Consider the following 57,671-nt stretch of genomic DNA (forward strand, 5'->3'; position numbering starts at 1 on the left):
TGTACCTGACTACATGGAAGCTAAAAGCCAATTAGAGCAAAAAGCTCAAAAATGGAAACAAGAAATAGAAGCCAAAAAAAATGAAGTTACAAAACTTAAAGAGTCTTTAAAAACTGAAAAAGTTTTATTAACTAAAGAATTAATCGAAGAAAGAGAAGAAGAAATTGTATTTCAAGAAACAGAATTATTTGATTATCAGCAAAAACGATTTGGGCCTAATGGTGATTTAATATTACAAAAAGCAGTGCTTTCTCAACCAATACAAGATCAAGTTTTTACTGCTGCGCAAGACATTGCCGAAGCAAAAAAATATGATTTTATTTTTGATAAATCGTCTGATTTGACCATGTTGTTTGCTGCCAAACGTTTTGACATAAGCGATCAAGTTGTTCGAGTAATTACAAGAGCAACGAAAAGGAATCAATTGAGTAAGAAACAACTTAAGTTAGAGGAAGAGAAAGAAGCTAAAGAGAATTTAGAAGACGAAAATCCAGCTGTAGCTGATAGAAAGAAAATACTTGATGATAAGAAAGCGGCAAGAGAACAATTAATTGCAGAAAAAAGAGCAGCTGCCGAAGAAAATAAAAAAGCAGTTGAAGAAAACAGAAAACAACTTTTAGCAGAAAAAGAAGCAAAAAAGAAAGGCACAGTTGTTCCAGAAAAAAATGAAATTGACAGTACTGCAAACGAAGTTCCTGGTACTAATAATTCAGCTTTAAAAGCTACAGCACCCGCAGATAATTCATCAGCTATTACTGCTAAACAAAAATTAGCTGAAATAAAAGCAAGAGATCTTGAAGAAAGAAAAAAAGCATTAGAAGAAAAAAAGAAAAAAATATTAGCAGACAGAGAAGCAGCAAAAAAAGAAAAAGAAGCAAATAAACAACCTGAAAACATTAAAAACTAAAAAACAATTAATTAATATTTAAAAATGATGAAACAAATAAAAACTTTATTAATAGCTACAGCCCTTTTCATTACTGGTAATCAAGCAATAAATGCTCAAGCAAAAACAGCTCACGTTGAGGTAAGTGAAATAATGGCAAAAATGCCTGCAATGCTTGAGGCTCAAAAACAATTGGAAAAATTAAGTGGTACCTATGATGTAGAGTACAAAGGAATGGTTGAAGAATACCAAAACAAATTAAAAAAATACGAACAAGAAGCTACAACAGTTGCTGAGGCTGTAAACGAAACTAGATCAAAAGAGGTTCAAGACATGCAAAAAAGAATCGTTGATTATAGAGACAATGCTCAAAAAGAATTACAACAAAAAGAAGCTGATATCGTTAAACCAATTATGGAAAAAGTAAAAGCATCTATTCAAAAAGTTGGAAAAGCTAAAGGATTTCAATATATTTTAAATTCTGAAGGTTTACTTTTAGCAGATGGTCCGAACTTGACTGCTGATGTAAAAAAAGATTTAGGTTTTTAATTTAAAAATCTTTTTAAATAAAATATAAAAACTGCTCCATCGAAATTTCGAGATGGAGCAGTTTTTTTTTACATTTGATTTATGATAAACAATCAACCTATTGGTCTTTTTGATTCAGGAATTGGTGGAACTTCTATATGGTCTGCCATTCATGAACTATTACCTAATGAAGACACGATTTATCTAGCTGATAGCAAAAATGCTCCCTACGGAAAAAAAACTAAAGAAGAAATTATTGCATTAAGCATTAAAAACACTGAATTTCTTCTCGAAAAAAACGTTAAACTTATAGTAGTTGCATGCAATACCGCTACTACCAATGCAATAAAAGAATTAAGAGATTTATATAAAGTGCCGTTTATTGGTATCGAACCCGCAATAAAACCAGCAGCAATACATTCTAAAACACAAACTATTGGGATATTAGCAACTAAAGGCACTTTGAGTAGTGAGCTTTTTAATAAAACTGTCGAAAAGTATCAAGATACCCATATCATAGAACAAATTGGTTACGGACTAGTAGAATTAATAGAAAATGGAGAACTCAATTCTCCTGAAATGGAAAAGCTTCTTCATTCTTACTTACAACCAATGATTGAAGCAAATATTGATTATTTAGTTCTAGGATGCAGTCATTATCCGTATTTAATTCCTTTAATAAAAAAGATAATTCCCAATCACATACAAATAATCGATTCGGGTGAAGCAGTGGCGAGACAAACTCAAAAAATAATTGAAGAAAAAGTTGGAAAACATGATGTCGGAAAAAGCAATGCTATTTTTTACACCAATACAAATCCCAAAGTACTAACTGAAATATTAAAAAATAAATTTAAAGTTATAAAACAAGATTTTTAATGTTTTTGATTACTCTTTAAACCAACTTGAATACATTACATAATTATTGGAAATTCTTTCTATTTCACCTGCAAAATCAGACTGGTCAATATCTTTAACCTTTTTTGCAGGAATACCCGCCCAAATAGTTCCAGATTCAACAATAGTATTCTGAGTAACAACAGCTCCTGCGCCAATTATTGAATTGCTTTCTACCACACAATTATCCATAACAATGACCCTCATTCCTATTAAAACATTGTCTTTTATAGTACAACCATGAACTATTGCATTATGTCCTATAGAAACGTTGTTTCCTATTACGGTTGGATGTTTTTGATAAGTACAATGAATAATAGCACCATCTTGAATATTTACTTTATTGCCAATAGTTATACTATTTACATCTCCTCTTACAACTGCATTAAACCAAACACTACAAGAATGACCAAAACAAACCTCGCCAACAATAGTGGCGTTTTCTGCAACATAACAATCATCAGGAATTATTGGAGATTTGCCGTTTACTGATTTTATCAACATAATGGTAAAAAAATAGTCCCGAATAAATCGGGACATTTTATAAAATATTTAATTAATTGCCGGACAATTACAGTGGTATTTCTCAGGACTACAAAATAAATCTATTCCTAAAGTAATTTGATGAAAACCGGGATTATCAAATTTTACTTCTCCAGCTAAATAAGAATAAGTATATGAAAACATAAAATTATTATAATTTACACCGATTATGGGAGTAATATACTGCAATTTTTGCGTTCTAACCCCACCACCGGCATTATATTGAGCACCGTCTAAGCTTCTTCTATACGATAAAGCACCCCAAAGTCTTCCTATTTCTAGTTGTTTGTACACTTTCATGTTTAAGTCAAAAGAACTTTCTTTGGTTTGGCTGATGCTTTGAAACATCATCGATGGCTCCCATAACAAGCCGTCCTCTTCTCCAAAAGTATAACCCAAATTCAAAATTATTTTTCTAAGATTATCACTTTCAAAATCACTATAAAGCTCTCTTCTAGTTTCAATAGCGTTTTTAACCGTTGCATGAGCATAGAAATCTAAAAAATTATAAGAAGCACCTATATCAACGTTAAAATAAGAGTCTTTCTGAATCATACCATTACCTACAATAGGATCAAATTCTCTAAATTCACCTTCATCTAATCTACTTTGGGTTAAACCCACATTAACTCCAAACGAAAGTTGGTTCAAATCGACATAATCTCTAGAAAACATGATATGATGCGCATAGGTCAATTTTATTCCAGTTTGTGAGTGGTATCCATTTTTATCATTATAAAAAATAGCTCCAGCTCCAGATTGTTCTCCAATTCTTCCATTAAAACTTAACGTTTGAAGTGACGGTGCATCTTCTTGACCAAACCACTGTTGTCTTCCGGTTGCTCTTAATTTAGCGCAACTTGCAGCACCAGCCATTGACGGATGCAGTAAATAATAATTGTCTGATAAATAATCAGAATAAACCGCTATACCTTCTTGAGAAAATGAAAATTGTGATGCTAAAAACACAACTAATAATCCTAATTTCTTAAAACTCATTTTTTAAATTTTTAATTATATACAATTCCTTGTAATTTACTAATTATAAGACAAAACGAAAATCACCTTTATTAGTTGCGCCCAAATATATAAATTTTTGATGATTTATAAATCAATAATTAAAATTTATTCACTAAACTTCCTGTTTTTTGATAATAAATTAAATTCAGAAAAAATTAAAACAAAAAACAGTAAAAACAAACGTTAATTTATTGTTTAATTGTTCAAATATAATTAATCACTCATTATAACTTTGTTAAATTTGTAAAAAATATAAAATATGATACAATTAGCTATTAAAGAAACCCAAAATCCAGCTATACTAAAATTTGAATTCCCCGATTTCATAACTCAAAATGACCTGAGCCTTGGCGAACTGGCGAAGCAAAGTTTTGAATTTAAAAACATCGATGAAGCGAAAAATTCCCCATTGGCTCAAAAGTTATTTTATCTGCCATTTGTAAAAACAGTTTACATTTCAGGAAACTTTATTGCTATTGAAAAGTTTAGTATTGTAGAATGGGAAGATGTACAAGATGCTGTCGCTGAGCAAATCGCCAGTTTTGTAAATGATGGTGGAATTATTATTACCGTTGATGAAAACAAACCTAAGAAACAGCCCGCAACCGTTTATGGCGAATCGACTCCTAACCCTTCAGTTTTAAAATTTGTTGTGAGTAGAATGCTAACAAAAACAGCTGTCGAGTTTAAAAACATTGATGAAACTTCTGCATCGCCTTTAGCTAAAGAATTATTTAAATTTCCTTACGTCAAAGAAGTTTTTATAGACGAAAATTATGTTTCGGTAACCAAATATGCAGTAAACGAATGGCAAGAAATTACTTTAGAGCTGCGATCATTTATAAAGGAATTTATTGAAAACGGAGGGACGGTTCTTGATGAAAGCCTTGTTGACTTAAGTCCAAAAATAGAGAAACAAAAGATAGAAAATTTTGATACCCTCGATACTACATCACAACAAATCATAAATATTTTAGAAGAATATGTTAAACCAGCTGTAGCTGCCGATGGCGGAAATATTCTTTTTGATTCGTACGACGAAAAAGAAAAAAGAGTAAAAGTAGTTCTTCAAGGTGCCTGTAACGGATGCCCATCTTCTACATTTACCTTAAAAAGTGGTATCGAAAATATGCTGAAAGACATGCTTAATGATAAAGACATTATTGTCGAAGCATTGAACGGATAATATTCTTCTAAAACTATCCTCAAAATTTAAAAACTGAATGTTTTATGAATGAATTGGCGCAAGAAACAAGCCCTTATTTATTACAACATGCTGATAATCCTGTAAACTGGAAAGCATGGAACACTAATTCGTTATCTGAAGCCAAAGAAAAAAACCAACTAATCATTATTAGTATTGGATATTCTGCTTGTCATTGGTGTCATGTCATGGAACACGAAAGCTTTGAAGATGATTTAGTTGCCAAAACTATGAATGCTCATTTCATAAATATAAAAGTAGATCGCGAAGAACATCAAAATGTAGATGCGGTTTATATGAAAGCCGTTCAAATTATGACAGGTCATGGCGGTTGGCCATTAAACATTATTGCTTTACCTGATGGGAGACCAGTTTATGGAGGCACTTATTTTAGAAAAGAAGAATGGATAAATGTTTTGGAACAACTACAAGAATTGTACAAAACCAATCCTGAAAAAATGATAGAATATGCCGAAAAATTACATAAAGGCATTGAAGCTATTAGCATCATTAAAAAGCCTACAACAAATACAATTTTAGCGCAAAATGTAATTGTTCCTTTAGTAGAAAAATGGAAAAAGAGCTTCGATTTAGAATTTGGAGGTATGGCACGAGCTCCAAAATTCATGATGCCTAACAATTACAATTTTCTGTTGCGATATGGTTTTCAAACCAATGATACTGAATTGTTAGATTTTGTAAATCTTACCTTAACCAAAATGGCTTACGGAGGACTTTTTGACACCATTGATGGAGGTTTTTCACGCTACTCAGTTGACATGAAATGGCATGTCCCGCACTTTGAAAAAATGTTGTATGACAATGGCCAGCTGGTTTCTCTTTATTCCAATGGGTATAAACTAACTAAAAATCCTTTGTTTAAAGAAGTTGTAGAAAAAACACTTCAATTTATCTCTAGAGAATTAACCAATAAAGAGGGTGGTTTTTATTGTGCACTTGATGCCGATAGTCTCAATGAAAAGCAACATTTAGAAGAAGGCGCTTTTTATGTTTGGCAAAAAGTTACATTGCAAGAACTACTTAAAGAGGATTTCGAATTATTTTCAGAAGTTTTTAATATTAATGATTTCGGATTTTGGGAACATGAAAACTATGTACTCATTCAAAATAAATCCTTAGAAGAAATTGCAGCTATACACCAAATAAAAGAATCAGAATTAGCATCTAAAAAGAAATCTTGGGAAACTATTTTATTCTTAGAAAGAGAAAAAAGAAGTAAACCTCGATTAGACGACAAATGTCTTACTTCTTGGAATGGCATTATGCTAAAAGGATTTGTCGATGCCTTTAAAGCTTTTAAAGATGAAAATAATTTAACAACCGCACTAAATAATGCCAATTTCATTATTAAAAATCTTTGGTCATCTGATGGGAATTTATTTCACAATTACAAAAATGGCATAAGTACCATAAATGGATATTTAGAAGATTATTGCTTTGTTATAGATGCTTTTATAGGTTTATATGAAGTTACTTTTGACGAAAAATGGTTGCGCCATTCCAAACAATTAACGGATTATTGTTTAGAACACTTTTTTGATGAAAATAGTGGTTTCTTTACCTTTAGTTCTAATTTAGATGAAGCCCTAATTGCCAAACATTATGAAACTGAAGACAATGTTATTCCAGCATCAAACTCGGTAATGGCAAATAATTTATTGTATTTGAGTATCTATTTTCACAATGCCTACTATGAAAAAATAGCACGTTTAATGTTACAAAATAGTATTGCGAATATAGACTATCCTTCGGCTTATTCGAATTGGCTTTTAACATTTTTAAATTTCGGAGAGCAAAACAAAGAACTAGCAATTTGTGGACAAGACGCATTAAAATACAATTCAATATTGAACGAAATGTACTTGCCTAATATCATTTTAGCTGGTTCTGAAACAGAGTCCAATCTTCCGTTTTTAAAAGACCGATTTAAAAAAGACGAAACCCTTTTTTATGTTTGTCAGAATAAAACGTGTATTGTGCCAAAAAATAATTTTGAAGAAGTTAGTAAAGAATTGAAATTCAATAATTAAACAATCGCTTTTTATTGTAAATTTGACAATTAATCAATTCATTTAACGGTTATGGGAATAGGAACTTTTATTAAAAATTTATTTGGTTCAGCTAAAGAAAGTGCCGAAAGTTTAGCAGAAACCGCAAAAGAAAATGCATCACCTTTATTAGAAAAAGCGGAAGCACTTGCTGAAGAAGCGATAGAGAAATTTAGCGAATTTTCAGAGAAAGCGAGTGTCGTTTTAGAAGATGTTGTGAGTTCTGTAAAAGAAAATACTGCTCCGATGATTGAAAAAGCGGAATCCTATACAGAAGAAGCTAAAGTTAAAGCGACTGAATATTCTGAAAAAGCTGGAGTTGTAATAGGGGATATTGTAACTTCTATAAAAGAAAATACTGCTCCAATAATTGAAAAAGCAGAAGTCTTCGCTAACGAAGCAAAAGTAAAGGCAGAGGAAGGCATTGCTGTAGCTAAAGAGAAAATAGATGAGTTAGTAAATAACTCAACTCAGGAATCAAAAAAAGACGCTGAATAAATAGAAAAAATACTATTTTTGTAGCTCAAAATAACGAACCTTCTCCTATTAGAGAAGGTTTTTTTTAAATTTTAAAATGAAATTACTAGTAGACATTAATTTTATCGATCAATATACAAGTTCGTTTGTAAAAGTTTTAATCGATTACTCACCAAAACTAATTGCAGCCATCTTACTATTAGTTATTGGAATTTGGGTAATAAAAATCATCAATACTGTTTCTAGAAAAATAATGGTAAAAAGAGAAATAGAGCCAACACTCATTGAGTTCTTATCTGATATTATATTTTGGGGATTGCGAATCGTTCTTTTTATTGCTGTTATTTCGAAATTAGGTATAGAATCGTCTTCTTTTGTCGCTATTCTTGGAGCTGCAGGATTAGCTGTTGGTTTGTCGCTGCAAGGTTCGCTCTCCAATTTTGCGGGAGGTATGCTTATTATATTGTTTAAACCATTTAAACTAGGTGATTTTATTGAAGCACAGGGCACTTCGGGGACTGTTATTGATATTCAAATTTTTGTAACTCAATTATTAACAGTAAACAACCAAGTGGTTTTTGTTCCAAACGGTACATTATCTAACGGAAATATAATCAACTATTCTAAAAAAGAAAACCGACGAACTGATTTAACAATTGGAGTTTCTTATGATACTGATATAAAAAAAGCGAAAGACATTATTTATAATACATTAAATAAAAATTCAAAAATTTTAAAAACCCCCAAACCTTCGGTTTCAGTAAAAGAAATAACAGATACTGGAATTAAAATCGCAATTCGGGTTTGGACTAAGAATCAAGATTTTTTAGAAGTTAGCTCAGAAATATTAGAAGATTCAAAGGCAGCTTTAGATTTAGAGAATATTAATTTTTAGCCTTTTTAAAGTTACATTTAAAAAATAAAATGTTTCTCTAATTAACATACTACACATTTACGTTGAATTTTTAATCTATTTTCTATTTAGATTAAAATAAACTTATTAATTCCTTAACGGATGCTATCATTAGTTTTATTTCTAAATTATCACTATTTTTAAATAAGTTTATCAGTTAATACAACAAAGAATAACTGTTCTTTTCAAAAAACACAATAAAAAACTTTTCAACACGATAACGTTATAGTTGTGTAATATTTAAAAAATGTGTTTTTTTTATCATAATTATATATATTTTTATCAAACAATTAACCAAAATATTTATAAATTATGAAAAAACAAATTTTATTGTTGATTGCTTTTTTTGCATTTGCATTCAACAGCAACGCGCAAACCATCTCTATAATTGGAGATGCTACACCTGGTGACTGGGCTGCTGACACCAACATGACCACCTCTGATAATGTAACGTATACCTTATCAAATGTTACCTTAATTAATGGAGGACTCAAATTTCGTCAAGATGGCGCTTGGACTAACAATTGGGGAGGTAATACTTTTTTATCAGGAACTGGTGTTCCTGGTGGTAGCAATATAATTGTTACTGCAGGTGTTTATGATGTTACGTTTAACTTGACTACAAAAGCTTATTCTTTTACAGCTGTAGCACAAGGTTTTTCCGACATTTATGTTAAAGGTACTGCAAACGGAAATGCAGCTGCCGTTATGTCGACAACTGATGGAATTAACTACATTTTTTTAGACGCCGATCTTAGTTTGGGAGGCATACAATTTCAAGAGGACTTAGTTGCTACTAACACTTGGGGTGATTCAGCTTTTCCATCAGGAACTGCAACATTAGATGGAAATGCAATTAGTGTTATTCCTGGAACTTACGACATCAGATTTAACAAAAATACTGGTGTTTATTCTTTTACTTTTCCACAAATCAGTATTGTTGGACCTGCTAAATTGGGTTGGCCTGCCAACGGTAGTGATACAAGTAAAGATTTTTATTTAACCACTACAGATGGTGAAAATTACAGCACAAGCTTGACAGCTTTCACTACTGGTGCTTTGAAATTTAGAAAAAATGCTAATTGGGCAGTAAGTTATGGAGGCACCGGTTTTCCTAACGGAACTTCTTCTGGTAATGATATCAATGTGCAAGCTGGAAGTTATGTACTTGCTTTTAACAGAATTACAGGAGTTTATTCTTTTAACTCAGGTTATCCTACCATCAGTTTGACTTCTAACGGTGTCGATACAGATTTGTTTACTGGTGATGGAGTAACCTACTCTAAAAGCAATGTAAATATTCTTCCTGGGATGTATAAATTCCGTCAAGCAAATGCCAATGATTTTGTTTGGGGTGGTTCTGCTTTTCCTTCTGGAACTTCAGCAACTTATATCACGACTTCTATTCCTGTTCCAGGAAAGGCTTTCAATGTAACTTTCAACAAAAATACAGGTGCTTACGCTTTTACTTATGTAACAATTAGTATCATCGGAGATGCAACTCCGGGAGGATGGGGAGCAGACACAAATATGTCAACAACAGATGGGGTAAACTATACTTTAAATGGAGTATCATTATCTCGAGCTGAATTAAAATTCCGTCAAGGTAATGATTGGGGGGTAAAAAACTGGGGAGGAAATGCTTTCCCAACTGCCACAGGCGTTTCAAATGGTGATAATATTAAAGTTTATAAAGCTTCTGTATATAACATTACTTTTAATCGTGTAACAGGTAAATATACTTTTGTAGATACAAATCTAGTAGGTTATCATACTATAAGCATAATTGGAAACTCTACTCCGGGTGGATGGGATACAGACACACCTATGACAACTACTAATGGGGTTAACTATAATATTAATGGTGTTTCTTTAGTATCTGGTGCTCTGAAATTCAGAATGGGTAATGACTGGGCTACTAGTTGGGGAGGTAATTATCCTTCAGGTAATAATAGTATTGGAGGAAATGATATTCCAATTCCAAATAGTTCTGTTTACAATATTACACTTAATATTTCTACTGGTGCATATACTATAAGAGATATTAGAGAAACACAAATTAGACAATGTGGAAGAACACTTCGTTTCCTTAATGAAATTATTCAATGTCAACCAATTGCAGGAGCTACACAATATCGCTTCCAAGTAACTGATGAAGCTAATGTTGTTACTGTTGTTACAAGCGGTAATTTTACTTTTAACCCAGCAGCATTTACTTTTGATCATCCTACCAACCGCGGATTCAATTGGGCTAAAAATTATATTATTCGTGCTGCAATTTATATAAACGGTGATTGGGGTGCTTATGGCCCTAGCTGTACAGCACGTACACCAAACGAGCCAGCAGCATTGCCTACTAAGTTAAGATCACCTTGGTTTTGTAACCAAACAGTAGCAAGCATGAACACTAACATTCAGTGCGACCCTGTTCATTTGGCTACAAATTATGAGTTTAGACTTACAGGTCCAGGAGGGTATAATCAAGCAAGGACTTCTACATCTATCGCTATTAATCTTACTACTTTTCCTAATTTAAGATACAATACACAGTATACTGTTAGTGTAAGAGCGTTTAGTGGAGGTATTTGGATTGAACCAACAGAAACCTGTACCATAACCACACCAAGTGTGCCACAAACCTCTTTAGTATTCCAACATTGTAATATAAACACAACTACAAAATTTGTAGTTATGGCTCGAACTGTGTTTTATGCAGAAGCGTATAAATTTAGAATTTCTGATGGAACAACAATAGCAGAAATAGAATCGCCAAATATTTATTTTGCTGCATCAACTGTAACTGGTGGCATGATAGGAACAGGTAAAGTATATACTGTTCAAGTAGATGTTAAGTACAATGGTGTATTCTTAAATAATTGGGGACCAACATGTCAATTAACTATTCCAAGTTTTAGAATGTCAGACACAAATACTTCTAGTATCTTTAACGTTAAAGCATTTCCTAATCCTTTTGCAACGCACTTTAGTTTAGACATCGAGAGTTCAAGCGACGCTCAAGTAGAGATGAAAGTATACGATATGATAGGTCGTCAACTAGATGTTCGTAAGGCTTCAGTATCAGAACTAAGTGGTCTAGAAGTAGGTCGCAATTACCCAGCTGGAGTATACAATGTAGTTGTATCTCAAGGCAATAAAGTAAAATCGGTTCGAATGATTAAACGATAAGATTAAAAAATTTTAATAATAGAAGCCGTCCCAATAACTGGGACGGCTTTTTTCTTTTACAATAACCAAAATGCAATTCAAAAGAATCAAACAGCCTTTTGGAACAGTTATTTCTTAGAAAAAGTCCCTACAAAATCCTTCAAATAATACGGTTCAAAATAAGCAACATCTACTGTGTCGTTATTTCTAAACTTTTCATAACTCAAAGCACACATCTCTTTAGCAGATGGATAAATTTTATCTTCTAAAAAAATAAAATTTTCTTTAGTTAAAACGGTTTTGCATTTTGAAGCACAATCACCAACAAAATAAATTGGCAAATCGAATGTTGAAAATGAGTCCTCTTCAATTATTTCTGCTCTAACTTCTCTTATTTTATTTAACTTAGAATCAAAAATGGCACTGTACACTTCCATTCTTCGTGCATCTATCATAGGAATTATAATTCCATTAGTAACTTTTATTTGCGAAGCTAAAACTTCAAGCGTATCAATTGCAATTAACGGAATATCGAGAGCGAAACAAAGTCCTTTAGCCGCAGAAACTCCTATTCGTAATCCTGTATAAGATCCAGGGCCTTGACTCACTGCGACTGCTGACAAATCTTTACAAGAAATTTCTATTTCACTTAGTATTTCATTTATAAAAACATGCAATTTTTCAGCGTGAGAATACCCCTCCTCAGCCATTTCTTTACAGAGAATTGTTTTTCCGTCTTTTGAAATGGCTACCGAACAATTTTTGGTAGCGGTTTCTATATTAAGAATATAAGTCATTATTCTTTATCTACTTTTTTATCATTAGCCGCCGCTATTTTTACTTTATCACCAGAATTCAACTCTTTCGATACGGTATTGTATGGTCCAACTATTACGACATCACCAGGTTTTAAACCATCTGTTACTTCAATATTAGTATCGTCTTGAATTCCTGTTTTAATTATTCTAATTTTAGCTTTTTCACCAACTTTAAGAAAAACACATTCTAATTTTTTGATATTTTTTTGTTTCACTTCGCTTTCCTGAGCAGCTGGGTCGTCAACAGAAAATGTCTTAACAGCAGCTGTATCTGTCTTTACAACAATTGAACTTATAGGTATACCTACCACTTTTTCTTTTCTTTCTGTAATAATATCAACAGTAGCGGTCATACCCGGTCTAAATGGAGAATACGATGTAGGTTTTCCTGCTAATAAGTCTTGATAGGATTCTTTTACAATTCGCACTTTAACTTTAAAATTGGTGACTTGATTGGCTGTAAGAGCTGAACTTGCCGAGTTAGAAATACTTGTAACAATTCCTTTAAAATTTTTCTTTAAATAGGCGTCTACTTGCACACGAGCAGAATCGCCCACATTTATTTTTACAATATCATTTTCGTTTACATCAACTTCAACTTCCATATTATTAAGGTTGGCCACTCTTAAAATTTCAGTTCCTGTCATTTGCTGTGTGCCTAAAACTCGTTCTCCTAATTCTACATTTAGCATCGAAATAGTTCCGTCTGCTGGAGCATAAATAGTGGTTCGTCCTAGATTATCCTTGGCTTCGTTTACCGTAGCCGAAGCACTTTTTACATTAAAATAAGCCGATTCTTTAGCCGCTTTAGCGCCTTCAAAAGTGGCAATAGCTCTGTCCCAATCTGATTTAGAAATAATGCCTTTATCAAATAAAATTTTATTTCTATCATAATTTGCTTTAGCTTCTTTAAAAGTAGCATCGGCTTGGCTTAATCCCGCTTTAGTTTGTGACAAACCCGCAACAGTTCTGTTGTAACCTGAAGTGTATAAATCAGGATTGATTTTAACCAATAAATCTCCTTTTTTTACAACTTGCCCCTCTTTTACTGGTAAAGCAATGATTTCACCAGATACTTCAGATGAAATCTTTACCTCAATTTCAGGTTGAATTTTACCCGTAGCCGAAACAGTTTCAACTATTGTAATTTCATTTACTTTAGCGACTTCAACATCAAGCGATTTGTCTTTATTGCCAATAATTCCTTTTTTAGAAAGCACCAATAAAACAGCGACTACAACAACCGCTATACCTATTATGACATAAATTGATTTTTTTGACATGATTATTGTTTTTGAATGATTGGAATACCAAAGTAAAACTCTAACACTTTTACTTTAAAAATATAATCGTATTTGGTTCTTATTACTTCAGATTGTGCGTTGGAAAATAAGGTCTGAGCTTGATCTAAATCGAATACGTTCATCAACCCAACTGCATAGCGCTCTTTGGCATAATTAAATGATTCTTGTCTTGCCTCTAGTGCTGAAACAGCCGATTCATAGGAATTTAAAGCTCCTTTAGCATCTGTAAAAGCGGTATAAACATTTCTCTCTAAATCCAATTCTGATTGACTCAGTGCTAGCTTACTTCTTTCTAAACTAACTTTTGAACGTGCTACACTGTTTTTTACCGAAAAACCATTTAGTATAGGAACGTTCAATTGAAAACCAAAATTATGCCCTTTGTTTTCTGAAAATTGATCGAAAAAAGGCAATGGTTTTCCTAAAACTAAAGAGCGATTTGGTTGTAATACATTTACATTTGAACCTTCTACGAAACCAATTACTGAAGTAGGATTAGCAATATCGGGTTCAAATCCTGTAATTCTATCTGCATACCCTATCCTAGTGTTAAATCTATAAAAACCTTGAAGACTAGGCTGAAAAGCTCCTTTGGCAATTTTTAAATCTCTTTCAGCTAACTCTAAATTTGTTCGTGCAATTTTAACTTCAACTCTACTTTCTTTCGCTTTTTGAAAAATAGTCTCTGGAGAAAGTATCATTGTTGGGCTTTCTGAAACAGGATAATCGGAATCGGCAATTTCAAAATTTTTAAAATCATCCAATTGCAAAAGTTGGGCTAAGCTTAATTTTGAAATTAAAAACGTATTTTCGGCCGCAATAACTCTTTGTTTATTTGAAGCCACTGTTGCTTTTATGTCTAATAAATCGCCTCTTGGCACAGACCCTGCATTTACTAACTCTTCAGTTCGTCTCAATTGTCCTTCGCTGTTCTCGAGCTGTTGGTTTTGTACTTTAATGTTTTCTTTAGCAAAAAGAATTTGCAAAAAAGCGTTAGCTACATTTAATGAAACATCATCTTTCATTTTACTCAAATTATACTGAGCAGCAAGCATTCCTAAATTTGATCTTCTAAGTCGATTTTGGTTTTGCAATCCTTTGTAGATATCAACACCTGCAGTAAGTCCTAAAGATGTAAACTGAGTGGTTTGATTTTCTAAAAGACCAGTAGTTATATTTTGGTTCAAACCAATATTCCAAGAATGAGATCCATCGGCATTAATAGTTGGTAAAAAATTCCCAATAGCTTCATTCTTATCTATTGTTGCTAGTTGACTATCTAATTGGGATTGTTTTATGGATATGTTTTTTTCTAAAGCATAATTTACACATTCTTCAATAGTCCATTTTTTAGTCTGCGACTGCACTTCCTGACTAAATACAGCTATAAAAACGAGAGCAAAAAAAATAATCTTCTTCATATTTTAGAAATGAATGCTTAGCAAAGGTACTACAGATATTTAATATTTACTGAAAACAGAACAAATTTTTAGAATCAATAACATTACAGAGGTAAGTCTCAATTCCATTTAAAAAGTTACACTATTTTACAAATAAATCTAAAGCGATTAACTAATTTTACAGCACTAAATTTAAAAAAATGATAAAAAATATTTCTTGTTTCATTTTGCTATTCCTGCTGTTTTTTTTAGCAAGCTGCTCCTCAACTCAAAAAATTGCTGCTTTAAAGCCAGAACCTGATGATGCTTCGCCATTACTTTACGACAATGTTAACTCCTTTCTTAATTTGCCTATAAAGCTTAAACTTCAAGATGTGGCCAATCAAACCAATAAAATCCTTACTGGTTTAATTTATGAAGACAATACCATTGAAGACGACGATTATGAAGTAAAGATTTGGAAATTAGCTCCTATTACTCTTGAGAATGAAAACGGAAAAATTAAGACCGTCTTACCTTTAAAAGCTTTTGTAAAATATAGAATTGGGACCAATACATTAGGAATTGCATTATACAACACTAAGGAATTTAACTTTAACGGTAATGTAACTTTATTAAGCGATGTGGGCTTAACGAATTGGAAGTTAAAAACTAATACCGAACTAAAATCTTTAGATTGGAAGGAGAGCCCTACTGTTACCGTTTTAGGAAAAGCAATTCCAATTACCTATTTAATAAATCCAGCTGTTCGGCTTTTTAAATCTAAAATTGAAAAAAGTATTGATGAAGCCATCGAAAAATCGGTTGATTTTAAACCCAATGTTTTGGATGCTTTAGAAAAAGTTTGTAGCCCTTTCGAAATGAGTGAAGCCTATCAAAGTTGGCTTCGAGTAGTTCCTTTAGAATTGTATACCACAGAAGCTAAACTGCAAAGAGAAGTGATTTCGTTTGAAATGGGCTTGAAGTGCAATATGGAAACTTTAATTGGACAAAAACCTATATCAAAATTTGATCGCGACAAAATTGTTTTAAAACCCGTTCTAAAAATGCCTCAGCGTGTTTCTGCAAATATTGTTGCTGTTTCTGGCTATGAAGAAGCTTCGAAAATAATGACTAAAAATTTTTCGGGACAAACATTTGGAACTGGGAACAAAAAAATAACGGTTCAAAATGTGGCTATTTGGCATAAATCAGGTAAAATGATTATTGCATTAGATGTGATTGGGAGTTTAAACGGAAAAATATATCTCTCTGGGTTTCCTCAATACAATGATAAGTCGAAAGAAATTTATTTTGACGAATTGGATTATGCGATAGATACCAAAAACAAATTGTTACGAACTGCCAACTGGCTTGCTCAAGGTTATGTTTTAGCAAAAATTCGTGAAAGTTGCAGGTATTCCATAAAACCTAATCTAGAGGAAGGCAAGCAAAATATTCTTAAATATTTAAAAAATTATTCGCCAATGCCAGGAGTTTTTGTAAACGGAACAGTTGACGACATTCAGTTTCAAAAAATTCAATTAACCAACAAAGCTATTATTGCTTTTGTGAAAGTAAATGGCGATGTAACGATTACCGTTGATGGTATTTAACTATACTTTCTTTTTTGAATACAATCTATAGACTGCATAACCAATTGCAGCAACAAGTAAATATGGTATTGCCATTAGGTACACAATTCCATCGTTTACGGCTTGTGCTTTTGCAGTATCACCTTCACTTTCAATTGCGGCGCGACACATGGCACACTGTGCATTTGTTGTAAAAGAATAAAAAACAGAGAATAGCAAAAAAGCAAAAAAAACTATTTTCCTTTTTTTACTTCTATCTTCTAACTCCTCATTTCTTACTTTAGTACACATAATAAGGTGCAATCATCAAATATACAATAACACCAGTAACAGCTACATAAAGCCAAATAGGGAAAGTGATTTTAGCGATTTTTTTATGTGCATCGAAACGTTGCGCCAATGCCCTTACATAAGTAATTAATACTAAAGGTATAATAATTATTGATAAAATAATATGAGAAATTAATAAAAAGAAATATACATATCGAATTATTCCTTCTCCACCAAAAGGAGTTGAATCTGCCGTCATATGATAGGCTACATACATCACTAAAAACAGCACCGACAATCCTATGGCTATTTTCATTAATGTTTCATGCAACTTTCTTTTACCGTTTTTAATAGCAATTACGGCTGCTATTAATACCAAAGCAGTTATTCCGTTTGTTGTAGCATAAATTGGAGGTAAAAAAGATAATGGCTCAACATCATAACCAAAATCTTTCAACTTTACTCCAAATAAAATTGCCACCACCACTGGTATTACTATTGAAACAATTACTATAAATGTATTGTACTTTTTTTCGACTGATTGTGTTTTCATTATTCTCTTAGTAAAATGGCTATATCTTGTTGTATTGTTTGAACTCCTTTTGCTTCTAATCCTTCATAATATAAAGTAGGATTTCCGTATTCGTCTTTTCTGCATCTAATATTTCCTTGTTTATCGATTAACGCAAAAAATCCAGAATGCTCGAAACCTCCACTAACTTTACTATTTTCGCCTGCATATAAATTAAATCCTTTATTGGCAAGTTCATAAATATACTTTTTATCACCAGTTAAAAAATGCCAATTGGATGATTTTGCACCTAATAAATCTGCATGCTCTTTTAAAACTTGAGGGGTGTCATTTTGAGGATCGATAGTAATTGAAGCTATTCCGAAATTTGGATTTCCAAAAAATTTATTTTGAATCGTAACTAAATTTTTATTCATTTTAGGACAAATAGAAGGGCATTTCGAAAAGAAAAATTCAAGCACATACACTTTTCCATTATAATTAGCATTCGTAATTGTCTTATTATCTTGATTGGTTAATTTAAACTCTGGTGCTGGTCCAATTTTTACTAAACTTTGATCAGCAGTTCCTTTATTGATTACCTTATCTAGTCGATCTCCTTTAACAACAGAATTGGATTGAATTCTTGAAACTATTTTAGGTATCGCATAAATTCCAAAAACAAGAATAATAAACGAAATTCCTATGTACGATTTATTTTTGAACATTACTTTAAATTTGTCTTTTTGCGTTATTCCTTTTAAGAGCCAAACGGTATTCTGCCAATATCACTTTCACATCATCTGTCATTTCATTATACAAATCAGATGGAGAGAAAGTGTCGTATCCTTCTTTGTATTCGTCTTTGTCTTTTCTGCCTCTTAAATTTCTTTTCTTGTCAACGATATACACATATGAAGTGCCAAAATCAGCATTTAATTTCCCTTTTAATTTTAATGAATTATAATATTCTTGAATTTCATTAGTAGGAGCAAAAACAAAAATCCATCTCGATACGTCTGTTAATTCGCTTAGTCCTTTAAGAATTTGCTTTGCATCATCTTGTGTTCCTTCAGGAGCAATCATAACAAATTGAAAATCTTTAAATTCTCTATTTTTATTATATATTTTTTGATTGAGGTTAAAACAATTGCCTTTGTTACGCAATATATTTTCTCCTGTAAATCCCAAAACAGTAATTCTGTTGTTTAATGTTACTGGTTCACCGTTTAATGATTTCCATTGCGCTACATCTGGAATAGCTTTCGTTACTGTTGGCAAAGTCATAAAACTATTTACTCCTGTTGCAAAAAATAGATATGCAAATATGGGAAAAATAAAAAGGACAAAAAGAACTATATTTTTTTTCACGATAAATAAATAATTTAGTACAAAAATAAAAAAAGGCACGCAAAGCGTACCTTTTATTGAATTAATATCTTGTTAAAAATTCCATTTAATTGTAGAATTTTTGAAAATCTCAAAAATATAATCAGCTTCTACTAAAAGAATAAAAAGCAAATAAGCAACTAAAAAAATAATTGGACTAACAACAATCCATCTTAAACTGCTTTTCTCCCCTTCCATGTGCATAAATGCCCAAACAATATAATACGCTTTAACAAGTGTAAGAATTATAAATAACCAGTTTAGCAAATTCATACTTAAAAAAGTATTCATGTGTAAAGATTCTGGTTTTAAAATTCCAAAAATAACCTCTACTATTGTTATTACTGAAAGAATTCCAAAAACTTTCCAAATTCTTCCAAGGTTTGATTCGTGTGCGTGAGACATAATAATAAATTTTAAAAATTAAACTAAGTAGAAGAAAGTAAATACAAATACCCAAACTAAATCTACAAAGTGCCAATACAATCCAACTTTTTCAACCATTTCATAACTTTTTCTTTTTTCGTATGTTCCCATAAGAACATTGAAGAAGATAATAATATTAATGATTACCCCAGAAAAAACGTGAAACCCGTGAAATCCAGTTATAAAGAAAAAGAAATCAGCAAATAGCTTACTTCCATACTCGTTTCTTACAAGGTTAGCCCCTTCTACAACATAAAGTGCATTTGCTAATCTAGCTTCAGATTCTGCTCTAGTTAAAATAGTTTTATGTTTGTGTTTTGTTAATTCATGATTCACTTTAGTGTCGCTTTTTGCCGCTGCATCATCTTTATATAACACTTCAGTTCTGATAAGCAATTCTGGATGCGCTTTAAATCCTGCTTGAACTTCGGCAACTGAGTAAGAGGGCAATGTAGCTTCTTTCATAAACCAAGTTCCTTTACTTCGTTCTAATTGCGCTCTTTCTTCAGGTAAAGTAGCAGCAAAATCCTCGAGCTTTACTCTTTTGCCAGTATTATCAACAAACTGCAACAAACTTCCTCCTTTTGTTTCTACAGCACCATATTCGCCATGAATAAAGTTTTTCCATTCCCAAGCTTGTGAACCAACGAATATTAAACCTCCGATAATAGTAAGAAACATATAAAATGCTACTTTGCTTTTTTTCATTTGATGACCAGCATCAACAGCTAAAACCATTGTTACAGATGAGAATATCAAAATAAAAGTCATTAATGCTACATAATACATTGGTGCAGTAACACCATGCATAAATGGAAAGTGAGTAAACACTTCATCTGCTAATGGCCAAGTCTCAATAAATTTAAATCTAGAAAATCCGTAAGCTGCTAAAAATCCTGAAAAGGTTAAAGCATCTGATACGATAAAAAACCACATCATTAATTTGCCATAATCGGCTCCTAAGGGTTGATTTCCGCCACCCCAGGTTTTTTCTTCACTGTTTGCAGTTGTAACTGTCGCTCCCATAAAAGTTATTCGTTAAAAAGTTCCCAAATTTACATTTTTTTCTTATTTAAAGAAATATAAAAATAAAAACAAATAAACCCAAAGTAAATCTAAGAAATGCCAATACATTGTACCTAGTTCTATTCCAAGGGTTTGAGTTGAATTGTATTTTTGTTTAAAATGATTATAAATTATAATTAAAAGCGAAATTAATCCGCCAGCAAGGTGCGCTAAATGCACTACTGTTACTACATATAAAAAAGTTGTTGTAATGTTACTTGCTGTCCCGGTAAAATAATAGCCTTGTGCTACAACTTGTCCAAAACCCATAAATTGTAATAGTACAAACAAAATTCCGAGTGCTAAAGTAAGTAAAAGAAATGAAGTTGTTGCATTTCGATTGTCTTTTAGTATTGCTTTTTTAGCCAAATGAAATGTTATACTACAACTAATAATTACTGCTGTACTATAGAAAAATGCTGGCGGCATTTGAAAATCTTTCAACCAATCGAGTCTAGATTTACTTACTACAAAAGCGCTTGTTAATCCAGCAAACATCATGGTCATACTTACCATCGCTACTAATAAAAGTAGTTTATAAGATCGTTCTGTTCTTAATTTGTGTTCTTCAGGAGTCATCATAGTATCTATCATTATCGTAAAAATTTATCTAAAATGTAAACTATTTGTAGCAATGTAATATAGGAAACACTTACTAACATTAAGGTTCTTGCCGATTTTGTAGTTCTTAATTGATACAAACGAACGGCGTAAAACAACATCCACAATCCTAACAAAAGTATAGCAAAAGCAGCATAGTGTGTAATGTACAAGCTTCCTGTAAATCCTAACATAGGCAAAAGCGATGCAATTAGCAACCAAACAGTATATAAGATAGTTTGCAAAGCAGTCGATTTGTCTTTTTTTCCTGATGGCAACATAAAAAAACCTGCTTTTTCATAATCGTCGAACAAAAACCAGCCTATAGCCCAAAAATGAGGAAATTGCCAAAAAAACTGAATAAGAAATAAAGTTCCTGCTTCAATTCCAAAATTTCCAGTTGCTGCTACCCATCCTAGCATAAAAGGAATGGCTCCTGGAATAGCTCCTACAAAAACGGCTAAAGGCGTAACCGTTTTTAACGGTGTGTAAACGCTTGTGTATATAAATATAGATATGGCACCAAACATGGCCGACTTAGCATTGATGGTATACAACAAAACAATTCCAATAATCGTTAATGTACTTGCAATTAGCAACGCAGTATTTGGAGTCATTCTGCCTGAAGCAACAGGACGGTTTTTGGTTCTATCCATTAACGCATCCAGATCTTTTTCAATCACTTGATTAAAAGCATTGGATGCTCCTACCATACAGTAACCACCTACAGCCAATTTTAACAAAACAAACCAATCAATTGAATGAATATTGTAAACCCCAAGTATGTATCCTGCCAACGATGAAAAAACAACGCTTATGGCTAAACCAGCTTTGGTGATGGCTTTAAAATCAACATAAATAGATTTAAAGGAAATAGAATTGGTACTTACGTTCAATGCGGATTTCATTTTCTGTTTAAAAAACTGGTGCAAAGGTAATTTATAGTTCATGATTTAGCAAAAAAACAATTCATAAATAATTTTAAAAAAAGATTTAAACTATAACTATGAAGATCGATTGCGTTGATTATATTCTAAAAAAAAATTAAATGGTGTTTCTTGCAAAAAGAACATGAAAACTCATATAAAAAATAATGCCTAAATAAAAAATTTCTTAATAATCGAAATACCAATTAAAGATATCACTTCGTAAGCCTAAAGAAAACCAAGTGGTATCATTTTTAAATGCAGTTGCAGTTTCTTGATTAGGATTGAAATTCCTGTATATAAAACTCAAGAAAAACTTTAAATTGGTTTGAGGATTTACTAAATAACCGCCTTGAATATCAGCAATAAAAATGGAAGTTTTATTCCCTTGACCCACTTTTACATTGGTATCGGAAGGTCGTTGTTCATTATAGTTTTTATAAATATCTCCACCATAATTAAAAGTATTCTCAGTAGTATTAAAATCTAATCCTCTTGTTCCAGAAGTAATTTTGGCATCAGCAAAATACCGGTCTTTATGATAACGAGCCACAAATATAAATTCTCTAAAATTGCCTCCCCACTGATGTCCTAGACTTTGATTGCTATGTGCATAATTTGTTAAAGGGTCACTATGCGAATAAACATAAGGTCGCACATGATTCCATTCTAATTGCAGCAATAAATTTTCGACATTAAATGCATTGAAATATTTAACTCCGAGTTGATATCCAAACTTGTTTTTCCAACTTTGATTTCTAGCTTTAATATCACTCAACGAAAATTCATCTATCAGAAATTGAGCATATCCATTAATTTGATTGTTAAACTTGTATTTTGACGTCAATCCTAAAAGTGCATTTCCTGTTCTATTTGATGAAGCAAACTCTACTGATCGATAAAAAACAATTGGGTTTAGAAAACTCATTTCAAAACCTCTATTGTTAGTATTTGCCCATACTACTGATTCAAAAAAACCAATATTCCATCTCTTTGTTGCGTTCCAGCTCAAATAATGATTTGCCATATATTTATCAGTATAGGTTCTATCAATAGTTGCTTCTGTTCGAATATCTTTAATAAACATATAAGTATTCGTATATTTTATTTTCCAAAAAGTGGTGTTAATTTTAAAAAACGGAAGCGGACTTAATCCGTCAGTTGTGATTAATGAACGATAGCCGTCGCCAATAAAATTTCTTCCGTAACCCAATTGCAAATTAATAAATTTATTTGGTGTATAGGTTAGATTAGCTTCTGCTAAAGGCAAGTCGAAGGAATCGGCTTTAAATGATTTTACAATGCCTATTCCAGGAACTACGGCTGGATTTCCTCCGCTTGGTTTTATAAACCGTGAATAATCATTAAAATAATCGGCAAAACGCGCTTGACTTTCGTAAATAGTTGTAGTAAAGTTAAGTTGCTCTCCCAAACCTCCTTGGATTTGTAAAGCTCTTGTATTTATATAAGTCCTATTGGCAACACTAGGATTACTTATCCCGGTTTGTAAATCGAAAATAGGATTCATTGTAAACCAATAGCCCTCGCCTTGAATTTCGACTAGGTTTTCGTTAAATATCTTTCGACCCCACCACCCTGATTTCTTTTTTAACAACTTAGCATTAACTTCTTTTAGATTGAAATATTTAGAAACCTCGGCATAAGTAAATGGCTTAGAACTCGTATGATTATTGGCTCCTAATTGATTCATTGTCGCATCGAATTGCGCATAATAACTGTGTGAAAAAGGAATGTTTAAATGACTTTCGAACTTTGGATTCTTGAATTTATGATACACAATACTGTCGTACTCTATTAACTCTTTGTCTCTGTTTTTGTAGAAATTTTTAGAATTTATTATTTTTAAGGAATCTGCTTCGGCGGCAATTTGCGCTTGACTTTTTTGCGGAATGGCAATATTAATAGAATATTTAGAATACGTAGGCTTACCGTTAAAAGTGGGCGGTCCTATTTGAGGAAACTGTTTAAAAACTCTTTTTGATTCTTTAACCAACTCATCATCAACAGCATCAACATATTGCACATTAAATTTACCGTTCTCGTCTACTTCAAAAAGAACAATAACATTTCCTTTAAAATTACTGTTTGTTAAATTCTCAGGAACTTTAAAATTAGTATAAATAAAGTCTTGCACTTGAGTATAAAAACACGTTTCTAAGTCTTTATTGTATTGATTTTCACAACTTGAAAAAACAGGAAACTGTTCTGAGTTTTTAGTAATTACTTGAGCACTCGAAAAAATCGAATACACCAAGAAAAGAAAAATTGAAAAATATTTGTTCATATTGCAATACTAAGATAATAATTTAAATAATCATCATTGAATAGTGTGTATTGTATCTAATACCGATTATGTATTAAATATAGTCCAATAAAGATGGACTATTTTCATACTATATCGGCATTATACCATAAACTATTGGACTATTTTACAAATGTTATTGGTATAATTTCATATAATTGAATCGAGATAGAAATAATTTTCATGGCATAAAAATAAAAAAATCCCGCCTAAGCGGGAAATTTAATTTCTATTTAATTTGAATATCCTTTTTTGTAAAATAATGACCCCATAAAACTAATATAAAAACAGCCCCTAATGCCCCTGTAGTATTTGCTATTACGTCTAGCAAATCGCCTTTTCTCGTTGTTGTAAATAAACTTTGAGCAATCTCTATAAGTACTCCATAAAAAAAAGAAGCTAAAAAAACCTTTAAAACTAATGCTTTTGAGGAATTATTTCTATTTGACGACTTGTTATTAAAATACAAAAACCAAAGTATTGTAAAAACAAAATAAAAAATAAAATGCACGTATTTATCTGCCGATTTAACTCCAATACTTGGAAGTTTTTTAAAACTGGTTAAACAAAGAAAAGCGATAAGTACCGTCCAAAATTCAGCCAACCATAAATAAAAATACTTACGCACCAATAAGTTTTGCATACTCTTCACTTGAAAGTAATTCGTCATAATCTGAAACGTTTGCCACTTTCACTTTAATCATCCATCCTTTGCCATAAGGGTCAGAATTTACATCTTCAGGACTACTTTCTAATGCATCATTGAAAGCAATTATTTCTCCAGTCATTGGCAAAAATAAATCTGAAACTGTTTTTACCGCCTCAACAGTTCCGAAAACTTCATCTTTTTCTAAAGTTTGATCGAGTGTTTCAACTTCTACATAAACAATATCTCCAAGCTCCTTTTGTGCAAAATGAGTGATTCCTATTGTTGCAATTTCTCCTTCAAGAATTACCCATTCGTGGTCTTTAGTGTACTTTAAATTTGATGGTATGCTCATTGTATTATTGTTTTTATTGTTGTGTATGTTTTTACAAAGGTAATTATTAGTTAACAAAGATTATCTCATTATTTTTAATTTCCAAAGTTATATCTCAGAGTAAATCCTCCTCGAATATTTGTAATGGGAAAAGAAGTAGAAATAACTGCTTTTGAAAACGAATGATCGTAGTAAAAAATTACTGTTAAATTCTTACTAAAAGTATAATCGGCAGTTAGTCTTGCCGACCAAATATTTTGTCCACCTGAAAGTAAATTGTTGTTAAAATCTAAATATCGAACAATGGTTTGACTATTTCTGTATGAAATATCGGTTTTGATATTAATATCGCTTTTTATAACTCCTGTTGGACTATCGGCTAATCGAGATGAAAAAATCACGTCTTTAATTCGATATCCTAATCCAATGATATATTCTAATCCTCTAGTTTCAGTTAGCAAGTTATTATCGAAACTCATTGATAAAGCTCTGTCTTTTCTCATTTCGGCTAATACTTTTACAGAGTTTTTCATTTCAAAATCCAATCGAACTAGCGGATTAAATTGCTCTACTAAATTGATGTTTGAAATCAAGGTTTTATTAAATACATTCCCCCCGGAATCCGCATTTAAAGTTCCATCAGATTTGAAACCAGAAGGTGCTTTGTCATATTCGAAATTTGAACGAAACGCATTTACAGTATAGGAAGCTTTGTAGCTATTTTGAATAGAGAATCGTTTGAATTTGTCTTTGAAGAACTTGTAACGCATTAAACCGCTATATTTTATATTCCAGTTCGGAATAGGAATGTTTCTAAAAGCATCTAAAGAAACACCTGATGCTTCTTTTCCTGAATAGGCTGCTAAAAAGGAAGGTAATAATACAGACTGATTGTTTTTACCAAAACCTACAGGAAAACCGTTGTTTGCAATAATTATTTTTCTTTGCGGATTATTTGGATTACTTAGTTCTTTCTCCTCAGCATCTGGATCCTCTGGCGGAAGTGCACTGGCATCATAACGTTGTATTGCTCCTCCATAAAAATTTTGAGCCAATCGATCGGCAACTACCAATCGATTTGTTTTTAAGTCTTCGAAAGCCTCTGAAAAATTTTCATCGCTTTTGCTAAAAGCGGTTTTTAATAAAACCGTCGAAATGGAGAAATTTCCAAAACTATATGGCGATCTGGAATTGTATTGACCACTGGTTACATCGTATTGTTCAGAGAAATTATCTACGAAGGTTCTATCGGCTAATAAATCAATTTTTAAGTCGGGAAACAAATCGACATTAGCAGTAAAGTTGAGTGTTTTACTGGTGATTTGAGTGAAATTTTGATTAAAATCGGGGTAGTTGGTTAACCAACCGTTTTTTGCCGCTTCAAATCGAACATCCTCTTGTCCTCCAAAAACAAAACCTAATGAAGGTCTTGTTGACCCGAAAAATCCTAAACCTGGAGTAAATCCTGGTAATGTTGTCCCTCTGTTTTCAGTATAATTTACCTGAACATTTTTTACACTCGTTAATACACCTATTAGTCCATCTAAAAACACATTTCCTTTAGAAATAATTTGAACAGGTGTTTTGTTTACGATTTTTTCACCTGGTTTAGGAGGAGCAGCTGCTCTTGGCGTAGCTTTTTTAGATTTTTTAGTCAATCCAATGTATTTATAAAAAGAATCCATGTTGAAAGCTGTATTCAATCTATGTGAACCTGCATTTTGTATGGTATTTCCTAAATTATATTTGGTTACAACACCTAGTTCATTTTCTATTTCTAATTCAGAAAGTGCAATTGAAGCGCGTTGCCAGCTATAATCTCCTGTGTAAGAGTAAGTCGATTTTATAAAACTCAAAGCTGGAATTTTATTAATTGGCAAATCATAATTTACAACCAATTGTTGGGTACGCAAATTAGGGTCTCCCATGTTCCAATAATCAGTATATAGATTAACTGTATTTATAGGATTATTATTCTCGTCTAGATAATTTCTTACAATATTACTTGATGAAGCGGTGTAGTTTAGTCGTAACGATTTAGCTAGATTATAATTAAATCCGTATTGATAATTGAACAAAAAGTTCCTTCTATATAATGGATCTAAAGCAATACCTTCTACTTCTACTTGCCTAAACTGTTGTTTGTTGTACTGTCGTATGATATTGCTACTAAAAGAAATATTTGTTGGTAAATAATTAAAATTAAAATCACTTAATAATTTCCAATACTCACTTTTTTTCATGAATTTGGCTTTTTTAAATGGTTCAACAGGTTTTGATTGAAAAGCAAACGTATAATCAACGGTACTATTCACTTGTTGATCAATAAAACTTTCGATTTCAAAATTATGACGAACGGTTTCATTGTAAGAATGGGATAAAGTAAGATTTTCAGGGTCGTAAATATGTTGCTTTTGTTCTGGACCTCTTTCTTTTCTTACTCCTATAAAATTGATACTTTTAAGCTTAGTATAATCTATTGCTCTGTTTTCAATATTGTCTTTTTCGGCTTGATTAGGAGTTACGTCTAATAATTGCTTCAATTTTATATCTTGATTAAACGGATCATATTGCGGCGTAATGGTTTGTTCTCCAACAGCATAATTAAACGGAAGGTTGATTCCCCATTTTTTTGGCAATAATTTTCCTAAACTAAAATTAGTTACGATGTTGTACTGTTGAATGGCTTCTCTGCTTCTCTCGTTTGGTCCTTGTTCTAATGCGCCAAAACCAATGGTGCTTAATTTACCAGTGGCTGAAATAGTAGCAAAATCGGCAATATTGGTATCTATATTTAAGAGTGCTGCCATTCCGCCGTTGTTATCCATTTCGGCCAACCTCAGTTCGTTAAACCAGACTTCACCTTTTATTTCTCTTTCTATTAAATCTATTCCTGAAGGATTTTTACCACCACTTGTATTGTTTTTAACACCAACCATTAAAGTTCGAATTAATCCGAAATTAGGATTTCCTCGTACTCCGATCTTCATTTTGTTTGAACCATCTTTATAGAAAATTTCATTTGGTGCTAAAAATCCTCCTGATTTCAGAAAATCTCGTAATTTAATTTTTAATTCTGTTAATAAATCTAAAGGCAAATCAATTTCATTGCCTTCAGGCCAAATTGATTCTGGTGATGAGGCAGCGGGCGCTGTTACTTGTAATGGTATTTCTATTTGATAAAAATTATCTGTAAAATCGTTACCAAAACGAATAAAACCCATCATTTCGTTATCTTGTAGAGGAGTTGAATCTCCTTTTAGAGCTTCGGCATGCAAGAACATTTTAAGTTTCTTAAATTGACGCATGTCTACACTTACATTTTTAAAAACTGCTCTTGAATCGCCGGGTTCTAAGCCTGTTTTGTCAGTAAGTATATCAGGTTTTCCAAGCACTCTTAAAGCCAAAGATTGCTCATTTTGGTTAATAATCGTATTGTTATTAAACAATTGTTCTCTGACTACACCGGGAGGAGATACATATTTTACTGGCTCTCGCGCCCCGTTTTCTTGAATGTTTACTGATTGCACATCAAAATCAGTTTCATCGTCATCGTTTATTGCTTTATCTTCTAATGGGTCTAATGTGTTTAAATACCTTCGCCATTCTCCTCTCACTAAGTCAAGTGCTCCAAAACGAACCGTTATATCATCTTCAAAACCGGTCATAAAGATTCTCATAAATCGAATAGATCTAAAATCGGTTATAGGACCAATCTTGTTTTCAAATTGTGTTACAGGAATTTTAAACTGAATCCATCTCGCTTTTGTTGTCTCTCCAAAAGACGACCCCGGAATTGCAGCTTCAACTGGTAAAACATTAGTAACAAACTTTGTATTTCCAACATCCATTCCTGGTTTTATATCAATGCTATATTCATAATACGCATTATATCCATCCATGGTATTGTCTCTATTTATGTCTTCAATATCAGGAAGTGTGTTGCTTCCTCTGTTAGTATCAGAAATAGTAACAGGAGAGTTCCCCTGAGTTCCGTTGTAACTCTTGTAACGATCTAAAACACTTCCTTGAGCACTTAAGAAAAACTCGTAATTATCAGCAGCTGGATCTGACAAACTTGCAAAATTAGTATATACATTTCCTTCACCAATATCTGACAATCCATCTAAACCAATGTCTTGTATGGCTCTATTACCTTCATTAGTATCAAATGCATATACTAACGATTGTGATGCTGGAACTTTTCCCCAAACCGTATTATAGGTTAATTGATTGGTTCCTGCTTCTGGCAAACCGTTTTCAAATTGTTTCCTACCGTCTTTTAAAATATCTTCTGAAATAGAACCTAGATTAAAATAAATTTTTCCGGTATTTGTACTGGTATTTGGCAAATCTCCATTTCCTTCTCCGTATGGATCTAAAACCCAAAACTGAATGTACTCTACGTTTCCTAGTTCGAAATTGGTTGAGTTTAAGGCTCTCATTATTCCTCCAAAATTTTCCTTTGGATTGGGTAATAAATTGGTCTCTTTTGCTAATTCATTATTATTGTAAGGCCCTCTTTGTTTAGGGTAATAGGTTAAATCGAGTGTGCTAATTACTTGTGTCTCTCCTAAAGCAATATCAGTTACTGGTAATAATTCTCTGCTAAAAATTCTTCTAGTTTTGTTTAATGATAAATCGTCTACAGAAACACCTGTAGGCCTTTGCTGGTAGAAAATTGGATCAATACTATACCAATTCAGTTTTGCTCGTTTATCGCCGTATTTTATATCGTTTAAATCAGCTCCAAAATCGTTATAGGTACTTTCTGCATCTCTAACCGGTACTGAAGATAAACTCCAAGACTGAGGTGATCGTAAATCAATAGTGGTTTGAGACCCTTCAAAATCATCTACGTAAATAGTGGATTCTCCTTCAAATCTATCTGCCTTTGGAGAGTCTGGTTTTAAGAAAGCAACCTCACCCCTAACCGATAAATTAGAAGGTACATCAGTATCAATATTAGGCAACTTATTGATTACTCTAGTAAAAAAAGGAACTTCGGTTGAAAAATTAGTGTTTGCACCAAAAATGGTATTATTAACTGATTCTTGACCAAAACTTGATTTTTGAGTCAAAGGTCTTTCGGTCATTTTTAAAAATGAAGCACCAAGAGTAAAATTTTCAGAAAATTTATGCTCAACATTTACTCCAAAAAAACGTCTTGTTTGTTGACCAAAAACCGAATTGTTTTCTACCGAAACCTGAATTGGTGTATTTGATGCTTTAAGAGCTGGATCTAATATTTGTACTCTTCCTGCCTGATAATTTACACTATAATCTATTCCTTCTTGTAAAACTCTACCGCCTGCAGTAACCACTACCGAACCTTGGGGAACATTAAAAGCACCTATTGGAATTCCGTCTCCTCCTGTAGATTTAAACCTTCCTCTTAATTGAAATTTATTTTTATCACCATCTTCTACAGCTAAAGATTGGGTTTTTCGATATAAACTTCTGTAGACATACTTTTTCTGATTAGCATTAAAAGTGGTAGTTAAATCCTTTGGCTCATTATAATCTTCCGTTGGACTTGTTCTTAATTTATCAAATAGTAATTTTCCGAAAGGTTCTACGGTAGTAAATATTATTCTTCCGTTTTCTCTATCGACGGTAAGCCCTTGAATAAAATCAAAAAATCCATCGCCACCAGCTTGTGGATCATTGTTGAAATTTAATTTATCGAGATTAAAAACTTTAAGTAATGGAGTCTCAGCAACTTTATCTTCTGGTTTTGAAGGGTCAGGAACTGGAAAATTTGTACCTGGAACTGGAGAAATATAGTTAATTGGTGATGGGTCTGAATAAAGAATATTAAATTTAAAATCTTGTTGTTCTAATTGAAAAGCTCCAGGAATTTGATAAATGTTTTTCATCATGATGTTCCAAATTGGCTTTTCGACATTTGTTAAATTACTTTTCAGCATTTTAAGTATTAATGTCTGTGATGTGATAGATTCTGGTTGGCCAGTTGTCGGGTTAATAGCACCGGCTTGAGTGGCATCTACTCCATCGTTACCAAACTCTCCAACTTGAAAAACTTCATTACCAATCGTGTATTGATAAGCCACAGCTAAAACTTCATCGTTTGCCAAACGTTGTTGTAACGATATGTATCCTAACTGAGTATGAAATGTATATTCGTTTGGAGTCAGTTTTCGAGCATTTTCTAATTTTGAATAATCCTGACCTTCAATTGGAACATTATTAAATCCTGCATTTGAAGTTGCAATATCACGAATACCGGAATTTAACAAACCTCCACCAGTGGTAATTAATCCTGGGTCATATAGATTGTTTTTATTGTCTACTGGTTTATTATTTTCACTATCAACGATTGCATTGGGTAAATTTGTAAAAAATCCTGTTGGTACTGGATCTAAAGACACTATATCTATATTAGTAAGTCCTGCTAATTGTCCTTCTCCTAAATCTTGTAAAGCAATAATATTTCTCAAGTTATTATTGTTTGTACTTACACGATTTTGACGATTGGTAATCCAAACTTCTAATCTGGTAATTTGTACTCTGCTATTTATAAAGGGATAATTTTTTAATGATGAATCGTATTTGTTTCTAAAATATTGCGATAAAAAAAAGTGCCTATCGGCGTCATAATCTAAACCAAACAAATCAAATTCTTGAATGGTTCCTCCGCCTTGAGCAGTAACGGTTCTGGTTTGCGATTTTTGTTCAGAAAATATCCCTGTAACAGTAGTTTTGCCAAATTGCAATTGCGCTTTTACCCCAAACAAACTTTGAGCACCTCGAATTAATGAACTATTTAAAGGTAAACTCACATTACCAACTTCAATTTTTTGTATAATATCGTCTTCAGTTGGGGTATATTCTAACTTAATTAAATTTTGAAAAGCAAAAGTAGATTGGGTGTCGTAATTAGCATTTACATTTAATCGTGTTCCTACTTTTCCTGTCAAACTCATGCTGATTCTTTGTGCAAAATCAAAATTAGTAACCGATCTATTTCTGGGCGAAAAAGCTGGATTGTCTTGTTTAGAATGACGAAAACCTAAATCGACCTCAACAGAACCTGTCGGTTTTACATCGATAGTGTTGCTGCCAAAAATAGATTCGAAAAAACTTGAATTGACATAATATCTTGGCAGTAAATCTTTTTTTGCCTCTTCACTACCTTCTTTTTTCCCATCGATTGCATCAGATTTCTTTTTGAAATAATTTCGCATCGATTCCCTTAAAACCAGTTGCTCGTATTCTTTTGGAGTTAGGATTATGGGGTAATTAATATTAAAGCCATCTACACTATTGGTATAAATGTACCTGTCAGTAACAGGATCATAAGTGTAGGCTTCAATAATACTAGGAGGGTTTTTAAGTTCTAATCCTCCTTTTGTATATCCTTTTACGATAGTGTCTTGAATAGGCTCAGTTTCTTGAGCATTTGTATCAATACTAAAAGCTAAAAATAGTATGTAAATACTAATTCTTGAAATAAATAAAAAAAAATTTAAATAGTATGTTTTCAAGTATTATAAATTTTTTAAAGCTTGTTTTATTATTGATTCAACGGTGGTTTCAGAATCTAAATTGACAATTTTATCGACTACTTTTTCTGCTAATTTTTTGTTAAAACCTAAAACCTCTAGAGCACATAACGCTTCTTCCTTATTTGTATTGTTTTGAAACATGGAAACTTCATCAATATCATATAGTTTTAACACTTTATCTTTTAAATCTAATATGGCTCTTTGTGCGGTCTTCATTCCAATTCCTTTGATGGACTGGATGGTTGATACGTCTCCAACTGCCAAGGCTTGAATAATTTGTTTGGGATCAAGTGAAGACAACATCGTTCTGGCAATACTGGCTCCTATACCAGAAACAGACAATAACATCTTAAAAATTTCTCGTTCTGACTTTTCTACAAACCCAAATAAAGTATGAGAATCCTCTTTTATTTGTAAATAAGTAAATAATTTTATGGTATCTGTCTGAGGTATTAATGAATATGTATGTAAAGAAATATTCACATGATAACCAACACCGCCACAGTCTATAATGACTTCAGTTGGTGTTTTTTCTATTAATTTTCCTTGTAAATGTGCTATCATTATATATTTGTGCAATCAAATTTAACAAAAATTTTTAACTGCAATTATTTTGTGAAATTAGGTTTTAAAATTTTATTTCAAAATCTTTAAGCCGACTCATTTTTTCTTGAGCATCAACAACTGCTACCGCAGCCATATTTACCATTTCTTCAACACTTGCCCCTAACTGAAAAATATGAACTGGCTTTTCCATTCCTAACATTATTGGGCCAATGGAATCAACTTTATACAACTCTTTTAATAATTTGTAAGTAATATTTGCTGATTCTAAATTAGGAAAAATTAAGGTATTTACTTTTTTATCTGCTAATTTAGAAAAAGGGAATTTTGCCTTTAACATATCTGAATTCAAAGCAAAATCAGCTTGAATCTCTCCGTCAACAACTAGGTCTGGAAAAAATTTATGCAAGTAGGCAACTGCTTCTCTCACTTTTGAGGTGCTTTCATTATCAGAAGATCCAAAATTAGAATAGGAAACCATTCCAATTACAGGTTCCATTCCAAACATTCTAACGGTGTTAGCGGTCATCAAAGCAATTTTTGCCAAGTCATCAGCAGAAGGATTTGGATTGATGGCTGTATCTGACAAGAACATTGGGCCACGATTGGTCATCATCATGTTTGCAGTTGCAAAAATAGTTATGCCTGGTGCTTTACTTATTAACTGCATCATCGGCTTTACTACCGAAGGATAACTTCTAGAATATCCTGTGACTAATGCATCCGCTTCTCCTTCATTTACCATCATCGCGCCAAAATAATTTCGTTCGCGCATCCACTTTTCTGCGTCTAATAATGAAATTCCTTTGCGCTGTCTCGATTTCCAAAAAATTTCAGCAAAATGCAATCTTCTTTTATCTTCTTCTTTATTTTTAGGATCATAAATAGGAACCTCAACATCAAAACCCAATTCTTTTTTTAGTTCTAAAATGATTTCTTTGTTTCCTAACAAAATAGGGAATCCTATTCTTTCTTCTAAAACAATCTGTGCCGCTTTAAGTACATCAAGATGATCGGCTTCTGCAAAAATAATGCGTTTTGGATCGTTCTTAGCTCTATTGGTCAAAAGACGCACCATTTTATTATCAGAGCCTAAACGGTCTAACAATTGTTCTTCATACAAATTCCAATCTTCGATAGGTTGAAGTGCCACACCAGATTCCATTGCCGCCTTAGCCACAGCAGGCGCCACTTTAGTTATTAATCTTGGATCAAATGGCTTGGGAATAATATAATCGCGGCCAAAAACAAGTTTAGTTTCTCCATAAGCAATATTTACTTGCTCTGGCACACTTTCTTTAGCTAAAGCGGCAAGGGCTCGAACCGCAGCCATTTTCATAGCTTCGTTAATTTTTGTTGCACGAACATCTAATGCTCCGCGAAAAATATACGGAAAACCAAGTACATTATTTACCTGATTAGGATGATCTGATCGCCCTGTTGCCATAATAATATCTTTTCGAGTAGCTATAGCTAAATCGTAAGCTATTTCAGGATCAGGATTTGCCATTGCAAAAACAATAGGATTGTTAGCCATTCCCAATAACATTTGTGGTGTCATGATGTCTCCTGAAGATAATCCTAGAAAAATATCAGCTCCTTTTAAGGCTTCTTCTAGAGTTATTGCTTCAATATCTTGAGCATACTTTTGTTGTAAATTAGATAATGAAGGGTTGTTTTTTGTTAACAGTCCTTTGCTATTGAACATAAATATATTCTCCTCTTTTACACCCAATAACACATATAAATCGGCACAAGCTAGTGCTGCAGAACCCGCTCCTGAAACCACCATCTTTACATCTTCAGCTTTTTTATTGGCTAATTCTAAAGCATTTATTAATGCCGCCGAAGATATAATTGCAGTACCGTGCTGATCATCGTGCATGACTGGAATATTTAATTCGGCTACCAAACGTCTTTCTATTTCAAACGATTCAGGTGCTTTTATGTCTTCTAAATTGATTCCTCCAAAAGTTGGCGCAATATTTTTTACCGTTTGTATGAATTCTTCTACATCTTTAGTTCCAATTTCGATATCAAAAACATCAATATCAGAAAAAATCTTGAACAATAACGCTTTTCCTTCCATTACTGGTTTCGAAGCTTCAGGACCTATATCGCCTAATCCTAATACAGCAGTTCCATTGGTTATAACAGCAACTAAATTCCCTTTTGCCGTATATTTATAAACGTCGTTTACATCATTTGCTATTTCTAAACAAGGTTCAGCCACACCTGGCGAATAGGCTAATGACAAATCTCTTTGTGTAGCATATTTTTTGGTAGGTACAACTTGTATTTTTCCCGGTGTAGGTTTGGCGTGATATTGTAAGGCTTCTAATCTTTTGCTGTTCTTATCCATTAGAATAATTTTATGTTTCGACCTACAAAGGTAAAAGTCTAGATGTAAAAAGGAAATTTTTAAGGAGATAGTTTTGCAAAGTTTTCATATATTGTTTACTGATTTAAAATATAAATGTTAATATATTCAAACAACAACTCTAACATTCTTTACTATGATAGGCAAACTATTCATTATAACAAAAGAACATAAAAAACAAAAAAGCCCTTCATTTAGAAAGGCTCTTTGATGCTATGAAAAAAAACTTTTCGTTTTATTATTGCTTAATTAATTTAAAAGATTTAATACTATTATTTTCATTGACAACTTTTACTAAATAGATTCCTTTTATTAATTCACCAATTTCAAATTGATTGTCTTTTAAATTTTTTGCAAATGTTTTTACTAGTTGACCTGTAACGGAAAAGATTTGAACTTTATTTACATTAGTATTTAATGTAAAATATTTTGATGTTGGGTTTGGATGCAATTGAATTTGAGTTGAAGCATCAAAATTAGTTCTTGATAACGTTGAAGGTTTGTTGCCAAACATTCTGAAACCTCCAGATTCAATAGTAATCTTATCAGTTGTCGTTACAACTTCAAAAGATGAATTGTCCATTAAATTGTACCAAGTCCCTACATAAGGGAAATTTCCTGTAATGTTTTGAGATGTTGTACTAAAATTAGACAAAATTACTACGTTCTTAATTGTGTTTGCTTCAGTAATTGAGTTGTCAAAAATATAAATAGAGGGAGTAAAATTGCCTGAGTTTAAAGTAACACTACCATTAAATACAGGTTCGTTAATTTTCAATGCATTAATTCTAGCATAAGTATCATATAATGCTTTTCTTTCAGGAACAGCCATCCAATTTTCAGTCCATTGTTTAACATGTTTCGTGTATAGTTTACAATCGCCTGGCCTAGTGTTCGATTCATCGTTAACCGAGCCGTCGGGACAAGTATATATAGATGAATCCCAACCCAATTCAGCAAATTGCCATAGCATTTTAGGTCCCGGAATTGGTGTAGAAATTGCTGCAATAGAAGCCATTCTTTTTAAGGCTCCATTTAGTGATTTTATTTCTGCTGATGCCCCGTATTGACGCGCTTGAAACATGAGTCGGTCTTTATCATGGCTTTCAGGGTAGCCTATTACACGTCTGCCTGTAAAACCTTTACTAGTATTTAGCATTCCTGAAATGTTTTTATTTCCACCATTGCCTTCTATTAATTGTGTATAAGGAGCAAATTGCTCACTCCACATCATTACCCCTTTGCCTTCAGCAATTTTATAATTTGCCCATTGTTGTTCTTCGTTTGAAGCACCTAAATGTTCAAATATTGCATAATGGTTAGGGTCTAACTCCCAAGAATAATCTACATATTTTTTCAATACATCAACCCTGTCTTGTTGATACCTATTTGTACAATTTTGATCGCTGGGAGTACAATTTTGTGTAACTCCCTTTGTTAAATCCCATCGAAATCCATCAATCTTAAACTCGTTAATCCATTGTTTTTGAATCCTATTCATATAATATTGAGTCAATGGACTTTGGTGATTCAAATCGGTTCCAACACTGTAGGAATGCTTTGCTATTTGATTGGTATAAGGGTTTTCACTCGTTACACCGTTAGACCATCCATCATTATCAGTATCTGTCATCCACATTCGTTCTATTGGCGAACGACCAAACACATGGTTTGGAACTACATCTAAAATTACTGCAATTCCGTTTTGATGACATAAATCGATTAACTCTTTTAACTTAGCGGGAGGACCATATCGTTTATCTAAAGCCAAATGATAGGATGTGTTATAGCCCCAACTTTCGTTACCTTCAAACTCCATCACTGGCATTAACTGAATAGCGTTTATGTTAAGCCCTTTTAAATATTCTATTCTATCTATTAAATCTTGATAGGTTTTGTTCACATCAAAATCTCGAACTAGAGCCTCATAAATAATTAACTTCTCCTTAGCTGGTTTAACAAATGGCGCAAATGAATTCGTCCAAGTGTAACTTCTAAAAGTATTGGTTCCTGTTTGAACAACGGTTACATCTCTATCTTGCCCAGCAGGATAATCAGGTAAATTAGGATACACTCCCAAAGCTTTAATTTCAGGATCATCATAATTATTTAAAACTAATGTAGAAAAAGGATCTGCAGTTTTTACTAAAGATGGCGAATTGACTGGGCGATTGGTGTTGTCTACCACCCAATATTGAAAAGTATAAACTTGTTCAGGTGTTAATTCATTTATGGTTATCCAAAATTTTCCTGTAACAGGGTCTTTTTTCATGAGATAATTAGCCGTTGGGTTCCAATTATTAAAACTACCAGCTATATAAACAAAATCTTTTAATGGTGCATTTAGTACTAACGTTACTTTTGTGTCATCACTTGAATAGTTTACTCCGTCTTCTGTATTTAGAGGCTGATTTTCAAGTTCAGGAGTTGCATTTATTATAACGCTAAATTTCTTCACAACTACTTTAGTACCTTGAGAAATGGTTAGCGAGTAAAAGGTATTTTCAGTAAGGTTTGTTAATGGAAAAGAATAACTCGAAACATCATTGCTAGAGTTAATTTCTGTTCCATTGGCTTTTAAAACATAATTAGCATTTCCTCCTGTATTAGAGGCTTCAACTGTAAAACCAGTCCCACTATCGATAATTTGGTTCGTATTTGCAACTGTTGGTGAAACTAAATCAACTTGAAAAGCACCAACGTTAAATAAAAAATCAATTGACTTAGCTGAGCCATTTAAGGTTTTAGCTAAAACACCAATTTTTGCGATTCCAGTAGTATTGTAATACACTGATGGGGTATAAGTAAACGCATACGTACTACTGCCTGTTTGTATTAACTTACTAGAGGCTGAAGACGAGGTCCAAGCACCATTATTAGGTGTGCCGATATTTGCTCCATTAGCATCTTGAGCCCAAGCCCATAAGTACAAATCAGTGGTTACCGGATTGGTAAGTTTAAAGCTAATGGTTACTTGTTGATTTTCTTCAAACAAAACGGGATTAACAGTTGCTACCGCAGTGGTGACCTGAGCAAAACCGAAAAAATCAGTTAGGAGAAAACAAGATAACAATATGATTTTTTTCATAACTTAAAAGTTTTTAAGATAAAAAAGGGCTATAAAAAATAGCCCTTTTCTAAAAGATTTTAGTAATACCTATTCTACCAATTCTAGTTTATAGGTATAGGCTCTTGGTTTACTTACATCCAAAGTGATTTTGTATTTTTGTTTTGTACCGTCATTATCACCTGCTAATTTGATACCTCCATCTGTTCCTGTAACATTAGTGAGGGATGGACCTACTAATCCTAAAGTAGTAACTAATTTACTTGTTCCTGGAGGAATGTTTTTAGGTTCATTCCCTGCTAATTCTCCAGTCCAATCATTAGATCTAAATCTTAAAAGACGACCTTTAAATAAGTCTATAGTAATAGTCCAAATATTAGAATTGTTTCCAGCCATAGGTACTACAGCTGCTGGAGGTAACTTAACCGCGGTCCCGAAAACGCCAAAAGTTTTATAAAACTGTGTCGTATATTTTAACCCTCCGGGTGTTAAATCTGCTGTAATATAATAATTTCCGGCAGTAGGAATATTTATATTTGCTCCTCCACCTTCAACAAGCACTCTATCAGCACCCGCTCCATAAAGTAATGCTCCTGTAAAATCCCCACAGCCGTCTGGTTTATAAAACTTATAATCACCAGGTTCTAAATACATATATCCTTCAAAATCATTTATATTTTGAGAACCAGAAGAAATAACTTTTGGCGCACTTAATGGTAAACTTCCCTCTTTTACAAAAGCTAATGTTTTTGGCAGTAAAGAATAACCTGTTACAGTAATCATAATAGGTGATGACTTTTGAATGAGTTGATTACCAGGTACGTTTCCAAGAACCGACTCTATCGTTATTTCAACATTCATAGGACTACATTTAAATGTTAATAGTCTGCTTAATAAATTATTAAATTGTTTAATTGTTAAAGTGCTATCTGTTACGGTTCTTGATATTACAGACTTCACTAAACGGTCAGGATCATCTCTTTTAGGATCATCTCTATCTTTAACAATTATGTTGTATACCAAACCTGTTGTTCCTGTGTTTCCTGTCGGAACGCCATAATCAGCCCTGTCCCATTCTAAATCAATAAAAGTTTGACTATCATTTTCCTGCAACAAAACACTTGGCGGTGCAGATTCAGAAACATCACGCAGCTCAAATCCATTCAATACAGCCACGGGCTCTTTATCATTTGTACAGGATACAAAGGATACGAGTAAAAAAGCAAAAAATGTTGTTTTTAAAATATTTTTCATTTATTCAAAAATTAAATATTAATTATAACCTGGGTTTTGAGTTAACTTCGGATTCGCTTGAATGGCTTTCAAAGGTATAGGAAACAAATTATAATGAGCCGGTATAGTATTTCCATCTTTAACTCCACCTTTCCAAGGCCATAGGTAACTTCCACCAGTAAATTTGCCATAACGAATTAAATCTGTTCTTCTGTGCCCTTCAAAGTTTAATTCTCTAGCTCTCTCGTCCAAAATAAAATCCAATGATAATTCGCTAGCTGAAATAGGAGTTGCATTTGATCGAGTTCTAATTGCATTTACGTAAAATAATGCGTCACCTGTGGTTCCGCCACCTCCTCTTAATATACTTTCTGCTAACATTAAATATGCATCTGCCAATCTGTACAATGGAAAATCTGTTCCTGCAAAAAGAATTGGGCTTACTGGAATTCCTGAAAAATTGGTATTCACAAATTTTATAGAAGGAAAACCATCAACCCAAAGTTTATAATCAGTCATTTCATAATTATGCCTTTTGGTTAAATCTGTAGAAGTATAGTTTGTAAAAAATAAGCGTGCTCTATCATCAGAGGATTCAGCTAGTCCTTGTGCACTATTTGCAAACAATCCATACCATGCTTTGGTAGCTCGATGTCCTCCCCAAGCATTATTATCTCCGCCTGGATTACCAAAATCAATAGGATTCATTGTTGCAGAGCTCAAGCTCCCATTAATTAAATAAGTAGTATTCCCATAACTCTGACTATCTAGTGGATCAGCAATTAAAGGATAAATAATCTCGTTTTTAGCATCCGTGATGTTATTATCTCTGCAAAATAAGCTTCTGAAATTATCTGCCAATTTATACCCTCCTTCATCAATAACTAACTTAGAATATTTATAAGCTTGAGCATATTTATTTTCTCCTATGTAGACCTCTGCATTCAAATACAATTTAGCCAATAACATTCTGGCTACGCTTCTGTTAGCTCTCCCGTACGTATTTGTGAAAGGCAACAATTTATCTGCACTAGAAGTCAATTCTGCATCGCAAATATCGGTAAGTTCTTTGGTTACAAATTTAAATAACTCTTCTCTAGTTGATTCACTTTTAGGCTCTGTAACTCCCAAATCAGCTTCTGTCAATAAAGTTCCCTTTCCAAAACAATCAATTAAATAAAAGTAAGCGAGTGAGCGCAAAAATCTCATTTCGCTAACTAATTGTTCTTTATTAGGCAAATCCGGTTCTTTTTTTATTATGTCAATCAATCTGTTAGCCTGTGGTACCGTATAATAAACACGATTATACACATATCTAAAAAACTTGTTGTTTTCATCCCAGTTTGATGTAGTAGTTAACTGGTCTAATCCATTATCACCCCAACGGTTTTTCATACCATCAGCGGTAAAATCTTCTAAGTTGATAATTCCTCTCAAGAATGGAGATTCCCCTGCATCATCACCAGGAGTATCTGTACTACCTGGTCCATTAGATCCGGATAAAGCGAACGTACTGTATACTTTAGACATTGACCCAATAATAAATGCACTACCTCCTCCTTTTACTTCATCAGGAGAAATATCTATTTTGTTTTCTGTATTTAAATCATCTGTACAACTGCTTATTAGCAACAAACTAAATAACAGTCCTAAACTATTTAACTTAATATTTTTCATAATATCATTTATAAAATTAAAAATCAAGACTTACACCAAAAGTATAGGTTCTAGGTCTTGGATATAAGCTACCATCCCTACCTGAATTACTTTCAGGGTCCTGACCTGAATAATTAGTAATTAAAAAGGCATTATTTACTGTACCACTAACCCTCAAAGATGACTTCCCTACAAATTTAAGAAATTTATATCCTAAAGAAATGTTATCACAACGCAAAAATGTGGCATCCTCTAAAAAATAATCAGATTGGGCAATTTCACCTATGAACTGATTAATGTCAGGATTGGCGCTTCCATTGTAAAAATTTAAAACGTTGTTTAAAACTGATTGTTGTGATGGAGGTGCAGCTGCAATTATAGATCCTCTATCTACAACATTTTGATTGTAAATTTGGCCTCCTAATTGGCCTCTAAAGTTGGCAGCTAAATCCCAGTTTTTATATGTTATATTCGTGTTCAAACCATACGTCCAATTTGGCGCTATTGGTTTTAAATATCTATCTGAGGGCGTAATTTGACCATCATTATTTAAATCCTCATAAGCTCCTATAATAGGTTTACCACTAGTATCATAGATTTGTTTATATACATATCCTGATTGCCTTTGATACCCAACTACATCTGCAGTTGTATAAATAGCATTTCCTCCCGGACCTGTTCCTCCTTCAATAATTGACCTTCCCCCCAAATCAACAACCTCATTAATAGCATAGGCAATATTACCTCCCAAACTCAATGAAAAATTTTCTGTCGTTATTGCTTTTACATTCAAGGTAGATTCAAATCCTTTGCTCTCTATAGATCCATTATTTGTAATGTTTACTGTCGCACCAGTTCCTTGACCTGCCACAGTAGGTATAACAGCCAATAAATCCGTGGTTTTACGGGTGTATACATCAAAACTACCTGTTACTATGCTATTCTTGAAAAATTCAAAGTCTAATCCAAGGTTGTATGTACCTGTTTTCTCCCAGGTCAAATCAGCATTATATGGTAAAGTGGTATAAATATTTATTCCTTCTAAATATTGATCACTAGAGCCTGCTATCTGGTAAAAAAGCCTTGAAGGAAAATATCCTGCAGTATTAGCAAAATTTGCTTGTCCTGTTTTACCCCAACCTGCTCTTAATTTCAAATCTTGGATTACTTTAGAATCTTTAATAAAATTCTCTTCTTTCAATTTCCAAGCAACTCCAACGGCTGGAAAATACCCCCATCTATTCTCTTCAGTAAATAAAGAAGAAGCATCGGCTCTAAAAGTTGCTGTAAACAAGTATTTACCTAAGATATCCATATTACCTCTAGCAAAAAAAGCTTGTAAATTCAGAGGAGAATAATATCTATTGTTTGGGTTGTTTTTATTAAAAGTAAAAGGCTCTCTAATCCCAGTATCTGGATTATTTCTAAATCCAAGAGAATTCCCATCATATTTAAAATTTTGATACGAATATCCCGATTGAGCATCAACCTTTCTTACAAAACCTGTTAACGATTTAGAATACACTAAATAAGCATCCATAGTTGTATTTGTTTCAGTATTATTGTTAAAACTAGATAAACCAGGATTAAATAAATAATTCGTTTCAGGATTACTATCACCATTATTAAAAGTATAGGTGGCAATCGAGTTCTCGCTAAAAGTTTCTCTATATCTAGATCTTGTAGCATCTATTCCAAAATTAGCAACAGCTCTCAAATCACGCAAAAAAGGCAACTTATAATCAAACTCTACGTTACCCAAAAAGCGCATAGCCCTATCAATACCTTTTCTTTGTTCTAAAAGAGCTAATGGATTATCTGCACCTCTTTTTTGATCTTGATTACTTTGCAACTCGGTTTGTTGGTAATATCCAGCAAACTTGTTATTAAAAGATGGTCCATACACAGGCTTGGTTGGATCCATAGACAATGCTGCGCCTATAGCTCCCTCATTTCCTCCATTTTTATAGGTTGAATTTCCTTTTGCATTAATATCTATTTTTAAATCATCATTCAACAGCTTCGGAGTCATTTTAAACGAATAAGACAATCTTTCATAATCGTTATTTTTTATAAGACCTTGTGCACTGGTATATCCAACCGAAGCTCTAAATGGAATTTTTTTATACAAATTCGCTCTAGCACTAAAAGTATGGTCTGTATTTATGGAAGTTCTAAAAATTTGATCTTGCCAATTAGTATCACTCAACAATCTTCCCTCTATTTCTGGCGTTGAAAGGTTATCAACTAGTTCGTTACTTGGATCATCAATCCCTAAAGAATTGGTTCTTGATGGGTGATATTGTTGTATGAAACGTGTATAGTCAGCAGCATTCATAACATCTAATTCATCTGTTATTTTACCAACAGAAATATTAGCTGAATAATTAAATTGAGAAGCCCCAGCAGTTCCCTTTTTAGTTGTGATTAAAATAACCCCATTGGAAGCTCTTACTCCGTATATCGCAGTAGCAGAAGCATCTTTCAAAATCGAGAAACTTTCCACATCATTTGGATTGATTAAATTCCATGGATTGGTACCCGTATCACTGATTGGCACACCATCAATAATAATCAATGGATCATTAGCGGCTACCAAAGAAGCACCACCACGTATTACAATTTGAGGTTTTTGGTCAGGAGCACCACCGCCGTTTGTAATTCTAACACCTGCAGCCTTACCTGCTAATAATTGATCTGTTGAAACAATCGCTCCTTTATTAAAATCTTTAGAAGTTACCAAAGCAACAGACCCAGTAGCATCTTTTTTCTTAGCAGAACCATAGCCTACTTGAATTACTACTTCATTCAATTGGTTTGACTCTTCTTCAAGACTAATGGCTACCATTTTTTGCGAGGCAAAAGTTATGGTTTGATTTACATAACCAATATAAGAAAATACAAGTACATCACCTTTATTTACTTTTGGCAACTTAAATTTACCGTCAAAATCAGTTGAAGTGCCATTTGGAGTACCTTTAATAATGACATTTACACCCGGTATAGGTTGTTTCGATTTAGAATCTACAACCGTACCCTCTAAGCTACTTTGAGCCAGAACGCTAAAAGGAAGAAATACGAATAAAAATAACAACTTTTTGTAAATTGTTTTCATACATTTTGTTTAAGTTAGAAATTAGTTTTGTGCTTATATTTTACTTCGAATCGTTAAATTTAATTAAATTTCTACTCGTACAGAAATGCAGACTCTTAAAATAACCACGAAAACGTAATAGTGTTGAAAACTTTCTGAATTTTATATATTTTTAAGGCTAAAATTGAATTTTATGAAATTATAATTTAACTATCTTCGCATATTATTATTTATGAACTTTCAATCAGTTCGTAAAAATTTATAACTCCCTAATGAAAAGAAAAGTCACATTAAAACAAATTGCAAAAGAATTAGACGTATCTATTTCTACTGTTTCTAAATCACTTAAAGACAGCCCAGAGATAAGTGAAGACACCAGACAAAAAGTACGTGCTTTTGCTAAATTGTACAACTACAAGCCCAACTTAATTGCTTTAAGCTTAAAGAATAGAAAAACAAAAACCATTTGTGTTATCATTCCGGAGATTATTCATCATTTTTTTGCTACAGTAATTAGTGGTGTAGAGCGAGTGGCTAATGAAAAGGGGTACAATGTTATTGTGTGCTTATCCGACGAATCTTTTGATAAAGAAGTCATAAATATGGAGATGCTTGCCAACGGAAGTATTGATGGCTTTATTATGTCATTGTCTAAAGAAACCCAATTAAAAAAAGATTTTCACCACATTAGCGAAGTAATCAGTCAAGGAATGCCTGTGGTAATGTTTGATAGAGTTGCCAATGATATTTTATGTGACAAAGTAATTATTGACGACAATCTAGCCGCTTTTGAAGCTGTTCAGTTCTTAATTAACAAAGGCTTTAAAAAAATTGCGCTGATTTCAACTGTTGACTATGTTAGTGTTGGCAAATTAAGAACTGAAGGGTATCTTAAAGCATTAAGAAGCAACAACATTGCAATTAATGAGGAGTTTATCCTTAAAGTTGAAAATATGGACAATTGCTCGGATCAAATTGAGGCATTATTGCTTAAAAATTCTTTTGATGCGATATTCGCTGTAAACGAATTGTTCGCTGTTACTGCTATAAAATTGGCAAAAAAATTAAGTTTAAAAGTTCCTGAAGACATTTCAATCATAGGATTTACAGACGGTATGATTTCTAAGTTCTCATCACCTAGTATTACTACAGTGAGTCAAAATGAAATAAAAATGGGTGAAAAAGCAGCAACTATGCTTATAGATAGACTAGAAAATGAGGATGAGGATGAGGAGCATTATAAAACAGAGGTCATTGAAACCAATCTTGTAGAACGAGAATCTACGAATTAGCTTTATTTAGTATAGAATAATTTTTTACAATATTTAAAAAAAAAAAATTATCAATTAAAATAAATTATTACTTTTACGGCCTATCAAAGCTTATATTTTACTTCGAAAACAAAAATAAGTTTTGATAAGCATGGTGCTTATCGTATCTAATCAATTATAATACGATAATGGAAAAACCAAAATTAAATTTCTGGCAAATTTGGAATCTAAGTTTTGGATTCTTAGGAGTTCAAATCGGGTATTCACTTCAAAACGGAAATACCAGCAGAATATTAGAAGCCCTAGGTGCCGATGTTCACAGCATAGGCTATTTTTGGCTTGCAGCTCCTTTAGCCGGTCTTATAGTTCAACCTATAATTGGACTGTCTAGCGATAAAACCTGGACCAGACTTGGCCGAAGAATTCCTTTCATTTTTGGCGGTGCAATTGTTTCTGCTTTGGCAATGTTTTTTATGCCAAACGCTGAATATTTTACGTACCTCTTACCTCCTTTAGTTTTTGGAGCAAGTATGTTATTATTAATGGACACTTCCTTTAATGTAACCATGCAACCCTTTAGAGCTCTTGTAGGAGACATGGTAAATGACGAGCAACGCAACTTAGGGTATTCACTTCAAAGTGCTTTAATAAATTTTGGTGCTGTTTTTGGCTCACTTCTTCCTTGGATATTAACAAATGCAGGTGTTGCAAATGTTCCAGCAGAAGGAGAAAAAGTGGCTGCTTCAGTAATTTGGTCATTCTACATAGGGGGTGCTATTTTATTGATTAGTGTCCTTTGGACGGTTTTTAGAACTAAAGAATATGCTCCCAAGGAGCACGCATTATATAATAATATTGATTTAGAAGCTAAAGAAACTAAAGAAAAAACAAGCGTTTTTAAATTAATTGGAAATGCTCCTAAAATATTTTGGCAACTAGGTTTTGTTCAATTTTTCTCTTGGTTTTCTTTGTTTTTAATGTGGGTTTATACCACAAGAGCAATCGCAAATCAAGTATGGGGTCCTGAAGCTATTGATGCAAAATCAATAGGTTTTAATGAAGCTGGAGATTGGACTGGCGTTTTGTTTGCTTTTTATAGTGCTGTAGCAGCATTATATTCCTTACTAATTCCTAACATAGCTAAATCAATAGGCAGAAAAAAAACCTACAGTTTTTCTTTATTTCTTGGAGGGCTAGGATTAATGTCTATGTTTTTAGTTCATGACAAAAACATTTTATTATTGTCTATATCAGGCGTTGGTTTGGCTTGGGCTGCAATATTAGCTATGCCTTATGCCATGCTTTCGGGCTCTCTCCCTGCTGATAAAATGGGTGTATATATGGGGTTGTTTAATGCCACAATTACTTTACCACAAATTGCCGCAGGAATCTTAGGAAGCTCTTTAATTGCAGCTTTTGGAGGAAACCCAATGGTAATTATTGTTATTGCTGGAGCATCAATGCTAATAGCTGGACTAGCTGTGTTTTTGGTAAAAGAAAATTCAACGTCTAATTAATTAAGAACAAAATTGTTTTAGATCAATTTTAAATAAAGTATAACCAAAATTGAATTATTAATAATTACTCGTTTGGTTTTTTATTAATAATTATATGGTTTATCTTTAATTGTAATGTAACAATAAAACTTTATAGTTAGTCATAAATGAAAGAAGCAGTTATAGAGTTTTAAACTAATTTTGAAAGCGAAAAAAAGTATATAAATAAAATGAAAAAGGTTAAAGCATTTATTTTTGATTTAGATGGCGTAATTGTCGACACTGCTAAATACCATTATTTAGCTTGGAAAAAAATTGCAAACGAATTAGGTATCGATTTTACACATGAACATAATGAATTATTAAAAGGAGTTAGCCGAGTGCGTTCTCTTGACATTATATTAGAACTAGGAAACATTAATGCCTCGCAAGAAGATAAAAACAAATGGCTTATTCAAAAAAACGAAGATTATTTGTCCTATTTAGTAGATATGGACGAAAGTGAAATATTACCTGGTGTAATGCCGGTACTAAAATATTTAAAAACCAATAATCAAAAAATCGCATTAGGTTCGGCAAGTAAAAATGCAAGGCCAATTCTTGAAAAAACGGGAATACTAGATTATTTTGATGCAATTGTTGACGGCAATGATGTTTCTAATGCAAAACCTGATCCTGAGGTATTCGTTAGAGCTGCGCAATTGCTAAATGCTTCTAATGAAGATTCTATCGTTTTTGAAGATTCTGTGGCTGGAGTTCAAGCTGCTAATATAGCCCATATGAATAGTATTGGTATAGGAGAAAAAAACGTTTTGCATGAAGCAAATTATATATTTCATGACTTTACAACAATAGAAACTAGTTTTCTCGATCAATTAATAAACAACTAAATCAAAACATTTAATAACGCATAAAAAAAAAGAAATGAACCAAGATTATATTAAAGCTGACAATTGGTCCATCATTGAGGAAGGATTTGATGTAGAGAGAGTAAAATCGTCTGAAAGCCTATTTAGTATTGGAAACGGTGCTATGGGACAACGAGCTAATTTTGAAGAACACTATAGTGGAGAAACTTTTCAGGGAAGCTATATAGCGGGAATATATTATCCCGATAAAACTAAAGTGGGCTGGTGGAAAAACGGTTATCCTGAATATTTTGCTAAAGTGTTAAATGCTCCAAACTGGATAGGTATTGACATAGAAATAAACGGTGAAAATTTAGATTTGCATACATGTACATCGGTTAGGGATTACCGCAGAGAATTGAACATGAAAGAGGGTTGGTATAATCGTTCTTTTGAAGCTACATTAAAAAATGGAACAGAAATTAGTGTTAATGTTCGTCGATTTTTGTCGCTAGATTTAGATGAAGTTGGGGTTATCAAATATGAAATCACTCCATTAAATAAAGACTCAAAAATAATATACAAGCCTTATATTGATGCAGGTGTAACTAATGAAGATGCTAATTGGGAAGAAAAATTTTGGGAACCATTAGACGTAAAACATTCTGAAAATAAAGCATTTGTAACTGCAAGAACATTCAAAACGCATTTTATTGTAACTACTTTCATGCAAAACAGTATTTTATCAAATGGTAAAAATTTAAATATTACTACTGAAAATATTGAATCTAATAAAGAAAAAATACAATTCATCTATGCGGTTGCAGTAGCTAAAGGAGAAACCTCAGCAATTGAAAAAATAGGTGGTTATACTGTTTCTTTAAATCATGAAAACACCCAACATGGTGCTGAAAATGCTATTATAACTGCATCAGCAAAAGGATATGACCAATTGTTGCAAGATCAAATAGCATCTTGGGCAAAAATATGGGAAATGTCAGACATTACTATTGATGGAGACGTAAAAGCACAACAGGGAATTCGTTTCAATATCTTTCAATTAAACCAAACCTATTTAGGAAAAGATTCCCGATTGAATATTGGTCCAAAAGGATTTACGGGAGAAAAATATGGTGGGTCAACGTATTGGGATACTGAGGCCTATTGCATTCCGTTTTATATGGCAACAAAAGACCAGCAAGTCGCTAGAAATTTGTTAACCTATCGTTATAATCAATTGGATAAAGCAATTGAAAACGCAACAAAATTAGGGTTTTCAAACGGAGCAGCTTTATACCCTATGGTAACCATGAATGGAGAAGAATGTCACAACGAATGGGAAATTACTTTCGAAGAAATTCACAGAAATGGAGCCATAGCCTTTGCCATTTTTAACTACTACCGTTTTACTGGTGATTATTCATACATTCCAGAAAAAGGACTAGAAGTTTTAATAGGAATTGCTCGTTTTTGGCATCAAAGAGCCAATTTCTCTACCCATAAAAACAAGTATATGATTCTTGGAGTTACGGGACCAAACGAATATGAAAACAATGTAAACAACAATTTTTATACGAACTACATCGCTAAATGGTGTTTGGATTATACATTCGAACAAATTCAAAAAGTTTCTATTGAATACCCTTCAGATCATAAAAGAGTTACCGAAAAAGTAAAGATTACAGATGCCGAATTACAATCTTGGAAAAAAGTAGCTGATAACATGTACTTTCCATTTTCTGAAGAACTTAATGTTTACTTACAACAAGACGGCTTCTTAGATAAAGAATTGGTTAGAGTTGCCGATTTGGATCGAAGCCAAAGACCAATTAATCAAAAATGGTCTTGGGATAGAATTTTACGTTCTCCATATATTAAACAAGCCGATGTTTTACAGTGCTTTTATTTCTTTGAAGATCATTTTACAAAAGAGGAATTAAATCGAAATTTCGAATTCTACGAGTCGTTTACCGTTCACGAAAGTTCGCTTTCACCTTGCGTTCACTCTATTCAAGCAGCAGTTTTAGATAAAATGGAAATGGCTTATACTTTCTATTTAAGAACTTCTCGTTTAGATCTTGATGATTATAATAAAGAAGTAGAAGAAGGCTGTCACATAACTTCTATGGCTGGAACTTGGATGAGTATTGTAGAAGGATTTGGTGGTATGAGAGTAAAAAATGATGCACTTCATTTTTCTCCAAAGATCCCAAAAGAATGGAATGGTTATTCTTTCAAAATTAATTTTAGAAACCAAATATTAAAAGTTTCTATTAATCATAACGATACTCAATTTTCACTTGAAGGTGCTACAGAACTGACTGTTTTTGTTAACGGAAAAGCGGTTCTAGTTGAGCCAAATAGTTTGGTAACCGTATAGATTATTTCTAAAATAAAATTGACCCTTTAAGGTATTAAGCAGATTAAGAAAAACTTAATGAAACTTAATACCTTAATGGTTTTAAAAAACTTTCTCATGAAAAAAATAGTAGTTCTACTTCTGATTTCCGTTCTTTCGTTTGCGCAAAATGCAAATCGGAAGTTTGTAAATTATACTTTTAAAAAAAATCTACTTGAAATTAATACTTCTGACGGGAAGTATGTCATAAAACCGTATTCCAATCAAATTATAGAAACCAGTTTTATTCCTACCGGAGAAGTATTCAATGCCAATTCACATGCTGTAGTTTTAATTCCTGAAAAAGTTGCCTTCAAAATAAAGCAAACTAAAAACGAAATAGTTTGTTCCACATCAGGTATAACTGTTTCTGTTCAAAAAAGTCCTTTCCAAATTTCTTATTTCTATAAAAACAATTTATTAGTATCCGAAAAAAATGGTTTTGTTAAAAAAACAAATACCGATTCGAAAGAAACATCGCAATCTGAAACTTTAGAATTCAATTTAGACGCCACCGAAGCCCTTTTTGGTGCTGGAGCTCGAGCTTTAGGTATGAACCGCCGTGGCAATCGTTTGCAATTGTACAATCAAGCCGATTATGGTTATGAAACGTACTCTAAAAAAATGAACTTCTCAATTCCATTTGTACTTTCCTCAAAAATTTATGCTATTCATTTTGACAATGCTCCTATTGGCTACTTGGATTTAGATAGTAAAAAAGACAATACTTTAATCTACGAAACCATTTCAGGAAGAAAAACATACCAAGTAATTGCTGGTGAATCTTGGGGTAATTTAATTTCAAATTATACTTCCCTAACAGGTAGACAACCATTAGTGCCTCGTTGGGCTTTAGGAAATTTGTCCAGTCGTTTTGGATATCACAACCAAGATGAAGTAACAAAAACAATTGATAAGTTTATAAAAGATGAAATTCCTGTTGATGCCATTATTTTAGACTTATATTGGTTCGGAAAAACAGTTCAAGGCACCATGGGGAATTTAGATTGGGACAAAGACAATTTTTCTGATCCAAAGAAAATGATTGCTGATTTAAATACAAAAGGAGTAAAAACAGTTCTTATTACAGAACCCTTTATTTTAACCACCTCTAACAAATGGAAAGAGGCTGTTGATAAAAAGGTTTTGGCAACAGACAAAGTAGGCAACCCATTTACCTATGATTTCTATTTTGGGAATACCGGAATTGTAGACTTATTTAAACCCGAAGGAAAAACTTGGTTTTGGAATATTTATAAAAACTTAATCAATCAAGGAATTGGCGGATGGTGGGGCGATTTAGGTGAACCCGAAGTTTTTCCATCAGCAGCACTTACCGCTAAAGGAACAGCTGATGAAGTTCATAATATTTATGGGCATTCATGGGCAAAAATGATTAGTGATGGCTATAAAACTGATTTTCCTAAAACTCGACCTTTTATTTTAATGCGTGCTGGTTATTCTGGGTCACAAACCTATGGAATGATTCCTTGGTCTGGCGATGTGAGTCGCTCTTGGGGTGGTTTGCAATCGCAACCTGAAATTGCTTTACAAATGGGAATGCAAGGTATGGCCTATATGCACTCAGATTTAGGAGGTTTTGCAGGAGATTATTTTGATAATGAATTGTATATACGATGGTTGCAGTATGGCGTTTTTCAGCCGATATATCGCCCGCATGCTCAAGAAGATGTTGCTTCAGAACCAGTCTACAAAGATATTGTTACCAAAGCTAAAGCTAAAAAACAAATCGAATTGCGTTATCAAATGTTGCCATACAATTACACTTTAGCTTTCGAAAACAATACTAAAGGATTGCCGTTAATGCGACCTTTATTTTTTGAAGAGCCTAAAAATCAAAAATTAGTTACCTCTTGTGATTCTTATTTATGGGGCAATGATTTTTTAGTTACTCCTATAACTAAAGCGTCGGTAACAAGTACTTCAGTATATTTTCCAAAAAACAACAATTGGTTTGATTTTTATTCGGATACAAAACATGAAGCAGGTACCACATCATCTATTCCAGTTTCGGCTGATAATATTCCCGTTTTTGTTCGTGGTGGCGCCTTTATTCCAATGATTAAAACAATACAAAACACATTGAAATATTCACTAAATGCTTTTGACTTACACTATTATTTTGATGAAAAAACAGTTACAAGCAACGGAAAGTTATATAATGATGATGGAACAACAGCTAATGCTTTTGAAAAAGGAGAATTCGAAATTTTAAATTTTGCATCATCCATCAAAGAAAAAATGGTCACACTTACTTTAACTACAGAAACCGGAAAATTATTTCAATCTGATGAAAAAAACATTTCCTTAATTCTGCATAATATGAACGATAAAATTAAAAGTGTTACTATAAATGGTGCTGAAAGCAAATATGTTATTCAAGATTCTAAAATAGTTGTCCCTATTCAAATAGTAAGAAATAAACCAACAATCGTATCGCTACAAATTCAATAAAAATATACTCAATGAAAAAAGCAGTTCAAATAAGCATCGTGTTTTTAGTATTCTTTTTGTCAGGTTGTTCATCAACAAAAAAATGTGCTATAAAAGAAACAACAAAAACTCCTTTTGTTTGGGAGGGAGCCAATTTATATTTTTTAATGACTGATCGTTTTAAAGACGGAAATCCAAAAAAAGAAATTTATTTAAACCGTACAAAAACTGCAGGAAAATTAAGAGGTTTTGAAGGCGGAAACATTAAAGGTATTATACAAAAAATTGATGATGGTTATTTTGAAAAACTAGGGATAAATGCCATTTGGCTCACACCAATTGTAGAACAAATTTATGACGGTGTAGATGAAGGAACCGGATTAAGTTATGGTTTTCACGGGTATTGGGCAAAAGATTGGACATCCTTAGACCCAAATTTTGGTACTAAAGAAGATTTAGCAATACTAGTTCAAAAAGCACATGCAAAAGGCATCCGTATTGTTTTAGATGGTGTCATTAATCATACAGGACCTGTAACAGCAATAGATCCTGTTTGGCCAAATGATTGGGTTCGTACAGGTCCGCAATGCGATTATAAAAGTTTTCTAAACACTACCGCTTGTACTTTAGTTGCTAATTTACCAGACGTAAAAACAGAAAGCACTCAAGAAGTGTCACTTCCGCCTTTCTTAATTGAAAAATGGAAAAAAGAAGGTCGTTATGAAAAAGAAGTAGCCACATTAGATGAATTTTTTAAAAGAACTGGATATCCAAGAACGCCCAAAAACTATATTATTAAATGGTTGACTGATTATATCACCGAATTTGGAATTGACGGCTATCGTGCAGATACTGTAAAACATACTGAAGAAGCAGTTTGGGCCGATTTCAAAACCCAATGTGATTATGCTTTTACTGATTGGAAAAAAAATAACCCGACAAAAGTCTTAGACAATAATCCATTTTATACCATTGCCGAAGTATACAATTATGGCATAAGCGGTGGTCAGATTTTTGATTTTGGAGATAAAAAAATAAACTATTATCAAAACGGATTCAATAACATGATCAATTTTGAATTTAAGTGGGATGCTCAAAAAGATTATGAGTTCCTCTTTTCAAAATATTCAGGCAAACTTAATAATGAGTTAAAAGGCTTTAGTGTTTTAAATTATTTGTCTTCACATGATGACGGAAGTCCTTTCGACGCCAAACGTACAAAAAGTATAGAAAGTGGCACAAAATTATTGCTTTCTCCGGGAATTTCTCAGGTATATTACGGAGACGAAACGGGTCGCTCTTTGGCAATCGAAGGCACTCAAGGAGATGCTACTTTACGCTCATTCATGAATTGGGAAGACATACAATCTAATCCTGAGACTCAAAAAACACTGTTACATTGGCAAAAATTAGGTCAATTCAGGAGAAATCATCCTTCAGTAGGAGCTGGTATTCATGCTGTTATTTCTTCAAATCCTTATGTATTCAGTAGAACTTTTACAAAAGATAACTATTATGATTCTGTAGTTATTGGTTTAGATTTACCTGTAGGTATAAAAGAAATTACTGTAGGAACCATTTTTAAAAATGGAGTTGATGTAAAAGACACCTATTCCGGAAAATCAGCAACTGTTACCAATGGAAAAGTAATTATCGATTCCGAATTTGGCTTTGTCCTATTAGAATTAAAAAAATAAGAAAAATAAAATTGACACAAACGCCTTTAGAAATGAAGGCGTTTTTTTATGTTTACACTTTCTTAATTTAATAAAGAATGCTAAACATAGGACATCGTGGCGCAAAAGGATACGAGCCTGAAAACACTTTGCTTTCTTTTCAAAAAGCAATTGACATAGGTGTTGATGGCATTGAGTTAGATATTCATCTGAGTTCCGATGGAGCAATTATGGTTATACACGATGAAACATTAGATAGAACTACTAACGGTAAAGGATTTGTAAATGAACTATCTTTGCAAAAGTTAAAAACTTTTCAAATTGAAAAAGAAAACACTATTCCTACTTTAATTGAAGTTTTTGATTTGGTAAACAAACGCTGTTTTATAAACATAGAACTTAAAGGAAAAGGAACTTCTAAACCAGTTATAAATTTAATTGAACACTATATTGAAGAAAAAAATTGGAATTACGGTCATTTTATAATTTCTAGTTTCAATTGGAGTGCGTTGCAAGAAGTTCGTAAATGGAATGCTAAAATTCCAATAGGAGTTTTAACCCACACCGATTTAGATTTGGCAATTGCCTTCGCCAAATTTATAAAAGCCGAAACTATTCATCCGTATTTTCATTTGTTAACCAAAGAAAATACAATAAAAATGCAAAATGAAGGTTTTAAAGTATTTGCTTGGACCGTTAATGAAACAGAAGACATTCAAAAAATAAAATCATTCCATGTAAACGGAATCATTTCTGATTTTCCGGATAGAATTTGATTTTAAACTATTAGGAATTAAATATATTTAAAGACTTGCAGATGACTAAATATAATCCATTCGTTTGATTATCTAACCGATAGAAATAAAAATTGAAACACATAGATTCATAGAAAAAAAGATTTTGATAGCCCATTTTTTGGGTTCACATAGCTCTGATTTACTATTAGGAAAGTGAAACGACTAAATAAAATTCAATAAAAACTATGTTTCTATGTGTTAAAATATAAAACTTGAATTACAATCAACAGATTAAACTTAATAAATCTTAAATCCCTTAATGGTTTAAAAAATGAATCAAAATTTCGATATCATTATTGTAGGTGGCGGTGCAGCGGGTTTTTTTACAGCAATTAATAGTGTTGAGAAGAATCCCAAGCTTAAAGTCGCTATTTTAGAACGTGGTTCTGAAGTATTACAGAAAGTTCGCATTTCTGGAGGCGGAAGATGCAACGTAACTCATGCTTGTTTTGAACCTAATGAATTGGTCAAGTTTTATCCGCGTGGCGAAAAAGAATTACGAGGTCCTTTTCATCAGTTTTGTTCTGGCGACACTATTGAATGGTTCGAAAATCATGGTGTGGAACTCAAAATTGAAGACGACGGACGCATGTTTCCCGTTTCTAATTCATCGCAAACTATTATTGATTGCTTCCTACAAGCTACCCAAAAATTAGGAATTAGGGTTTTAACAGGACAAAGCGTTCAATCGATATTCAAAAAAGATAGCTTTTGGAAAATTGAAACCCAAAGCGAAAATTATCTTACCGAAAAATTAATTCTAGCCACAGGAAGTAACCCGAAAATATGGGAAATGCTACAAAATTTTGGTCACGCCATCGTTTCGCCAGTACCTTCCCTATTTACTTTTAATATCAAAGATTCAAGAATCAAGGAATTACCTGGAGTTGCTGCAAATGTCTCCGTAAAAGTAAAAGATAGTAAACTTGTTTCCTCAGGACCTTTATTGATTACACATTGGGGCATTAGCGGTCCAGCGATTTTGAAATTGTCTGCTTGGGGCGCACGAATTTTAAATGACAAAAATTATCAATTTACTATTTATGTCAATTGGCTCAATGATGTTGATGCCGAAGATGCTGAAAAAATTCTCAAAGAAATAAAACAAGAACACGCGAAGAAAGCGGTTTCGAAGAAATCTCCTTTTGAGCTTCCTAATCGTTTGTGGGAAAGTTTAGTACTTGCTTCTGGCATTGAAACAGAAACGAAATGGGCTGATGTATCGAAAATACAATTGCAAAATCTTGCTCTTCAACTCACGAATGCTAGCTTTCAAGTAAACGGAAAAAGCACTTTTAAAGAAGAATTTGTAACCGCTGGAGGAATCGATTTAAAAGAAATTAACTTCAAAACTATGGAAAGTAAACTACACCAAAATCTTTATTTTGCTGGAGAAATCGTAAATATTGATGCCATTACTGGCGGATTTAATTTTCAGAATGCTTGGACAAGCGGATTTATTGTGGCTGATGCTGTAACTCAATAATACGTTACTTGCTCTTTCAAAACGGGCGATTAAATTTTCAAAATAAAAAAATCACAAAAGTTGTGGCAAAATTTAGTAAGAATAACAGCACTACTATTGTATAAGCTTTTTAATTTTTATTTATTGGCTTTCATTTTTACTTTTATCAAAAAACACATAATCCAAACTAAAAGTTCCCGAACCTAAAAATAATAGCGCAAGAAACAAAAGAAAAAAAGTAGAAGCGGTCCCTCCGTTAAAGAAATTCCCTTCAGACATATACCATATTATTGTTAGCATCGTCGCCATAAGCGGCACAACTACGATGCGAGTAAACAGTCCGACAACTAATAAAACGCCTCCTATCAACTCGATTAATTTGGCGAGCGTTAACATCGATCGGGGTGCAGGCATACCAACATCGGTAAGGAACTTGGTATAGTCATCCATCATCG

General features: G+C 32.8%; 41 protein-coding genes (2 of these 41 only partly in view). 17 read left to right on the plus strand and 24 right to left on the minus strand.

The window, feature by feature from the left end:
- From ACFQ0S_RS04880 to murI, 3 genes are all read left to right on the plus strand, one after another.
- Nucleotides 1–907, plus strand: partial view of an OmpH family outer membrane protein gene (locus ACFQ0S_RS04880; RefSeq protein ID WP_379754665.1) — the 3' portion only. 113 nt of this gene lie to the left of the window's left edge; only the last 907 of its 1,020 coding nucleotides appear in the window; its start codon lies beyond the left edge, outside the window; its stop codon occupies nt 905–907.
- 27 nt (nt 908–934) lie between these two features.
- Entirely contained in the window at nt 935–1,435 is a 501-nt protein-coding gene (locus ACFQ0S_RS04885) for an OmpH family outer membrane protein (RefSeq protein ID WP_379754792.1), read from the plus strand.
- Between the two features lie 81 nt (nt 1,436–1,516).
- Nucleotides 1,517–2,293, plus strand: coding sequence for a glutamate racemase (murI, locus tag ACFQ0S_RS04890; RefSeq protein WP_379754668.1), 777 nt, complete (start codon nt 1,517–1,519; stop codon nt 2,291–2,293).
- Between the two features lie 9 nt (nt 2,294–2,302).
- On the opposite strand, the gene ACFQ0S_RS04895 is transcribed toward murI, so the two are convergent.
- On the minus strand, nt 2,303–2,815 hold the full coding sequence (locus ACFQ0S_RS04895; RefSeq protein WP_379754671.1) for a gamma carbonic anhydrase family protein: 513 nt from the start codon (nt 2,813–2,815) through the stop codon (nt 2,303–2,305).
- 48 nt (nt 2,816–2,863) lie between these two features.
- On the minus strand, nt 2,864–3,853 hold the full coding sequence (locus tag ACFQ0S_RS04900) for a PorP/SprF family type IX secretion system membrane protein (protein WP_379754674.1): 990 nt from the start codon (nt 3,851–3,853) through the stop codon (nt 2,864–2,866).
- A gap of 280 nt (nt 3,854–4,133) precedes the next feature.
- On the opposite strand from ACFQ0S_RS04900, the gene ACFQ0S_RS04905 reads away from it, so the two are divergent.
- The 5 genes from ACFQ0S_RS04905 to ACFQ0S_RS04925 all read left to right on the plus strand — a co-directional run bounded on the left by ACFQ0S_RS04905 (nt 4,134) and on the right by ACFQ0S_RS04925 (nt 11,723).
- Nucleotides 4,134–5,060: a NifU family protein gene (locus ACFQ0S_RS04905; protein WP_379754677.1), complete on the plus strand. Its 927-nt coding sequence runs from the start codon at nt 4,134–4,136 to the stop codon at nt 5,058–5,060.
- Nucleotides 5,061–5,104: 44 nt separating this feature from the next.
- A complete protein-coding gene (locus ACFQ0S_RS04910; RefSeq protein ID WP_379754680.1) occupies nt 5,105–7,129 on the plus strand; it encodes a thioredoxin domain-containing protein in 2,025 nt (674 codons plus the stop codon).
- 51 nt (nt 7,130–7,180) lie between these two features.
- Nucleotides 7,181–7,645, plus strand: coding sequence for a hypothetical protein (locus tag ACFQ0S_RS04915; protein ID WP_379754683.1), 465 nt, complete (start codon nt 7,181–7,183; stop codon nt 7,643–7,645).
- A gap of 76 nt (nt 7,646–7,721) precedes the next feature.
- On the plus strand, nt 7,722–8,519 hold the full coding sequence (locus ACFQ0S_RS04920; RefSeq protein ID WP_379754689.1) for a mechanosensitive ion channel family protein: 798 nt from the start codon (nt 7,722–7,724) through the stop codon (nt 8,517–8,519).
- A 330-nt stretch (nt 8,520–8,849) separates the two neighbouring features.
- Nucleotides 8,850–11,723, plus strand: a complete 2,874-nt coding sequence (locus ACFQ0S_RS04925) for a SusF/SusE family outer membrane protein (RefSeq protein ID WP_379754692.1) — start codon at nt 8,850–8,852, stop codon at nt 11,721–11,723.
- A 107-nt stretch (nt 11,724–11,830) separates the two neighbouring features.
- On the opposite strand, the gene tsaB is transcribed toward ACFQ0S_RS04925, so the two are convergent.
- Genes tsaB through ACFQ0S_RS04940 form a run of 3 tightly spaced genes read right to left on the minus strand, consistent with a single transcriptional unit; the run spans nt 11,831 to nt 15,245 of the window.
- A complete protein-coding gene (gene tsaB, locus ACFQ0S_RS04930) occupies nt 11,831–12,499 on the minus strand; it encodes a tRNA (adenosine(37)-N6)-threonylcarbamoyltransferase complex dimerization subunit type 1 TsaB (RefSeq protein WP_379754695.1) in 669 nt (222 codons plus the stop codon).
- Complete coding sequence (locus tag ACFQ0S_RS04935; RefSeq protein ID WP_379754698.1) at nt 12,499–13,803, minus strand: efflux RND transporter periplasmic adaptor subunit; 1,305 nt, start codon at nt 13,801–13,803, stop codon at nt 12,499–12,501. Before ACFQ0S_RS04935 ends, tsaB begins: the two co-directional genes overlap by 1 nt.
- Before the next feature lie 2 nt (nt 13,804–13,805).
- Nucleotides 13,806–15,245, minus strand: a complete 1,440-nt coding sequence (locus ACFQ0S_RS04940; RefSeq protein ID WP_379754701.1) for a TolC family protein — start codon at nt 15,243–15,245, stop codon at nt 13,806–13,808.
- Between the two features lie 179 nt (nt 15,246–15,424).
- On the opposite strand from ACFQ0S_RS04940, the gene ACFQ0S_RS04945 reads away from it, so the two are divergent.
- Complete coding sequence (locus ACFQ0S_RS04945; protein WP_379754704.1) at nt 15,425–16,819, plus strand: DUF4403 family protein; 1,395 nt, start codon at nt 15,425–15,427, stop codon at nt 16,817–16,819.
- Here ACFQ0S_RS04945 and ACFQ0S_RS04950 read toward each other — a convergent pair whose 3' ends face one another.
- From ACFQ0S_RS04950 to ACFQ0S_RS05035, 18 genes are all read right to left on the minus strand, one after another.
- Nucleotides 16,820–17,089, minus strand: coding sequence for a hypothetical protein (locus tag ACFQ0S_RS04950; RefSeq protein WP_379754707.1), 270 nt, complete (start codon nt 17,087–17,089; stop codon nt 16,820–16,822). It lies immediately after the preceding gene.
- Nucleotides 17,079–17,621 (minus strand): DUF420 domain-containing protein, encoded by a 543-nt coding sequence (locus ACFQ0S_RS04955; RefSeq protein ID WP_379754710.1) that lies wholly within the window; start codon nt 17,619–17,621, stop codon nt 17,079–17,081. The genes ACFQ0S_RS04950 and ACFQ0S_RS04955 overlap by 11 nt, the downstream gene beginning before the upstream one ends.
- Entirely contained in the window at nt 17,621–18,307 is a 687-nt protein-coding gene (locus ACFQ0S_RS04960; RefSeq protein ID WP_379754713.1) for an SCO family protein, read from the minus strand. Before ACFQ0S_RS04960 ends, ACFQ0S_RS04955 begins: the two co-directional genes overlap by 1 nt.
- Before the next feature lie 4 nt (nt 18,308–18,311).
- Nucleotides 18,312–18,950 carry a hypothetical protein gene (locus ACFQ0S_RS04965; protein ID WP_379754715.1) on the minus strand — a complete coding sequence of 213 codons (639 nt, stop codon included), beginning with the start codon at nt 18,948–18,950 and terminating at the stop codon, nt 18,312–18,314.
- Between the two features lie 72 nt (nt 18,951–19,022).
- Complete coding sequence (locus ACFQ0S_RS04970; protein ID WP_379754718.1) at nt 19,023–19,373, minus strand: cytochrome C oxidase subunit IV family protein; 351 nt, start codon at nt 19,371–19,373, stop codon at nt 19,023–19,025.
- An 18-nt stretch (nt 19,374–19,391) separates the two neighbouring features.
- Nucleotides 19,392–20,420 (minus strand): cytochrome c oxidase subunit 3, encoded by a 1,029-nt coding sequence (locus ACFQ0S_RS04975; protein ID WP_379754721.1) that lies wholly within the window; start codon nt 20,418–20,420, stop codon nt 19,392–19,394.
- Between the two features lie 42 nt (nt 20,421–20,462).
- Nucleotides 20,463–21,053 carry a cytochrome c oxidase subunit 3 gene (locus ACFQ0S_RS04980; protein WP_379754724.1) on the minus strand — a complete coding sequence of 197 codons (591 nt, stop codon included), beginning with the start codon at nt 21,051–21,053 and terminating at the stop codon, nt 20,463–20,465.
- A complete protein-coding gene (gene cyoE / locus ACFQ0S_RS04985; RefSeq protein WP_379754795.1) occupies nt 21,053–21,967 on the minus strand; it encodes a heme o synthase in 915 nt (304 codons plus the stop codon). Before cyoE ends, ACFQ0S_RS04980 begins: the two co-directional genes overlap by 1 nt.
- A gap of 205 nt (nt 21,968–22,172) precedes the next feature.
- Complete coding sequence (locus ACFQ0S_RS04990; RefSeq protein ID WP_379754727.1) at nt 22,173–24,290, minus strand: gliding motility protein RemB; 2,118 nt, start codon at nt 24,288–24,290, stop codon at nt 22,173–22,175.
- A 247-nt stretch (nt 24,291–24,537) separates the two neighbouring features.
- Nucleotides 24,538–24,978, minus strand: coding sequence for a VanZ family protein (locus tag ACFQ0S_RS04995; RefSeq protein WP_379754730.1), 441 nt, complete (start codon nt 24,976–24,978; stop codon nt 24,538–24,540).
- Entirely contained in the window at nt 24,929–25,309 is a 381-nt protein-coding gene (gcvH, locus tag ACFQ0S_RS05000) for a glycine cleavage system protein GcvH (protein ID WP_379754733.1), read from the minus strand. The genes ACFQ0S_RS04995 and gcvH overlap by 50 nt, the downstream gene beginning before the upstream one ends.
- Before the next feature lie 74 nt (nt 25,310–25,383).
- Nucleotides 25,384–32,763 carry a T9SS outer membrane translocon Sov/SprA gene (gene sov, locus ACFQ0S_RS05005; RefSeq protein WP_379754798.1) on the minus strand — a complete coding sequence of 2,460 codons (7,380 nt, stop codon included), beginning with the start codon at nt 32,761–32,763 and terminating at the stop codon, nt 25,384–25,386.
- Nucleotides 32,764–32,799: 36 nt separating this feature from the next.
- Complete coding sequence (gene ruvA / locus ACFQ0S_RS05010; protein WP_379754736.1) at nt 32,800–33,381, minus strand: Holliday junction branch migration protein RuvA; 582 nt, start codon at nt 33,379–33,381, stop codon at nt 32,800–32,802.
- 64 nt (nt 33,382–33,445) lie between these two features.
- Nucleotides 33,446–35,743 carry an NADP-dependent malic enzyme gene (locus ACFQ0S_RS05015; protein ID WP_379754739.1) on the minus strand — a complete coding sequence of 766 codons (2,298 nt, stop codon included), beginning with the start codon at nt 35,741–35,743 and terminating at the stop codon, nt 33,446–33,448.
- A 256-nt stretch (nt 35,744–35,999) separates the two neighbouring features.
- A complete protein-coding gene (locus ACFQ0S_RS05020) occupies nt 36,000–38,849 on the minus strand; it encodes an alpha-amylase family glycosyl hydrolase (protein ID WP_379754742.1) in 2,850 nt (949 codons plus the stop codon).
- Nucleotides 38,850–38,918: 69 nt separating this feature from the next.
- Nucleotides 38,919–40,082 (minus strand): hypothetical protein, encoded by a 1,164-nt coding sequence (locus tag ACFQ0S_RS05025; protein ID WP_379754745.1) that lies wholly within the window; start codon nt 40,080–40,082, stop codon nt 38,919–38,921.
- Between the two features lie 18 nt (nt 40,083–40,100).
- Nucleotides 40,101–41,738 (minus strand): RagB/SusD family nutrient uptake outer membrane protein, encoded by a 1,638-nt coding sequence (locus ACFQ0S_RS05030; RefSeq protein ID WP_379754748.1) that lies wholly within the window; start codon nt 41,736–41,738, stop codon nt 40,101–40,103.
- 16 nt (nt 41,739–41,754) lie between these two features.
- A complete protein-coding gene (locus tag ACFQ0S_RS05035) occupies nt 41,755–44,832 on the minus strand; it encodes a SusC/RagA family TonB-linked outer membrane protein (protein WP_379754751.1) in 3,078 nt (1,025 codons plus the stop codon).
- Nucleotides 44,833–45,083: 251 nt separating this feature from the next.
- On the opposite strand from ACFQ0S_RS05035, the gene ACFQ0S_RS05040 reads away from it, so the two are divergent.
- The 8 genes from ACFQ0S_RS05040 (at nt 45,084) to ACFQ0S_RS05075 (ending at nt 57,237) form a co-directional block, all read left to right on the plus strand.
- On the plus strand, nt 45,084–46,103 hold the full coding sequence (locus ACFQ0S_RS05040; RefSeq protein ID WP_379754754.1) for a LacI family DNA-binding transcriptional regulator: 1,020 nt from the start codon (nt 45,084–45,086) through the stop codon (nt 46,101–46,103).
- Nucleotides 46,104–46,270: 167 nt separating this feature from the next.
- Nucleotides 46,271–47,599, plus strand: a complete 1,329-nt coding sequence (locus ACFQ0S_RS05045; RefSeq protein ID WP_379754757.1) for an MFS transporter — start codon at nt 46,271–46,273, stop codon at nt 47,597–47,599.
- A 209-nt stretch (nt 47,600–47,808) separates the two neighbouring features.
- The gene (pgmB, locus tag ACFQ0S_RS05050; protein ID WP_379754760.1) at nt 47,809–48,468 is read left to right on the plus strand and encodes a beta-phosphoglucomutase; all 660 of its coding nucleotides are present in this window, start codon (nt 47,809–47,811) and stop codon (nt 48,466–48,468) included.
- 34 nt (nt 48,469–48,502) lie between these two features.
- Entirely contained in the window at nt 48,503–50,806 is a 2,304-nt protein-coding gene (locus tag ACFQ0S_RS05055) for a glycoside hydrolase family 65 protein (protein ID WP_379754763.1), read from the plus strand.
- A 96-nt stretch (nt 50,807–50,902) separates the two neighbouring features.
- Nucleotides 50,903–53,299, plus strand: a complete 2,397-nt coding sequence (locus ACFQ0S_RS05060) for a glycoside hydrolase family 31 protein (RefSeq protein WP_379754766.1) — start codon at nt 50,903–50,905, stop codon at nt 53,297–53,299.
- A gap of 11 nt (nt 53,300–53,310) precedes the next feature.
- Nucleotides 53,311–54,975 (plus strand): alpha-amylase family glycosyl hydrolase, encoded by a 1,665-nt coding sequence (locus tag ACFQ0S_RS05065; RefSeq protein WP_379754769.1) that lies wholly within the window; start codon nt 53,311–53,313, stop codon nt 54,973–54,975.
- Nucleotides 54,976–55,052: 77 nt separating this feature from the next.
- Nucleotides 55,053–55,730 (plus strand): glycerophosphodiester phosphodiesterase, encoded by a 678-nt coding sequence (locus tag ACFQ0S_RS05070; protein WP_379754772.1) that lies wholly within the window; start codon nt 55,053–55,055, stop codon nt 55,728–55,730.
- A 292-nt stretch (nt 55,731–56,022) separates the two neighbouring features.
- Nucleotides 56,023–57,237, plus strand: a complete 1,215-nt coding sequence (locus ACFQ0S_RS05075) for a BaiN/RdsA family NAD(P)/FAD-dependent oxidoreductase (protein WP_379754774.1) — start codon at nt 56,023–56,025, stop codon at nt 57,235–57,237.
- Between the two features lie 120 nt (nt 57,238–57,357).
- Here the strand turns inward: ACFQ0S_RS05075 and ACFQ0S_RS05080 are convergent, their stop codons facing one another.
- Nucleotides 57,358–57,671, minus strand: partial view of a DoxX family protein gene (locus ACFQ0S_RS05080; protein ID WP_379754777.1) — the 3' portion only. The gene runs 112 nt beyond the window's last position; only the last 314 of its 426 coding nucleotides appear in the window; the start codon falls outside the window, past its right edge; it ends in the stop codon at nt 57,358–57,360.

This window comes from Flavobacterium myungsuense, from assembly GCF_042677265.1.
GTDB classification, from domain to species: Bacteria; Bacteroidota; Bacteroidia; order Flavobacteriales; family Flavobacteriaceae; genus Flavobacterium; species Flavobacterium myungsuense.

Excerpts from the sequence above, each read along its gene's own strand:
- ACFQ0S_RS04900 (WP_379754674.1), bottom strand. The coding sequence starts at position 3,853 with ATGAGTTTTAAGAAATTAGGATTATTAGTTGTGTTTTTAGCATCACAA.
- pgmB (WP_379754760.1), top strand. The coding sequence starts at position 47,809 with ATGAAAAAGGTTAAAGCATTTATTTTTGATTTAGATGGCGTAATTGTC.
- murI (WP_379754668.1), top strand. The coding sequence starts at position 1,517 with ATGATAAACAATCAACCTATTGGTCTTTTTGATTCAGGAATTGGTGGA.
- ACFQ0S_RS04905 (WP_379754677.1), top strand. The coding sequence starts at position 4,134 with ATGATACAATTAGCTATTAAAGAAACCCAAAATCCAGCTATACTAAAA.
- ACFQ0S_RS04910 (WP_379754680.1), top strand. The coding sequence starts at position 5,105 with ATGAATGAATTGGCGCAAGAAACAAGCCCTTATTTATTACAACATGCT.
- ACFQ0S_RS05020 (WP_379754742.1), bottom strand. The coding sequence starts at position 38,849 with ATGAAAAAAATCATATTGTTATCTTGTTTTCTCCTAACTGATTTTTTC.
- ACFQ0S_RS05075 (WP_379754774.1), top strand. The coding sequence starts at position 56,023 with ATGAATCAAAATTTCGATATCATTATTGTAGGTGGCGGTGCAGCGGGT.
- ACFQ0S_RS04995 (WP_379754730.1), bottom strand. The coding sequence starts at position 24,978 with ATGACGAATTACTTTCAAGTGAAGAGTATGCAAAACTTATTGGTGCGT.
- cyoE (WP_379754795.1), bottom strand. The coding sequence starts at position 21,967 with ATGAAATCCGCATTGAACGTAAGTACCAATTCTATTTCCTTTAAATCT.
- ACFQ0S_RS04970 (WP_379754718.1), bottom strand. The coding sequence starts at position 19,373 with ATGTCTCACGCACACGAATCAAACCTTGGAAGAATTTGGAAAGTTTTT.
- ACFQ0S_RS04975 (WP_379754721.1), bottom strand. The coding sequence starts at position 20,420 with ATGGGAGCGACAGTTACAACTGCAAACAGTGAAGAAAAAACCTGGGGT.
- ACFQ0S_RS05055 (WP_379754763.1), top strand. The coding sequence starts at position 48,503 with ATGAACCAAGATTATATTAAAGCTGACAATTGGTCCATCATTGAGGAA.
- ACFQ0S_RS04955 (WP_379754710.1), bottom strand. The coding sequence starts at position 17,621 with ATGAAAACACAATCAGTCGAAAAAAAGTACAATACATTTATAGTAATT.
- ACFQ0S_RS05045 (WP_379754757.1), top strand. The coding sequence starts at position 46,271 with ATGGAAAAACCAAAATTAAATTTCTGGCAAATTTGGAATCTAAGTTTT.
- ACFQ0S_RS05035 (WP_379754751.1), bottom strand. The coding sequence starts at position 44,832 with ATGAAAACAATTTACAAAAAGTTGTTATTTTTATTCGTATTTCTTCCT.
- ACFQ0S_RS04940 (WP_379754701.1), bottom strand. The coding sequence starts at position 15,245 with ATGAAGAAGATTATTTTTTTTGCTCTCGTTTTTATAGCTGTATTTAGT.
- ACFQ0S_RS04925 (WP_379754692.1), top strand. The coding sequence starts at position 8,850 with ATGAAAAAACAAATTTTATTGTTGATTGCTTTTTTTGCATTTGCATTC.
- ACFQ0S_RS04980 (WP_379754724.1), bottom strand. The coding sequence starts at position 21,053 with ATGATAGATACTATGATGACTCCTGAAGAACACAAATTAAGAACAGAA.
- ACFQ0S_RS04895 (WP_379754671.1), bottom strand. The coding sequence starts at position 2,815 with ATGTTGATAAAATCAGTAAACGGCAAATCTCCAATAATTCCTGATGAT.
- ACFQ0S_RS04960 (WP_379754713.1), bottom strand. The coding sequence starts at position 18,307 with ATGTTCAAAAATAAATCGTACATAGGAATTTCGTTTATTATTCTTGTT.
- ACFQ0S_RS05030 (WP_379754748.1), bottom strand. The coding sequence starts at position 41,738 with ATGAAAAATATTAAGTTAAATAGTTTAGGACTGTTATTTAGTTTGTTG.
- ACFQ0S_RS04920 (WP_379754689.1), top strand. The coding sequence starts at position 7,722 with ATGAAATTACTAGTAGACATTAATTTTATCGATCAATATACAAGTTCG.
- ACFQ0S_RS04885 (WP_379754792.1), top strand. The coding sequence starts at position 935 with ATGAAACAAATAAAAACTTTATTAATAGCTACAGCCCTTTTCATTACT.
- ACFQ0S_RS04935 (WP_379754698.1), bottom strand. The coding sequence starts at position 13,803 with ATGTCAAAAAAATCAATTTATGTCATAATAGGTATAGCGGTTGTTGTA.
- tsaB (WP_379754695.1), bottom strand. The coding sequence starts at position 12,499 with ATGACTTATATTCTTAATATAGAAACCGCTACCAAAAATTGTTCGGTA.
- ACFQ0S_RS04915 (WP_379754683.1), top strand. The coding sequence starts at position 7,181 with ATGGGAATAGGAACTTTTATTAAAAATTTATTTGGTTCAGCTAAAGAA.
- ACFQ0S_RS05060 (WP_379754766.1), top strand. The coding sequence starts at position 50,903 with ATGAAAAAAATAGTAGTTCTACTTCTGATTTCCGTTCTTTCGTTTGCG.
- ACFQ0S_RS05025 (WP_379754745.1), bottom strand. The coding sequence starts at position 40,082 with ATGAAAAATATTTTAAAAACAACATTTTTTGCTTTTTTACTCGTATCC.
- ACFQ0S_RS04945 (WP_379754704.1), top strand. The coding sequence starts at position 15,425 with ATGATAAAAAATATTTCTTGTTTCATTTTGCTATTCCTGCTGTTTTTT.
- gcvH (WP_379754733.1), bottom strand. The coding sequence starts at position 25,309 with ATGAGCATACCATCAAATTTAAAGTACACTAAAGACCACGAATGGGTA.
- ACFQ0S_RS05065 (WP_379754769.1), top strand. The coding sequence starts at position 53,311 with ATGAAAAAAGCAGTTCAAATAAGCATCGTGTTTTTAGTATTCTTTTTG.
- ACFQ0S_RS05015 (WP_379754739.1), bottom strand. The coding sequence starts at position 35,743 with ATGGATAAGAACAGCAAAAGATTAGAAGCCTTACAATATCACGCCAAA.
- ruvA (WP_379754736.1), bottom strand. The coding sequence starts at position 33,381 with ATGATAGCACATTTACAAGGAAAATTAATAGAAAAAACACCAACTGAA.
- ACFQ0S_RS04990 (WP_379754727.1), bottom strand. The coding sequence starts at position 24,290 with ATGAACAAATATTTTTCAATTTTTCTTTTCTTGGTGTATTCGATTTTT.
- ACFQ0S_RS04950 (WP_379754707.1), bottom strand. The coding sequence starts at position 17,089 with ATGTGTACTAAAGTAAGAAATGAGGAGTTAGAAGATAGAAGTAAAAAA.
- ACFQ0S_RS05040 (WP_379754754.1), top strand. The coding sequence starts at position 45,084 with ATGAAAAGAAAAGTCACATTAAAACAAATTGCAAAAGAATTAGACGTA.
- ACFQ0S_RS05070 (WP_379754772.1), top strand. The coding sequence starts at position 55,053 with ATGCTAAACATAGGACATCGTGGCGCAAAAGGATACGAGCCTGAAAAC.